The sequence below is a fragment of the Pseudomonas sp. SD17-1 genome (assembly GCF_029201585.1).
Lineage (GTDB): Bacteria > Pseudomonadota > Gammaproteobacteria > Pseudomonadales > Pseudomonadaceae > Aquipseudomonas > Aquipseudomonas palmensis.
Window position 1 is genome coordinate 677,501 of sequence record NZ_CP104044.1, and the last position, 57,671, is coordinate 735,171.

The window sequence follows — 57,671 nt, forward strand, 5'->3', positions numbered from 1 at the left end:
CAACTCGACTGCGTGAAGTCGGAATCGCTAGTAATCGCGAATCAGAATGTCGCGGTGAATACGTTCCCGGGCCTTGTACACACCGCCCGTCACACCATGGGAGTGGGTTGCACCAGAAGTAGCTAGTCTAACCTTCGGGAGGACGGTTACCACGGTGTGATTCATGACTGGGGTGAAGTCGTAACAAGGTAGCCGTAGGGGAACCTGCGGCTGGATCACCTCCTTAATCGACGACATCAGCTGTCTCATAAGCTCCCACACGAATTGCTTGATTCATTGAAGAAGACGATTAGGTTAGCAACCTTCGATTGGGTCTGTAGCTCAGTTGGTTAGAGCGCACCCCTGATAAGGGTGAGGTCGGCAGTTCGAATCTGCCCAGACCCACCAATTTGCTGGGGCCATAGCTCAGCTGGGAGAGCGCCTGCCTTGCACGCAGGAGGTCAGCGGTTCGATCCCGCTTGGCTCCACCACCCCGCTTGCCAGTTTGTCAAAGCTTAGAAATGAATATTCGCCTCGAATATTGATTTCTGAACTTTATCAGAATCGTTCTTTAAAAATTTGGGTATGTGATAGAAAGATAGACTGGACAGCACTTTCACTGGTGTGTGTTCAGGCTAAGGTAAAATTTGTGAGTAATTACAAGTTTTCGGCGAATGTTGTCTTCACAGTATAACCAGATTGCTTGGGGTTATATGGTCAAGTGAAGAAGCGCATACGGTGGATGCCTTGGCAGTCAGAGGCGATGAAAGACGTGGTAGCCTGCGATAAGCTTCGGGGAGTCGGCAAACAGACTTTGATCCGGAGATCTCTGAATGGGGGAACCCACCTGGCATAAGTCAGGTATCTTGTACTGAATACATAGGTGCAAGAGGCGAACCAGGGGAACTGAAACATCTAAGTACCCTGAGGAAAAGAAATCAACCGAGATTCCCTTAGTAGTGGCGAGCGAACGGGGACTAGCCCTTAAGTGGCTTTGAGATTAGCGGAACGCTCTGGAAAGTGCGGCCATAGTGGGTGATAGCCCTGTACGCGAAAATCTCTTAGTCATGAAATCGAGTAGGACGGAGCACGAGAAACTTTGTCTGAATATGGGGGGACCATCCTCCAAGGCTAAATACTACTGACTGACCGATAGTGAACCAGTACCGTGAGGGAAAGGCGAAAAGAACCCCGGAGAGGGGAGTGAAATAGATCCTGAAACCGTATGCGTACAAGCAGTGGGAGCCTACTTTGTTAGGTGACTGCGTACCTTTTGTATAATGGGTCAGCGACTTATATTCAGTGGCGAGCTTAACCGAATAGGGGAGGCGTAGCGAAAGCGAGTCTTAATAGGGCGTTTAGTCGCTGGGTATAGACCCGAAACCGGGCGATCTATCCATGGGCAGGTTGAAGGTTAGGTAACACTGACTGGAGGACCGAACCGACTACCGTTGAAAAGTTAGCGGATGACCTGTGGATCGGAGTGAAAGGCTAATCAAGCTCGGAGATAGCTGGTTCTCCTCGAAAGCTATTTAGGTAGCGCCTCATGTATCACTGTAGGGGGTAGAGCACTGTTTCGGCTAGGGGGTCATCCCGACTTACCAAACCGATGCAAACTCCGAATACCTACAAGTGCCGAGCATGGGAGACACACGGCGGGTGCTAACGTCCGTCGTGAAAAGGGAAACAACCCAGACCGTCAGCTAAGGTCCCAAAGTTATGGTTAAGTGGGAAACGATGTGGGAAGGCTTAGACAGCTAGGAGGTTGGCTTAGAAGCAGCCACCCTTTAAAGAAAGCGTAATAGCTCACTAGTCGAGTCGGCCTGCGCGGAAGATGTAACGGGGCTCAAACCATACACCGAAGCTACGGGTATCACTTAGGTGATGCGGTAGAGGAGCGTTCTGTAAGCCTGTGAAGGTGAGTTGAGAAGCTTGCTGGAGGTATCAGAAGTGCGAATGCTGACATGAGTAACGACAATGGGAGTGAAAAACTCCCACGCCGAAAGACCAAGGTTTCCTGCGCAACGTTAATCGACGCAGGGTTAGTCGGTCCCTAAGGCGAGGCTGAAAAGCGTAGTCGATGGAAAACAGGTTAATATTCCTGTACTTCTGGTTATTGCGATGGAGGGACGGAGAAGGCTAGGCCAGCTTGGCGTTGGTTGTCCAAGTTTAAGGTGGTAGGCTGAGATCTTAGGTAAATCCGGGATCTTAAGGCCGAGAGCTGATGACGAGTTGCCATTAGGCGACGAAGTGGTTGATGCCATGCTTCCAAGAAAAGCTTCTAAGCTTCAGGTAACCAGGAACCGTACCCCAAACCGACACAGGTGGTTGGGTAGAGAATACCAAGGCGCTTGAGAGAACTCGGGTGAAGGAACTAGGCAAAATGGCACCGTAACTTCGGGAGAAGGTGCGCCGGTGAGGGTGAAGGACTTGCTCCGTAAGCTCATGCCGGTCGAAGATACCAGGCCGCTGCGACTGTTTATTAAAAACACAGCACTCTGCAAACACGAAAGTGGACGTATAGGGTGTGACGCCTGCCCGGTGCCGGAAGGTTAATTGATGGGGTTAGCTAACGCGAAGCTCTTGATCGAAGCCCCGGTAAACGGCGGCCGTAACTATAACGGTCCTAAGGTAGCGAAATTCCTTGTCGGGTAAGTTCCGACCTGCACGAATGGCGTAACGATGGCGGCGCTGTCTCCACCCGAGACTCAGTGAAATTGAAATCGCTGTGAAGATGCAGTGTATCCGCGGCTAGACGGAAAGACCCCGTGAACCTTTACTATAGCTTTGCACTGGACTTTGAATTTGCTTGTGTAGGATAGGTGGGAGGCTTTGAAGCGTGGACGCCAGTCTGCGTGGAGCCATCCTTGAAATACCACCCTGGCAACTTTGAGGTTCTAACTCAGGTCCGTTATCCGGATCGAGGACAGTGTATGGTGGGTAGTTTGACTGGGGCGGTCTCCTCCTAAAGAGTAACGGAGGAGTACGAAGGTGCGCTCAGACCGGTCGGAAATCGGTCGTAGAGTATAAAGGCAAAAGCGCGCTTGACTGCGAGACAGACACGTCGAGCAGGTACGAAAGTAGGTCTTAGTGATCCGGTGGTTCTGTATGGAAGGGCCATCGCTCAACGGATAAAAGGTACTCCGGGGATAACAGGCTGATACCGCCCAAGAGTTCATATCGACGGCGGTGTTTGGCACCTCGATGTCGGCTCATCACATCCTGGGGCTGAAGCCGGTCCCAAGGGTATGGCTGTTCGCCATTTAAAGTGGTACGCGAGCTGGGTTTAGAACGTCGTGAGACAGTTCGGTCCCTATCTGCCGTGGACGTTTGAGATTTGAGAGGGGCTGCTCCTAGTACGAGAGGACCGGAGTGGACGAACCTCTGGTGTTCCGGTTGTCACGCCAGTGGCATTGCCGGGTAGCTATGTTCGGAAGAGATAACCGCTGAAAGCATCTAAGCGGGAAACTTGCCTCAAGATGAGATCTCACTGGAGCCTTGAGCTCCCTGAAGGGCCGTCGAAGACTACGACGTTGATAGGTTGGGTGTGTAAGCGCTGTGAGGCGTTGAGCTAACCAATACTAATTGCCCGTGAGGCTTGACCATATAACACCCAAGCAATTTGCGTCGAAAGGCCAGATTGCGGTGTTGTGAAGACACAGTAAGCCGAAGATTTGTAACTCACAAACATCACATACCCGATTCGCTGGAGTGTCTGAACAAGACCTTCTGGCAACAGAATTTCTTGACGACCATAGAGCATTGGAACCACCTGATCCCATCCCGAACTCAGTAGTGAAACGATGCATCGCCGATGGTAGTGTGGGGTTTCCCCATGTGAGAGTAGGTCATCGTCAAGATTAAATTCCGAAACCCCTATCTGCATCTGCAGGTAGGGGTTTTGTCTTTGTGGGCCGAAAAGCTGCAGGCCCTCGGTCTGTACGCAGACCGTGATAAGGTTCCCCCCAAAATCCGCACAGCCCAAGGGATGCCCCATGCCGCATGCAAGCACGCTTCAACCGGGATTCATGGTCGTTCACGGCAACCACCTGGATGAACTGCGTGGCCTGGTGGTGAGCCTGATGCGGCGTTATCCGCTGGCACCCCTGGAAAACGAGATGGTGCTGGTGCAGAGCAACGGTATCGCCCAGTGGCTCAAGCTGGCCCTGGCCGAAGACCCGCAGGACGATGACCAGGGCGGTTGCGGCATCGCGGCCGCCATCGATGTGCAATTGCCTGGTAGCTTCATGTGGCAGCTGTACCGCCGGGTACTTGGCCGCGAAGAGATTCCTGAAACCTCCCCGCTCGACAAGGCGCCCTTGACCTGGCGCCTGATGCGCCTGCTGCCGGAAGTGATCAACCAGCCGCATTTCGAGCCGTTGCAGCGCTTTCTTACCGATGACAGCGACCTGCGCAAGCGCTACCAGCTGGCCGAGCGCCTTGCCGACCTGTTCGACCAATACCAGGTGTACCGTGCCGATTGGCTGAAGGACTGGGCAGCCGGACGTCACGTGCTGAGCAACGCTCGCGGCGACTCCCGTACGCTGGCCCCCGCCAACTGCTGGCAGGCAGAGCTGTGGCGTGCCTTGCTGCTCGATGTGGGAGAGGAAGGCATGGCTCAGAGCCGTGCCGGCGTGCACCAGCGTTTCGTCGAGCGCATCAATGCACTGGAACAAGCCCCCAAGGGCCTGCCATCGCGTGTCATCGTGTTCGGCATTTCTTCGTTGCCGGCCCAGGCCCTTGAAGCGCTGGCAGGCCTGGCACGTTTCAGCCAGGTGCTGCTATGCGTGCACAACCCCTGCCGTCACCACTGGGCCGATATCGTCGCCGACAAGGACCTGCTGCGCCATCAGTACAAGCGCCAGCAGCGCAAGCAAGGCATGCCCAGCCTGATCGACGCCGACACCCTGCACCAGCATGCCCATCCGCTGCTTGCGGCCTGGGGCAAGCAGGGCCGGGACTACATCAACCTGCTCGACAGCTACGATGACCCGGGCAGCTATCGCAATGTGTTCAGTGACGGGCGCATCGACCTGTTCACCGAAAACGGGCAGGCCACTCTGCTCAACCAGTTGCAGGACGACATTCTCGAACTGCGCCCATTGGTCGAGACCCGCGCCTTGTGGCCCGCCGTCGACCCGGCCAAGGACCGCTCGGTGCGTTTTCATGTGGCCCACAGCGCGCAGCGCGAGGTCGAGATCCTGCACGACCAGTTGCTCGCCCGCTTCAGCGCCGATCCCGGTCTGCGCCCGCGCGACGTGATCGTGATGCTGCCGGACATCAACACCTATGCGCCCCACATCCGCGCCGTGTTCGGCCAGCTTGGGCGCAACGACCCGCGCTACATTCCCTTCACCCTGACCGACCAGGGCCAGCGCGGCCGCGACCCGCTGCTGATTGCCCTGGAGCACCTGCTCAAGTTGCCGGACAGCCGCTTCCCGGTGAGCGAGATTCTCGATCTGCTGGATGTTCCCGCCCTGCGTGCCCGCTTCGCGATCAAGGAAAGCGACCTGCCCACGTTGCACCGCTGGATCGAAGGGGCCGGCGTGCGCTGGGGCCTCAATGCACAGCAGCGTGCCGGCCTGGGCCTGCCCGATGACCTCGAGCAGAACAGCTGGCGATTCGGCCTGCGTCGCATGCTGCTGGGCTATGCGGTGGGCACGGGCGACAGCTGCGACGACATCGAACCCTATGATGAAATCGGCGGCCTCGATGCTGCCCTGATCGGCCCGCTGGTGGCCCTGCTCGATGCGCTCGAGGTGGCCCATGCCGAGCTCTCGCAGCCGGCACCGGCGGCGCAATGGGGCACGCGCCTGCATGCCCTGCTGCAGGTGTTCTTCCTGGCCGAAACCGAACACGATGACTACCTGCTGGTGCAACTGCAGGGCCTGTGCGAAACCTGGCTGCAAACCTGCGAGTCGGTCGGGCTCGAGGACGCCTTGCCGTTGACGGTGGTGCGCGAAGCCTGGCTCGCCGGCCTGGACCAGGGGCGCTTGTCCCAGCGCTTTCTGGCCGGCTCGGTGAACTTCTGCACCCTGATGCCCATGCGTGCCATCCCCTTCAAGGTGGTGTGCCTGCTGGGCATGAACGATGGTGACTACCCGCGTGCGCAGCCGCCGCTGGACTTCGACCTGATTGGCAGCGACTACCGCCCCGGCGACCGCTCTCGACGCGAGGACGACCGTTACCTGCTGCTCGAAGCGTTGCTGTCGGCGCGTGAGCAACTGTACGTCAGCTGGGTGGGCCGCAGCATTCGCGACAACAGCGAGCGGCCGGCGTCGGTGCTCATCGGCCAGTTGCGCGATCACCTCGCCGCCGGCTGGCGCAGCCCCAAGGCCAAGGCCGACGACCCAGTGGAGGGCGGTCTGCAACTGTTGCACGCCTTGACGCAGGAACACCCCCTGCAACCGTTCAGCGCCCGCTACTTCCACAAGCACAGCAACCTGTTCAGCTATGCCAGCGAATGGCGCGCCCTGCACCTGCCGCCAACGCAGTTGCCGACCGAGGCCGACCAACTGGAGCCTTTCGTGCCCGAAGAACCCCTGAGCCTGACCTTGCTCCAGGACTTCATGCGCCACCCCGTTCGGCACTTCTTCAGCCAGCGCCTGAAGGTGTTCTTCGAAGCCGCCGAAGCCCCCCTGGCCGACGAAGAGCCCTTCGTGCTCGACGCCCTGCAGCGCTACAGCCTGAGCGAAAGCTTGCTGGGCGCAGCCCTGGCCGACCCCACCAACAGCACCGACGCCCTGCAGGCCCAGGCCCGTCGCCTGCAACGCAGCGGCATGCTGCCGCTGGCCGGCTTCGGAGAATGCCTGCAGGCCGAATTGATCGAGCCATTGCCCGACCTGCTGTTGCGACACGCTCAACTGCTCGGCCAATGGCCAACCCTGATCGACAGTGCGCTGCCGATCAGCTTCGAGTATCGCCAGCTGCGGCTCGAAGGCTGGCTGGGGCGGGTGTACCAGCGTGACGACCAGGCGCTGCTGAGCATCACCACCTTGCCCAACGGCATCAGCAGCGGCAAATCACTCAAGTGGCACCGACTGGTGGCGACCTGGGTCATGCACCTGGCAGCGTGTGCCGTGGGGCACCGGTTGAGCAGCGCAGTGGTCGCCACCGACGTGACCCTGTTGCTCGACCCGCTGGAGCAACCGCGTGCCGCGGAACTGCTTGGCGACCTGCTGGTGGCCCGGCAGGCCGGCATGAATGCGCCGCTGCCGGTGGCGATCAAGACCGCCTTCACCTGGCTCGGCCAGAGTGACCCTGAAAAAGCCCTGACGGCCGCAGCCAAGGCCTACGACGGCGACGGCCAGAACACCCGCGGCGAGCGCAGCGAAAGCACCGCACTGGCCCGGCAGTTCAGTGATTTCGCGGCGCTGACCGCGAGTGAAGAATTCGAGGGCTGGTGCGAGGCACTGTACCGGCCGATGTTCGAAGCCGCCTGGCAACGCCTGGGCAGTGAAGAGGCGCATCCATGACTGCCCACGCACACCAGCCGCCGCTGGCACTGACCTTCCCGCTGCACGGCAGCCAACTGATCGAAGCCAGTGCCGGTACCGGCAAGACCTTCACCATCTCTGCCTTGTACCTGCGCCTGGTGCTCGGCCATGGCGGCGAGCAGGGCTTCGGGCGCGAGCTGCTGCCGCCACAGATCCTGGTGGTGACCTTCACCGATGCGGCCACCAAAGAGCTGCGTGAGCGCATTCGCACCCGCCTGGCCGAAGCGGCGCGGTTCTTCCGTGGCGAACTGCCCGAAGCCGACCCCTTGCTGGTGCAACTGCGCGAGCACTACGCCCCGGACACCTGGCCCGCCTGCGCCAACCGCCTGGACGTTGCCGCGCAGTGGATGGACGAAGCCGCCGTCTCGACCATCCACAGCTGGTGCCAGCGGATGCTGCGCGAGCACGCGTTCGACAGCGGCAGCCTGTTCACCCAGACCCTGGAGACCGACCACAGCGAGCTGCTCGGCCAGGTCATGCGCGACTACTGGCGGCGCTTCTGCTACCCCATGCACGGCGAGGCCCTGGCCTGGGTGCGCAGCCACTGGAGCAGCCCCGAGGCATTGCTGCCCAGGGTGCGCGCGCTGTTCGGCCGCACGCGGAGCGAGGAAGACAGCGCCGACCCACAGGCGCTGATCGAAGCGGTGGTGCAACAACGTGCCGAACGGCTGCGCCAGCTCAAGGCGCCCTGGGCACAGTGGGCCCAGGAACTGCTGCAACTGTGCCATGCCGCACATGCCGCCAAGCAGGTGGACGGGCGCAAGATGCAGCCGCGCTATTTCGAACCCTGGTGCGAGAAGATCGCGGCCTGGGCCCAGGACGAGCAGGCGGTGGAGCTGGATATTGGCACCGGGTTCACCCGCTTCACCCCGCAAGGCATGGCCGAAGCCTGGAAGGGCGAGCCGCCCAGCCACCCGGCGCTGGATGCCATGCCCGGCCTGCGCCTGGAGCTGCAGGCGTTGCCGACCCCGGACGCCCGCCTGCTCGAACACGCCGCCAACTGGGTGTCGAAACGCTTCGAGCAGGAAAAGCGCCGCCGCGCCGAAATGGGCTTCGACGACATGCTGCTGCGTCTCGACTCGGCCTTGGGCGGGACGGCCGGCGAGCGCCTGGCCGGGCTGATCCGCGAACAGTTCCCGGTGGCCCTGATCGATGAATTCCAGGACACCGACCCGGTGCAGTACCGCATCTTCCAGCGTATCTATCGCATCGAGGAGGACGTGCGCGAAACCGGGCTGTTCATGATCGGCGACCCCAAGCAGGCCATCTATGCCTTCCGCGGCGCCGACATCTTCACCTACCTGGGCGCCCGACGCGCCACCCACGGACGGCTGCACAGCCTGGATACCAACTACCGCTCAAGCCAGCCGATGGTCGATGCGGTCAACCATGTATTCATGCGCGCCGAACAGCGCGAGGCCGGTCGCGGGGCGTTCCTGTTCCGCGACGGCGACGACAACCCCGTCCCCTTCGTGGCGGTCAGGGCGCAGGGGCGCAAGGAGCACCTGCAGGTCGACGGGCAGCCCCTGGCAGCGCTCAACCTGTGGCACCTGGCAAGCGACGAGCCGCTGTCCGGCGCGGTCTATCGCCAACAGGTAGCCGCCAGCTGCGCCACCCAGATCGTCAGCCTGCTCAACGGCGGCCAACTGGGCACCAGCGGCTTTGTCCAGCCAGGCCAGGCGTTGCGTGGCTGTTTGCCATCGGACATTGCGATCCTGGTTCGCGACGGTCGCGAGGCCCAGCTGATCCGCGCCGAACTGGCCGCCCGCGACGTACGCAGCGTCTACCTGTCGGACAAGGACTCGGTGTTCGCCGCCCAGGAGGCACACGACCTGCTGGCGTGGCTCAAGGCCTGCGCCGAACCCGACAGCGAGCGCCTGCTCAAGGCGGCGCTGGCCAGCGTCACCCTCGACCTGCCGCTGACCCGGCTGGCCCAGCTCAACCAGGACGAGCGGGTGTGGGAACACTGGGTCATGAAGTTCCGCGACTATCGCCACCTCTGGCGCACCCAGGGCGTGCTGCCGATGCTGCGTCACCTGCTGCACGACTTCGACCTGCCCCAGGTACTGATGCGCCGCAGCGATGGCGAACGGGTGCTGACCAACCTGCTGCACCTGGCCGAGCTGCTGCAGCAGGCGGCCACCGAGCTGGACGGCGAGCAGGCGCTGATCCGCCACCTGAGCGAACACCTGGCCAGCTCCGGCCAGGCCGGTGAAGAACAGATCCTGCGCCTGGAAAGCGACGAGCAACTGGTCAAGGTGGTGACCATCCACAAATCCAAGGGGCTGGAATACCCGCTGGTGTTCCTGCCCTTCATCAGCACCGCCAAGCCGGTGGACGGCAAGCGCCTGCCCCTGGGCTGGCACGACGCCCAGGGCAATGCCCAGCTGACCCTGACCCCTGATGCCGAGCAGATCGCCCTGGCCGATGACGAGCGCCTGGCCGAAGACCTGCGTCTGCTCTACGTGGCCCTGACCCGTGCCCAGCACGCGTGCTGGCTGGGGGTGGCGGACCTCAAGCGCGGCACCGGCAAGGAGTCGCTGCTGCACCGCTGCGCGCTCGGCTACCTGCTGGGCGGCGGCGCTGTACTGCCGGCTTCCACCGCCCTTGAGGGCTGGCTGCAGGCATTGCAGGAAGGTTGCGCGACCATCCACAGCCAGGTATTGCCGATTGCCGACACCCAGCGCTACCAGGCCCCGCGCAACACCGCCGAGCTGCTGCCGGCCCGCCAGCCACGCCGCCGCGCCGCAGAGAACTGGTGGATCGCCTCCTACAGTGCACTGCGCATCGGCGAGGAGCTGCTCACCGCCGACAGCTCCCAGGCCCAGCAACTGCTCGATGACGAACCGGCCGATCCGCAGGCCCTGCGCGAAGTCGTGGCGACGGGCGGCGACATCCACCGCTTCCCGCGTGGCCCCAACCCCGGCACCTTCCTCCACGGGCTGCTCGAATGGGCCGGTCACGAAGGCTTCGGCCAGGTGGTCGCGGCGCCCGAGCAACTGCACAAGACCGTGGCCCAGCGCTGCAACCGGCGCGACTGGACCGGCTGGATCAACACCCTCGGCAACTGGCTCGAACACCTGCTGAACGCACCGCTGCACCTGGCACCGGACAGTGCGCCGGTTGCCCTGGGCCAGTTGAGCCAGTACCAGATCGAGATGGAGTTCTGGTTCGCCAGCCATCAGGTCGACGTGCTGGCCCTCGACCGCCTGGTATGCACCCACACCCATGACGGCGCGGCCCGACCGGCCGCGCAGTCGGCGCTGCTCAATGGCATGTTCAAGGGCTTCATCGACCTGGCATTCGAGCACGACGGGCGCTACTACGTGGCCGACTACAAATCCAACTGGCTGGGCACCGACGACCAGGCCTACAGCGAGCTGGCGATGGAGGGCGCGATCCTCGAGCATCGCTACGACCTGCAGTACGTGCTGTACCTGCTGGCCCTGCACCGTCAGCTGCGTGCCCGCCTGCCCGACTACGACTACGACCGGCATGTGGGCGGCGCGGTGTTCCTGTTCCTGCGTGGGGTGCACGCGGCCAGCCAGGGCTTGTACTTCATCAAGCCGCCGCGCGTACTGATCGAGCGGCTCGATGCCCTGTTCAGCGGCGCAAGCGCACCGCAGCAACCTGATCTGTTTTCCGGAGACAGCGCATGAGCCGCACGTTCGACGACCTGTTGCCCACCCCTCTGGATGCCGGGCATCTGGCGGCCCTGGCGCCGTTGACGGTGGGCGCCGACCTGCTGGCGCTGCTCGATCGATGGGTCGAGCGCGGCTGGCTGCGAGCACTGGACCGCGCCTTCGTGGCTTTCCTCGGCGAACGCGACCCGCAGGCCGACCCGCTGGTGCTGCTGGCCGCCGCACTGGCCAGCCACCAGTTGGGGCACGGGCACGTGTGCCTGGACCTGGCCGAAACCCTGGCCGAGCCTGACTTTGCCCTGTCGTTGCCACCCGAGGGCGATGCCCTGGCCGGCCCCTTGCTGCTGCCTTCGCAACTGCTGGAGCGCCTCGATCTGGCCACCTGGTGCCAGCGCCTGCAAGGCAGCGCGCTGGTTGCCCTGGGCAGCAGTGAAGCGCAGGCCTCGCGCCCGCTGGTGTTGAGTGGGCAGCGCCTGTACCTGCGCCGCTACTGGGCCTATGAACGGCGCATCGACAGTGCCCTGCGCGAACGCCTGGAACAGGCCGAACCCACGCCGGCCGATTTGCGCGCCCGCCTGGATGCGCTGTTCGAAGGCTCGGCGCTGGCCGGTCAGGTCGACTGGCAGAAGCTCGCCTGCGCGCTGGCCACCCGCAGTGCGTTCAGCATCATCACCGGCGGCCCCGGCACCGGCAAGACCACCACCGTGGTGCGCCTGCTGGCCCTGTTGCAGGCCCCGGCCGTGGAGGTCGGGCGCCCGTTGCGTATCCGCCTGGCCGCACCGACCGGCAAGGCAGCGGCGCGTCTTACCGAATCCATCGGCCAGCAGGTGGAGCGGCTGGCCGTCAGTGACGCCGTGCGCAGCAACATCCCCAGCGATGTCTCAACCGTGCACCGCCTGCTGGGCAGCCGCCCGGGCTCGCGACATTTTCGTCACCATGCCGGCAACCCGTTGCCACTGGACGTGCTGGTGGTCGACGAGGCCTCGATGATCGACCTGGAAATGATGGCCAACCTGCTGGCGGCGATGCCGGGGCATGCGCGCCTGATTCTGCTCGGGGACAAGGACCAGCTGGCGTCGGTCGAGGCCGGCGCAGTGCTGGGCGACCTGTGCCGCGATGCCGAGGCCGGGCGCTACAGCGCTGCCACCCGCAGCTGGCTGGAGCAGGTCAGTGGCGAGTCGCTGGCCGGCAGCGGCCTGGTCGAGGGCGATGCCCAGCGCGATCCCTTGCCCCAGCAAGTGGTGATGTTGCGCCATTCGCGCCGCTTTGGTGAGGGCAGCGGTATCGGCCAGCTGGCGCGCCAGGTCAACGGCCAGCAGCCGGAGCAGGCCCGTGCGCTGCTCGAGCAAGGTCTTGCCGACGTGCACAGCCTGCGCCTGAGTGGCGAGCACGACCGCAAGCTCGACACCCTGCTGCTGCAGGGGCTGGGCCGCGGTGGCGACAGCCCGCAGGGCTATCGTGAGTACCTGCACCTGATTCGCCAGACCCGCCCGGCGCCGGATACCGCCGCTGACGATCCACGCTGGGAGGCGTGGGCACTGAAGGTGCTGCGCGCTTTCGAGCGCTTCCAGCTGCTGTGCGCGGTGCGCAAGGGCCCCTGGGGTGTCGAGGGCCTGAACCAGCGGGTCGGCAAGGTGCTGACGGCGGCCGGTCTGATCGATGGCGAACAGCCCTGGTACGAAGGCCGCCCGGTGCTGATGACGCGCAACGACTATGGTCTGGGCCTGATGAACGGCGATATCGGCATTGCCTTGCGCCTGCCGGACGCCCAGGCCTCCACACCGTTACTGCGGGTGGCGTTTCCTCGGAACGATGGCCAGGGCGGCGTCAGATTCGTCCTGCCCAGCCGGTTAAGTGAGGTTGAAACCGTGTACGCCATGACGGTGCACAAGTCCCAGGGCTCGGAGTTCTCCCACACGGTTCTGGTGCTTCCCGACGCCTTGAACCCGGTGTTGACCAAGGAACTGATCTACACCGGCATCACCCGCGCCAAGGACTGCTTCAGCCTGATAGAGCCGCGCCAGGGCATTTTCGAGGAGGCGGTGCGGCGCAAGGTCAAGCGTATTTCCGGGCTGATGCTGGAACAGGTGTAAGGCGCCGGCGCAGGCGACGATTCGGCTGATCCGCCCTTGGAGGCGACCTCGCGGGAAAAGCAGGCGTTATGCTATCTTGCCCCCACGCAAGGCATGGTCTTAAGAGATTTCCTATATGAAGGTCGCCGCCCTTACACCGGGACGTGTAAAACGCTGGAGGCTCATGCTGCTGGCGGCGTTGGTGCTGGTACTTCCGCTGCACGGCATGGCCCAGGGCGCCGCGGCCGCCACACTGGCCGAGCAGCGGGCCAAGGCCGTGACCCAGGTGGTACTGGGTATCCTCAGTTACGCGCGCTGGCCGGTGGAACCCGAACAACTGCGCCTGTGCCTGATCGGCCCTACCGAATATGCCGACGACCTGGTCAAGGGGACCACCCAGGCCACCGGCCGGCCGCTGACCGTACGTCGTCTGCTGGCGGGGGATCCGCGTATCCTCACCCAGTGCGATGCGGTGTACATCGGCAAGCTCAGTGGCGAGGCGCGCAGCCAGCTCATCAGCGCGATCAATGGCAAGCCGGTGCTGAGCATCAGCGAAGCGGATGACCCCTGTACGGTCGGCAGCCTGTTCTGCCTGCGGGTCAAGGACACCCAGGTGGCCTTTGACGTGAACCTCGACTCGGTGGCGCGCAGCGGCGTGCGCATCCATCCCAGCGTGCTGCAATTGTCGCGGCGCCGAGCGCTGCAGCCATGATCGGCTGGCTCAAGACACGCGAACGGACCACGTTGCGCGCGGTGCTCAGCCGCGGGCACCTGGGCGTGGCGTTGCTGGCCATCGGGCTGGCCGGCATCTCGCTGACCGTGCTGGGGGTGCTGGCATTGCGCGTCTATGCCAACCACAACCTTCACCTGATTGCCCGTTCGATCAACTACACCGTCGAGGCCGCGGTGGTGTTCAACGACAGCAGCGCCGCCAACGAAGCCCTGGCGCTGATTGCTGCGGCCGAGGAAGTGGCCAACGTCAAGGTCTTCGACGATGCGGACCAGTTGTTGGCCAGTTGGGAGCGCAGTGAAGGCGGCATGCTCGACCAGCTGGAGCTCAAGATCGCCCGGACCCTGCTCGAAGAGCCGATCCGGCTGCCGGTGGTGCACCAGGGCCAGCAGGTGGGGCGCATCGAGCTGGTTGGCCAGGGCGGCAGCCTGATGCGCTTTCTGCTCAGTGGTCTGGCGGGCATTCTGCTGTGCACGGCGCTCAGCGCGGTGAGTGCGCTGTACCTGTCGCGCCGGCTGTTCGCCGATATCGTGGGGCCCCTGCGCGGGCTGGCCAGCGTGGCCCATGCGGCGCGGCGCGAACGCAGCTTCGACCGGCGCGTGCCCTCCACCCAGATCGCCGAACTCAACGAGCTGGGCAACGACTTCAATGCCCTGCTCGACGAAATGGAAGCCTGGCAAAACCACCTGCAGAGCGAGAACGAGACCCTGGCCCACCAGGCCAGCCACGACAGCCTGACCGGCCTGCCCAACCGGGCGTTCTTCGAGGGCCGCCTGAGCCGCAGCCTGCGCAACGCGATCAAGCATGGCGACGGGCTGGCGCTGCTGTTTCTGGACAGCGACCGCTTCAAGGAAATCAACGACAGCTACGGCCATGCCGCAGGCGACGAGGTGCTGGTCGCCGTGGCCAGCCGGGTGCGTGCGCAGCTGCGCGAGCACGACCTGGTGGCGCGTCTGGGGGGGGACGAATTTGCGGTGCTGCTTACCCCTCTGCATCGCTTCGAGGACGCCCAGCGTATCGCCGACAAGATAGCCGCCAGCATGAGCCTGCCTATCCGCCTGCCGGACGGCCAGTGCGTCGTCACCTCGTTGAGCGTAGGCATCGCAGTGTTTCCCGATGACGGCCGTACCCCGGCCGAGTTGCTCAATGCCGCCGATGCGGCGATGTACCAGGCCAAGCGTCACACCCGTGACGGGCCCCAGTCGGCAGAGGCGGAGTTCTCTGCGTCCAGCGCAAAAACAGGAGCTGAACCGTGATTCACCTGACTCGATACCTTCGCTTGCACCTGGCCTTTCTGGCCCTGGCCCTTTTCGCCCTCGGCGGCTGCCAGACTCCGCCGCCCAAGGGCCTGACCCCCGAGCAGATAGCCGTGCTCAAACAGGAGGGGTTCACCCCCACCGACGAGGGCTGGACCTTCGGCCTGTCCGGCAAGGTGCTGTTCGGCAGCGACCTGGATGCACTCAACACCCAGAGCCGCGAGATCGTCGAGCGTATCGGCAAGGCGCTGCTGTCGGTGCACATCGAACGGGTGCGGGTGGATGGCCATACCGATTCGTCCGGCAAGGCCAGCTACAACGAACAGCTGTCGGCGCGCAGGGCGGCCAGCGTGGCCAGGGTGCTGGTGGGCGTGGGCATGCGCCCCGAGAACGTCGAGACCCGTGGCCTTGGCAGCCGCGAGCCGGTGGCCAGCAACGACACCGCCGCCGGGCGCACCGAAAACCGCCGCGTGGCGATCGTGGTCGCCTCCGACTAGTCGGCAAAACTCATCGTGTGCGACTCGCCCATCAGCAGGGGCGCGTTGCGCTCGGTCACGTCGCGGATGTAGTCCCACAGCAGCGTGATGCGCTTGAGCTTGCGCAAGTCTTCTCGGCAGTACATCCAGAACGACAAGGAGGGAAAGGGTTAACCCAATGATTACGGGGGCTAACCGCTATGAACGTCCTTCCACAAATGCACCCTGTCACAGGTGCTGTCACAACCCACACGCTGCCCTTGAGGCCAAATTGCCGGTTAGCGAGTCCTTACCATTACCGACGCCATGGCATCTACTACCTACGCCTTCGTGTGACTGGCAGTGTGAACAGGTCAGTTTCCGTATCTCTGAAGACCACTGATCGCAGATGGGCGATGCAGACATCTGGTCATCTCACGTCGTCGATCCAGGCATTCCACATGGACCGACCTGATGCCTCATGGTACGACCTACGGGAGCATTTGCTGGCGTTGGTGAGTAGCACCGTTGTGACTGCTGATGACGGCCACCCACTACGCGATTGGGGGGGCTTGTACCGGTACGTTCGGTTTACCCCTTCGCCCGTGTTCGCAACTCATGGTGAGGCGTTGAATGCGGCAACAGAACCGGTGATTGCCCCGATGACCTTCGATGTGCTTTCGCAGCTTTACATGGCTGATCGTGGTGGGGAGCAGAAGCCCACGACCTTGAAGGAGACGACCCTGTGCCACAAAGTCATCTCAGAGCATCTGGACGGGTTGGATTTGAGAAGCCACTCCAGAGCAGACCTTGTGGAATTCCGGGAGCGTTTGTCGAAAGGTCGGATGCCTTCGACTGTGAACAAACTGATTGTGAAGCTTTCGGCGGTATTTGCGTGGGCGGTAGAGAATGGCCACCTGACTAGGACCTATGACAAAAAGCTGAAGCTGACCAAAGGACTGGAATCCACACGTAAAGCCTTCTCGCAGGCTCAAATGACTCGGCTAATGGGATATGCCAACAAGCTGCCTGAGCTATCTTGGAAACGCTGGCTGCTCACCCTAGGGGCAATCACAGGGGCAAGGTTGAACGAGATTTCACAACTAACCACTTCTGACATCCTGACACTTGAATCAGGGATCGTTGCTATCCACATCAACGAGAACGGGGAAGGTAAGTCGATAAAAAACAAGCAAAGCGAGCGAATGGTGCCTTTGATTGATGGTGCATATGGATTCAACCTTGCCACGTTCTTACGTTATGTTGAATCATGTAAGGTCAACAATCCAGGTGTACTTGCACAGATTGGGTATAGAGGTGGTGGTGAATGGGCAAACCAACAAGCAATCCCTGAGGCTCTTGGTAGTGATCACAAGGTTGGTCTGACATATCACTCCATGCGACATTCATTGGCAACCCTCATGCAAGTAAAGGGAGTGCCAGTACTCCATGCTCAAGCACTACTTGGGCACGCGTCAGGTACAATCACCTTTGATACTTATGGTGCTGGGGTTCCTGTGGACGTGATCGAGAAGATGTTGAAAGCTGTGTTTACCCAAGCTGATCTTGAGTAAATGTCGGAAAAAATAGTTGACTAACAGTGCAAAGAACGCATGTAACGTATTGACAAGTTGGAATGTTTCTTGATATAATATGCATATATTTAAAGGTTAAACCTAAGTTCTTTACAGGGTTGCCCAACCTTTCTTTCAATATTCTCTTGCACCGCTCACCGATGTTGCTGAACAACTGTAGTTAATGGCCTTTCCTCTCTGGCATACGGTTGTTTCTGCCATGGTTCTCACCATGGTGGCACACATTTCTCCTTTTCCCTCTCGTTCACTTCATTGTGGCGAGAGGTTTTCTATTGTCTTTCGGAATATTCGTTCGATAGATGCTATTACACTTAATTATATGGAGGTTTCAATTATGGAACACGCTCGACTGTGCCTGAAATGCAGGGCGCCACTAATCAATAAACGGTCTGACGCTGTTACTTGCAGTGGCAAATGCAGGAGTCAGAGGTGGCGGGCATTGAATGAACAATCAGTGTTGATCCCCTTTCGTCTGTCTACTTCTTTACACGTTGGTTTGTTCCTAGCGGCCTATGCAGCTGACCAAGGCATAGACGCCTACTTGACTTCATTGGTGAGCAATCACCTAACCAGCAACATTTAAAGGAACCTACAATGACTAACAAAGAAATTTACCAGCGAATGAAGTACTACAAAAGCCTTCGTTCAGCAGCAGCCAGTACAGGCAATAGAAGTGAGCATCAACGATGCAATGATGTTCTCGGACTTTTGTCTACGCAGATTACAGCAGGAGCAAGGTATGAACGTTGATTAATTAATCAAAGGAGTTCTGCGTGCAAACGCTAATCGTGAAAAAAGGCAGTCCAAGCAACACACAAACACTGTGAGCAAGCCAGCCAGCGTTGAGCCAATGTCAAGTGAGCATGCATCAGTGTTGGCTGTCGCGCCCACGTTTGATCTGGAGCTATACCGTACTGAAATAATTAGCAAAGCTATTGCACACACCATGAACAATCAACAAGAAGGAAATGAGTAAATGAAAGAAGAAAAAATCGTTATCAAAGGAACACCCCCTGCATGGGATCAAGCTGAGTATGAGCGTCGGGTGGAGGAGTGGGTTAGGGTTTATCGAGGTACTGAGAAGTCAATGGAACTTGTGAGCGGGAGTCTCGGTCATGAATTTCTACAAGCGGTGATCGACAAAGCAAAACAAGGTTACACAATCACTCACACCAAACGTCTAAACCACGGAGAGCTTTACCACTCTACTTTCATGGTGAAACCTCAGTCAATTCAAGAAGAGGATATTGCCAATATTAAGGTAGAGCAAAAGCAAAAATACGTTGCTCACCTAGAAGCTGAACATGCACGATATCAAGACTTGCTCAGACAGCAATTGATTCAAACGAGGCAAGAGAAGGAAGCTAAGGCCGCCGAACTAGTAGAGGCAAAGAAGCTAGCCGAGATCGAAAAAAAGGTTCTGGCTTGCTACAAACCATTGGTCATCCCTAAATGACGATCAACGAGAGCTAGGGTCAATAACAATGGACAAAACAGGAAGCTTCCTACTGGTTAACGCTTGTAGGAAGCTTGTTTGTTTCTCAAGAACATACGTTTTACCCCGATAACATTGGAGAAGATGGTGATGGTGTTAACCACACATGATGTTCGCACTGAAAACTTTGTTATTCCTCAACGGATAAGACGTTTAATCTCAGTTCTTTACGGATTGTTATGGATGATGGCTCTGTAACGCTCGCTGATGGGGCTAAGAGAGCTTTTCTTTGATTTGACACCCTAGGGTAGCGGGGAAAGGTTAGTGTCGCTAAATGGGCTTAGCTTTGCATCAAAGGAAAGAACCTGAATCTAATTGATAATTGCTTGCATCCATGGGTTTGGTTCTGTATAATGCGCACCCTCATTCCGGCACACTATTCTCCACGCGACCGCTTTCATTAAACGAACTGCGCATCGTAGGGGTTTTTGCCGTGCCTGCGGTTTGAGCAATTACACCCACACCAAACGGCACCACCGAGAGGAATGCCTATGAACTGAAACAGACAATAGAGGAACTACAATGGAGATTCAAAATACCGCTGCTTCAAAATCCTTTGACAGCGAGCGCGCTGCAAACGATGAAGCTCGCACCGAGAAAGTCTTGGCATTGCACTTGAAAGGTATGTCACGTCGGAAAATTTCTGCTGCCACAGGTGAAACTGAACATTTCATCCGCAAGGTAGTTGAAGGGGTTCCTGTAACTGACAAGCTACCGACAACGGCGTTCGACAAGTCAGTAAAGCGAGCCTACGAACTTTCCACCCGAGAACAAGGGGTGAAAGATTACGAACTCCGTGGTGTTTTGCATTCTGAATATGGTTGTACGTGGAACTCTTCTGAAGGGCGCTACGAAAGCCGGTTTGACAAAGACAACATCAAGCGAGTCAAAGGGAAGGTTCGGGATCAGGCGGTCACCAATTGCCAAAATGCCAAGTTCATTCCCGACTGGATTGATTATTCAGCTCCAACTGCAAGCCGCGTAGCTCTTGAGCAAGCTGCGAACGTGCTTTCTTCCCGCCTTGATGAACTGATGAATGAATTCATGTTTGAGTTTAGCGACAATGACAGCAGCGAAGCTGTGAGCAAGCAACGATTCGCAGCTCGGCGTCATATCCTCAAGCTTATGAGCGGGCTTGGTCAAGAACCTATCCCCGCACTGCTCGAACGAACAAAAAATGTCACTGATACTCTTGATAGTAGCTTTGACAGCCCAGCTTTGCAGCAAGCCGTTCGGCGGAAGTCGGTCGATAAATTCATTCCTGAACCCAACACACGTGACTACTTCCTTGACTTCGTTCAGGAACAAGGGTGGTTGAGAGTGGCGGCATGATCGCCCATTCACCCAGTCGCGCCCCCCATACCTTAGAGTGGGCGAGAAGGTGTGAGCGAAGCGGATTCGGTTTCTTGTCCGTTGAACGGACGGTAGGTTTTCTTCAGGGTGGCCACCCTGTGTAGATGTGTGACGGGTCATAAAACGAGAGATGGGTAAGAAACCCATCAGAACCTAAAAGCATGAATACTCTGTGTGTACACACAGGATGATTGAAGTTTCTGTGCAATAGCACAGAAGAAGATCAAGAGCAGGACAGGCTTCGCTGATCTGTCTTCCTAGAGCATTCGCCTGTCGGCTCACTGCGGACACTAGGTCTATAGTGGCAGCCATGCGACCGTTTACGGTCAATGAATCACCTCTACCGCACAGGGTGATGACTGCCACCTTCCTTGCGCATGCAAGATATCTACTATTCTTCAGTAAGACGATGGACGTATGTCCAACATCGGTTGGAAGGCAATCCGGAACGTTTGGTTTTCACCAATCTGCAACCACGTCGCAACTTCCCTTTTGAATTGGGTATTCTGTGAACATGGCCCCGCTCCTTGTGGGTCTGCTCCTACACCGATAAGTCGTCTACCCGGCTTTATGTGGAAGCTTGCCTTTTCGTTATTGTCCAGTCGTGCAACGAGTTGCCCGTCAACGAATATCCCGAAAAAACAGTGACCGGCTTGGGCAGCGCTTTCACGCACAACAGTGACAGTCGCGTCCTTCCCATGTTCTTCGGTTTGAAGTGCCAGCAATCGGTTGCCCGGTGCAGGTAAAGCTTCACCAACCGTTGGCGGGGCTGCACAGCCGCTCAGCGTTGCAATAATGACAGCGGTAATCAATGGTCGCATGAATCCTTTCCTTTTGAGCATAAATATACAAATACTATTTGATTGTCACACATAGGAAGTCGTAAAAATCGATTAAATTTGTTTCTCCTTCATACACTTTGCGCGCTGACTTTCTGCGAAGTCATGAGCGACAAGACCAGCACGCTCAGGACTTGAAAGTTCTACCATGAAAGCTTCGTCGATCAACCTGTACTGATTCATACGACTATTAATATCTGCCATATGATTGTCTACCATCTCTTTCAACTTATATTTTGGCGTGGAGAGTTGGCGAAGCTCCATCGTACTATATGCTTGGTAGCGCATTGCGTCACACAGTGCTGCCACCGCTTCAGTTTCAGATTGAGAACCGCTATTTTGAGTGGCATACACCGTGGCATTGGTTATACAGAGAATAGCCAGTAAGAGCGCGTTTTTTGCTTTCATAGAAACTCCTTTTTAAAGAGACCTCTGGCCGTGAGGTGCCCATTGGTGGCTGTCGCATCTGGTCATAGAAACGGAGAAAGTAAGATTATCCCTTTTTCAGATATCCGAAAAGGGGATATAACTTGGCGAGCTACCCCTTGTAGCCATTCGACCATGCCCAAAACGATCTATCGACCGGAGCACCAAGCCCTATTGAACCTCCTGAAGAGGTACCGGGCAGAAGCTGGATTGACACAGGTGCAGTGCTCAAAGGCGCTGAACCGCCCTCAATCGTTCATGAGCGATGTGGAGAACGGGACACGGCGTCTGGACATCGTGCAGCTTCGTGACCTATGTGTGGTGCTTGGAATCAGTCTGATGGAACTGGTACAGGAGCTAGAGATAGCAATAAAAGCAGACTCTTGAATGAGTCAACACGCCAAAGTGCAGGCTCAACGTCGATCAAGTGTCGCTACGCTTGGATGGGAATACCATAGGAACTCCGAACTGAAAGCAGAATGTACTACCTGACTATCGTCTCGGCACCACCATTCAGCTCGAAAGGTGCGATACCTACTTTCAATCCTGGGAATCTGTGGTAAGCAGTTTTAACTGTTAGTTTTGAACGATCCTGGGATAGGGGCAATAATTGGAATTTCGGCCTCCACTGGAGACAATTCGGCAAGCGAAGCCGCCCAAATGCTTAATTTTTCCATACAAGAATGAGCATAACTTAGCGAGTCTAGGGCTGTAACCGCTTCGGCTTTTTCGATTATGTTATGAAAGCGCGCGCGTCGGAGTGAAGGGTCGTCAAAGTGCTTGCCTGAAGTACGGTCAGCTTTTAATTTTCCTGGTTCAGAAGGCAACGGTAACTTTACGAAAGGCAATGACTCCGCGTTAGGTAGTTTGACGATTCCTGTAATGGCATAGAGCGTTGCTCCCGCTGTTGCTAATGGAGCTGCATGAATTATTAAATTCCGGTAACTACCAAGGGTGTCCAGCCAGTTTCCCGGAGAGGACACTTCTTGAATTTCTACCCCATGTGGGTCAGTTGGAGGATTTTTTCTCCAGTGGCTACATAGAGCGCCAATGCTTGTAATGTTTGCTGAACCTGTAGGCTTAACATACCAGTAAAATTCGATGAGATAATCTCGGAGAGTGCAAGCATCAATCAGAAAAGTTTGGGCTGCTAGGTAGCAGAGCTCTGTATAGCCGTCAAGGAACCGTTGACCATCCTTGAAGTCTGCCGACTGCAATTTGGAGTTCAACTGATCCATATACGCTTCTGATAGCTGTCGGACTCGCCACTCACAGCTCCTGAACTGATGAGAGATACGTGTGGCTATGTCATAAAGTTGGCTATCATTTTTTTTAAAAGCACCATTTGCAATAAAGGACCAATCTCTACCTTGATCCCATGTGAGCCAGCCGGAGCCTAAAGACGGTTTGACGCGCCATTCAGGCCGTGCGTGTGCGTGTGGTCCGGTGAAGAAATCGCATCCTACGACCTCTAATCCGAGGTTTCTAATGTCTGAAAATAGAGAGGTGTAGTTGTTAATTTCAATGGCTTTCTTTTCGCCAGTCATGTCGCCTGGATAGAGAAAGTTACACGACTTGTCATAACTTAGAACCCTGATACCACCACTGATATGAACTTCGCGTGCCGCTAGCCACTCCATGAGACTCTCCTTAATGATTTCGGTTTGTGTCGCCACAGCAACCAGCATCACACGATATACCAAAGTAACATATCAATGCTGCTACATCCGGATACGGTTTTCTACCAATCTCAATTGTGATCGGAGGTGGTGTCAACATTCCAATTCCATGATGACGATGATCGCACCTGTCCTGCGTGTTCATGTTGGTGGGGAGTCACCGCTTGGTGCTTCTACCGATTTGGGTATACATCAGGGAGCACACCCACATGCCACCTACGGATAGCTTTTTTGTACCTTTATAAGTCAATTGACAACCCTAACAAGTACGATAATAATCAGTACACCTATAACGGTACAGGAATCAAAGCGTCATGTTCATTCGTGCCTATCTTCGCGCCTCGACAGATTCCCAGGACGCCAGCCGAGCAAAAGGCGCGTTGGTAGAGTTTGCCTCAAACCATGGTCACAAGATCGCTGCCTTCTACACAGAGAATGAGTCAGGTAGCAAACTGGATCGACCAGAGTTGTTCCGCCTGCTAGAAGACAGCCACAAAGGCGACGTGCTGTTGATTGAAGGTGTGGATCGTTTGTCACGCTTATCACAAAGTGACTGGGAAAAGCTGAAGAAGCGCATTGCAAACAAGAACGTGACTGTCGTATCCCTCGACCTCTCCACCAGTCACGCGGTGCTGAAGCCAGAGAAGAACATGGATGATTTCACTAAGGGGATGATTGCCGCTGTGAATGGCATGCTGCTTGATATGTTGGCTGTAGTCGCACGCAAGGACTATGAAGACCGCCGCCGTCGCCAAGCGCAGGGTATTGAGAAGGGGAAGGCCAACGGTGTCTACAAGGGCCGTCAGGTGGATCAGGAGCTTCATGCTCGCATTAAGGCTTGTCTTGCATCCGGCAACAGTCTTCGTAAAACAGCGACCATCGTTGGCTGTGCTCTGAGCACCGTGCAACGAGCGATGAAGAGTTAACCCGCCCCGAGGTTTCTACCCCAATTTGAAGCGCTAGGTCTGACCCTATGGAGTAGTGGCGGGTAGATAGAGATCGTTGATTCTAGGCCGCTGTAGCCCTAGGCTCTGTCTGAAATTCGGAGAAACTGAACTCCCGCGCCGCGAGCGCTGAGATTTTGTAAGGTTTTCAGCCATCTATGGAAAGGACTCCTGTGATGGCTAAGCGCTACGAGCTTTCGGATGAAGCATGGGATGTGGTCGCGGATCTCTTCACCCCGACCCACACCAGAGGCAGACCACGATCAAGTGATCGTCTGATGCTAGATGGCGTGCTGTGGTTGTTGCGCTCAGGTGCTGCTTGGCGGGACATGCCCGAGTGTTTTGGACCCTGGCGGACGGTTTATCACCGCTTTCGCGTTTGGCGAAACCGAGGAACATTCGATCAGATGCTCAAGCGATTACATCTCAAACTCAATGATCAAAGGCTCATTGACCTGCAGACCTGGATGATCGATTCAACCGCTGTCCGTGCAACCCGCGCCTCGTCAGGTGCAGGTAAAAAAGGGGGCCGGATGAACCCGCTGATCACGCTCTAGGCCGCAGCCGCGGTGGCCTCACCACCAAGATTCATATGCTCTGCGACGCCAACGGCGTGCCCCTGCGCTTTCTCCTTTCTGGCGGTCAAGTCAGCGATATCAGTTATGCACAGCCATTGCTGGATGACGTCTGTATCCAGTCGAGCAAACGCGGCCGACCTCGCAAGCGCTGCCGTTGGCTTTTGGCTGACAAGGGCTACGACGCTGATGCACTGCGGCGTTTTTGTGACCGATACCGCATGCAACCGGTTATTCCTTTGCGTTCGATGAAGCGTAAACCCAAGCCTGGATTGCCCCGCCTGTTTGATCGTCCCAAGTACCGCCAGCGTAACGTGATCGAGCGCATGTTCGGCTGGCTGAAAGAGAACCGACGAGTCGTGACACGCTTCGACAAGCTCGCAAAAAGTTATGGCGCGATGGTCTCGCTGGCTTGTGTCATGCGGTGTATACGACACCTTTTTTCAGACAGAACCTAGGATAGAGCCATATAAATCTCCGCCTGAAGGTGGTCTGCGGGATTTTGGAGAATTGGCGACACCCCAGCCTTCTAGCCAGCCTACAGGCTAGGCGGTGCCACTATCCCGCTGGGGATTTCCCCAATTTTAGTAATGTACACAAATGAAAAAGCAGCCCCACAAATCTGTGGGGCTGCTTAAGGTTAAGAGTGCGTCAGCACCGCTAACCCTGTCTCCACTCTGTAGGCCCCTGCTCTCCAGGCATCACCAGTGCTTCATAATGAGTGATCCCAGCTGCTCTTGCCGCAGAAGCTACGGTTTCTTTCGTGTACCGAATAGCCGACTCGATTGTATTTCCCGGTAGAAACCAAGCAGTCCACAAAGTGGTGAGCTTGTGCTTGGTATAGTTCCGCCCCTTTAGAAAGTCATAAAATCTAGCTCTTGCAGCTGGAGTTACGTTTCCATTCAAATCGACTGTAAGTGTTACATGGATGGTCATGACCATTCACCTCGCGCTTTGTTCGACTGGGAAACCAGGGAAGCTGCAAGCGCCTTTGTATCGGCGCTATACTTATTGCTCTGGAGTACCTGACCGGCTTTGGCTTCCATTGCCGCGCTCGTCTCCTTCCCAGTGCTCGACTGAGCTAGGGCTGAAGCTGCAAGGCTCTTTGCGGTAGCTGAAGCCTTCGGGGTGCGAAGGGTTTCAGATGCCAATTTGGCCATTTTTGCTGAGGACTGCTTGGGATTTTTTGGCATAACAGTGTTACCTATTTGGAGTTGACTTGGTCAGCTCCAAGGGATTGCCGCCCAGCAGCCAGCGGTTGACGTAATTGTCAATCTTTGGCCCAATGCAAATCCCCTTGGGGCTAACGGTTAACTACTGTTGGTTTCAGACGGTGCGGGTGGTTGCGCTTCGGTCTCCTACAACTTAGAACGCAATCACTCGCAGATTTTCTTCCACCAAGCCTCGTCCGAGGCCAGTAGCAGCTCAGAACCCAACCTACCTGTGGATAACCAACATGTAGTGTTTTGCTGTGCTTGAGATACAAGATAATGCGGTCATTGGGGCATTGCAAGGTCGTGCCCTGTGGATAACTTGTGCGTAGTTTGTGAGTGATCTTGGTCAACGCCTCGTAGGCCGCGTCTTAGCGTCAAGTGACCGTCTGTCACCCTTTTTTTCACCGGACAACTTTATCCTGCGGAGAATTTTCGGGCGCGCACCCATATTCAAATGCAACGGCTCTCTGGGCCAACATCCCTGTAGCTCAATGCCTTTTGGCGGGGACTGGTAGATGCCGGGCGCCGACGTGATATCCGGCGTCCGTCTTTTGGCAAAACCACCTGAGCGCACTAAGTCGACAGACCTGGCTCCACTAGCTCTCTCAAAACGGGAAAGGTCTGATGTAGGGGAGAGCCGATGACTATGTGTGCATATTCCTGCGTGTTCTGCCTTTGAAAACATAGGCCTGTCTATTGGTGTCACAACCCCTGTCACAAGTCGTTGCGATGGCCCCCTCGATGTCGGTAGCATGGGGCACCCTTACTCCCTGTAGATTCTCAGTCGGCAAAACTCATCGTGTGCGACTCGCCCATCAGCAGGGGCGCGTTGCGCTCGGTCACGTCGCGGATGTAGTCCCACAGCAGCGTGATGCGCTTGAGCTTGCGCAAGTCTTCCCGGCAGTACATCCAGAACTGCCGGGTAATCTCCACTTCCCCCGGCAGCACCGGCACCAGCCGCGGGTCCTGTGCGGCCAGAAAACACGGCAGGATGGCCAGCCCGCGACCCTGCTGGGCCGCCACGTACTGGGCGATCACGCTGGTGCTGCGCAGGTGTGCGGTGGCGGTGGGCAGCAGGTTGGCCAGGTACAGCAGCTCGGAGCTGAATGCCAGGTCGTCCACGTAGCTGATGAACGGGTGCCGGGCCAGGTCGCTGCTGCGCAGGATCGGCTCGTGGTTGTCCAGGTAGTCGCGGGTGGCGTACAGGCGCAGGCGGTAGTCGCACAGCTTGCAGCACACATAGGGTCCGTGTTCCGGGCGCTCCAGCGCGATCACGATGTCGGCCTCGCGTTTGGACAGGCTGATGAAGTGCGGCAGCGGCAGGATATCCACCGAGATCGCCGGGTAGGCATCGACAAAGTGGCTCAACTGCGGGGTGATGAAGAAGCTGCCAAAGCCTTCGGTGCAGCCCATGCGCACATGCCCCGACAGCGCCACGCCCGAGCCGGACACCTGCTCGCAGGCCATGTGCAGGGTGCTCTCGATGGCCTCGGCATAGCTGAGCAGGCGCTGCCCCTCGGCGGTGAGCACGAAGCCGCTGGTGCGCGACTTTTCGAACAGCAACGTGCCCAGCGCCACCTCCAGCGAACTGATGCGCCGCGACACCGTGGTGTAGTCCACGCCCAGGCGCTTGGCCGCGCTGCTGGCCTTGCGCGTGCGCGCCACTTCGAGGAAGAACTTGAGGTCGTCCCAGTTCAGCGACCCCAGGGATGTGATGTTTTTTTGCATGTTGGTCCGGCTTTTATGTGCGTTCTTATTAGAAGTTTGCACATCTATACTCCAATTCAGCCCAGGACCCAAGCACCGTCGCGGCTGCCGCGTCGGCGTTTCTCTCCCTAACAATAAATCCAGGAGAACCCCTCATGAACGCATCCCTCACGCCCGGCCAGACCAAGGTCGACAGCGTCAAGCTGCTGATCGACGGCCAGTGGGTCGAGTCGAAAACCACCGAATGGCGCGACGTGGTCAACCCGGCCACCCAGCAGGTGCTGGCCCGCGTACCCTTTGCCACCGCCGAAGAAGTCGATGCCGCCATCGCTGCCGGCCAGCGTGCGTTCAAGACCTGGCGCGACACCCCGATCGGCGCGCGCATGCGCATCATGCTCAAGCTGCAGGCGCTGATCCGCGAACACTCCAAGCGCATCGCCGTGACCCTGAGCGCCGAGCAGGGCAAGACCATCGCCGACGCCGAAGGCGACATCTTCCGCGGCCTTGAAGTGGTCGAGCATGCGTGCTCCATCGGCACCCTGCAGATGGGCGAGTTCGCCGAGAACGTGGCCGGCGGCGTCGATACCTACACCCTGCGCCAGCCCATCGGCGTGTGCGCCGGCATCACCCCGTTCAACTTCCCGGCAATGATTCCGCTGTGGATGTTCCCGATGGCCATCGTGTGCGGCAACACCTTCGTGCTCAAGCCGTCCGAGCAGGACCCGCTGTCGACCATGATGCTGGTGGAGCTGGCGCTGGAAGCCGGTGTGCCGGCCGGCGTGCTCAACGTGGTGCACGGCGGCAAGCAGGTGGTGGATGCGCTGTGCACCCATACCGACATCAAGGCGATCTCGTTCGTCGGCTCCACCGAGGTCGGCACCCACGTGTACAACCTGGCCGGCCAGCACGGCAAGCGCGTGCAGTCGATGATGGGCGCCAAGAACCACGCTGTGGTGCTGCCCGACGCCAACCGCACGCAAACCCTCAATGCCCTGGTAGGTGCCGGTTTCGGCGCTGCCGGCCAACGCTGCATGGCCACCTCGGTGGCGGTGCTGGTGGGCAAGGCCCGCGAATGGCTGCCGGAGCTCAAGGCCCTGGCCGCCAAGCTCAAGGTCAACGCCGGCAGCGAGCCTGGCACCGATGTGGGCCCGCTGATCTCCAAGCGCGCCAAGGAGCGTGTGCTGGGCCTGATCGAAAGCGGCATCAAGGAAGGCGCCACCCTCGAACTCGATGGCCGCGACGTGCAGGTGCCCGGCTACGAGCAGGGCAACTTCGTCGGCCCCACGCTGTTCTCCGGCGTGACCACCGACATGCAGATCTACACCCAGGAAATCTTCGGCCCGGTGCTTGTGGTGCTGGAGGTCGACACCCTCGACGAGGCCATCGCGCTGGTCAACCGCAACCCGTTCGGCAACGGCACCGGCCTGTTCACCCAGAGCGGCGCCGCGGCGCGCAAGTTCCAGAGCGAGATCGACGTGGGCCAGGTGGGCATCAACATTCCGATCCCGGTGCCGGTACCGTTCTTCAGTTTCACCGGTTCGCGCGGCTCCAAGCTGGGTGACCTGGGCCCCTACGGCAAGCAAGTGGTGCAGTTCTACACCCAGACCAAGACCGTCACCGCGCGCTGGTTCGACGACGACAGCGTCAACGATGGCGTGAACACCACCATCAGCCTGCGTTAAGGAGTCGACCATGCGTATTGCATTCATCGGGCTGGGCAACATGGGCGCGCCGATGGCGCGCAACCTGATCAAGGCCGGCCATCAGCTCAGTCTGTTCGACCTGAACAAGGAGGTACTGGCAGAACTGGCCGAACTCGGCGGGCAGATCAGTGCCTCGCCCAAGGACGCGGCCAGCGCCAGCGAGCTGGTCATCACCATGCTGCCGGCCGCTGCCCATGTGCGCAGCGTGTACCTCAACGAAGACGGCGTGCTGGCCGGCGTGCGCGCCGGTACCCCGGTAGTGGACTGCAGCACCATCGACCCGCAGACCGTGCGTGCGGTGCATGCAGCGGCGGCCAGGCAGGGTGTGGACCTGGCCGATGCACCGGTGTCGGGCGGCACCGGCGGCGCGGCGGCGGGTACCCTGACCTTCATGGTCGGCGCCAGTGAGGCGCTGTTCGCCACCCTGCAGCCGGTGCTGGCGCAGATGGGGCGCAACATCGTGCACTGCGGCGAGGTGGGTACCGGGCAGATCGCCAAGATCTGCAACAACCTGCTGCTGGGCATCTCGATGATCGGCGTGTCCGAGGCCATGGCCCTGGGCAATGCCCTGGGCATCGACACCAAGGTGCTGGCCGGCATCATCAACAGCTCCACCGGGCGTTGCTGGAGTTCGGACACCTACAACCCGTGGCCGGGCATCGTCGAGACGGCGCCGGCATCACGCGGGTACACCGGTGGCTTTGGTGCGGAGCTGATGCTCAAGGACCTGGGGCTGGCCACCGAGGCGGCGCGTCAGGCGCACCAGCCGGTGATTCTGGGCGCGGTGGCGCAGCAGCTGTACCAGGCGATGAGCCTGCGCGGGGAGGGTGGCAAGGACTTCTCGGCGATCATCGAGGGCTACCGCAAGCCCGAGTAGAAAGCATCGCGGGTCAAGCCCGCTCCCACAGGGACTGTGCTGTACCTGTGGGAGCGGGCTTGACCCGCGATCGAGTGCGCAGCACTCGCCTGGCCCTCAAGCCCACCAGTACCGTACAAAGTGAAAGAACACCGGCGCCGCGAAACATACCGAATCCATGCGGTCCAGCATGCCGCCGTGCCCCTCGATCATGTGCCCCCAGTCCTTCACCCCGCGGTCACGCTTGATCGCCGACATCACCAGCCCGCCAAAGAAGCCCATGACGTTCACGGTCAGCGCCATCAGCGCCGCCTGCCAGAAGGTGAACGGGGTGATCCAGAACAGCGTCGCGCCGATCAGCGTGGCCAGTGCCACACCGCCCAGCAACCCCTCCAGCGTCTTGGACGGCGACAGCCGCGGCGCCACCTTGCGCTTGCCGAACAGCTTGCCGCACACGTACTGCAGTACATCGGAAATCTGCACCACCAGAATCAGCCAGGCGATCAACAGCAGGTTGCGCCCCTCGAACCCGGGGATATCCAGCGTCATCAGGGCCGGTACCGACGACAGGCAGTACACCGCGATCATCAGCCCCCACTGCACCTTCGAGGCCCGCTCCAGAAAGCGCGTGGTATCGCCGCCGAAACTGGCCAGGATCGGCAGCAGCAAGAACAGGTACACCGGGATGAAGATACTGAACAACCCGTACCAGTCCATCGCGATCAGCAGGTACTGCACCGGCAGCGCCACATAGAACGCCGCCACCAGTGCCGGGTAGTCGCCACGCCGGGTGGGCGTGAGGGTGAGGAACTCGCGCAGCGCATAGAACGACACGCAATAGAACAGCAGGATGACCCCCAGCTTGCCGAACACGAAGGCCAGGCCGATCACCAGCACCATCACCCACCAGGCATTGATGCGCGCATTGAGGTTGTCGATGACCGCGTGCGGGGCCGGGCCCGCGCGCCATTTGAGCAGGCGCCCGATCAGGCTGGCGAGCAGCAGCAGGCCACCGATACCGGCAAACAGCAGAAGTGTGTTGTGGTCCATCTCAGGATTCCTTGGGGGCCAGGGCCAGCAGGGCAAGGCGTGCCCGTTCCAGAAACGCGTGCTTGCTGTCATCGGGCAAGCGTTGCAGCGGCTCGCCGAAGCTCAGCGTGCACAGCAGCGGCAGGGGCAGGGCACGGCCCTTGGGCATCACCCGGTTGAGGTTGGCGATCCACACCGGGATCACCTCCACCTCGGGGTGGGCACTGGCCAGATGGAACAGCCCGCTCTTGAACGCCAGCAAGGGCTCGTCGCCCAGGTTGCGCGTGCCTTCGGGAAAGAAGATCAGCGAGTCGCCCTGCTCCAGCGCCGCATGGATCGGCTGCAAGGGGTCGCTCTGGGCCTCGCTGTGCTGGCGGTCGATCAGTACGCCGTTGAACACCCGGTTGATCAGAAATTGGCGAATGCCCGGTTTTTGCCAGTAATCGGCCCCGGCCACCGGGCGGGTGTGCCGGCGCAGTTCCTGGGGCAGCGAGGCCCAGATCAGCACGAAGTCCCCGTGGCTGCTGTGGTTGGCGTAGTACAGGCGTTGCACCGGCTGCGGTGTACAGCCCAGCCACAGGGCGCGGGCGCCCGTGATCAGGCGGGCCACCGAAGTAATGGCGAAGGCGGTGAGGGCGGCAAGCATGACGAGGTCCTTATCCGACGAGAGAAAGCCAGGGCAGGCACAGGATGCCGGCAATCGCCAGCAGTACCTGCACGCCAAGGCACAGCAGTTGCTGGCGCATCAGGCGCAGTGCGGCCCGGCTGCGCGCCTGCCAGTCGCGGTCGTCGACCGGGGCGGGCTTGAGGCCCAGGTCGAACAGCGCCTGGTCCAGCACGCGGGTAGTTGGCGACAAGGTTGCGGCCTGGGTGGCCAGGTGCGCGAACAGCTCGGCGTCCAGCGCAACCCGCATGCCCCAGTATTTTTGCAGCAGGCCGGCTGCCAGCAGCAGCACGCACAACAGGGCGCCAATCACAGGGGCCGGCGCGCCGGCAAGTGGCGCCAGGCCATAGGCCAGCGCCAGCAGGCTGATGCCGTCCGACAGGCGTTCCACCTGGCGCCCGCGCCGCAACAGGCTGGCCACCAGCGCCAGGTGGGTCTGGCTACTCACAGGCCGCCCCCCGCCGGCAGGCTGTCGATCACCTGGCGGTGCGCCGGGTGCAGCACGACCCCTGGGCGGGCCTGAGCGATCAGTTGCTGGGCCTGCTGCGCGTTCTGGCAGCGCCCGCCGAGTACCAGCCAGGCGGCCACGGCGCAGGCACTGCGCGAGTAACCCAGGGCGCAGCACACCAGTAGCGGGCCCTGCTGGCGCAGTCGCTCGATGGCCTGGGCCGCCTCGCGGCAACGTTCGGCACTGGGCACCACCAGGTCCAGGCAGGGCAGGCTGCAATAGGCCTGGCCCGGCGTGTGTGCCGCCGGCAGTTCTGCACACAGGTCGACCACCGCGGCAAACGATGCCGCCTGACCTCGTGCAGGCACCCGCCCCAGGTACACCCCCTCGCACACCTCGTCGGCCTGTGGATGGCGGCGCGTCCACCAACGCGAATTGAGCCAGGCGCCGATCAGGTACGGCGCCAGCAGCCAGCGCGCGGCATACGACAACTGGCCGCTCGGGCCTTTCTGAAAGCCCTCGGCGCCCAACACGGCATAGTTGAGCGCCACCATCAGCAGTGCGAGGGCGGGCCACAACAGCAACAGGGCGATACCGCCGGCATACAGCGCCAGCCCACCCAGCACGGCGCTGCCCAGCGCGTAGTACGCGGCCAGGCGCCAGCGCCGGCGGTCACGGGTCGGCTGCAGGCTGCCCAGTACCGGCCGGCCCTCCACGGGCCACAGCCATACACACAGCGCGCCTGCCACTGCGCCACTGGGCACGTCGATGAAGTGGTGCTGCCAGGTGGTCAGCACCGACAAACCGATCAACCCCATCCAGCCATGCAGCAGCCAGCGCACCAGCTGCCCACGGGTGTGCCGGGCGAACATCGCCCAGATGATCACCAGCAGCGCGATGTGCAGCGAAGGGGCCTGGTTGAACGGCTTGTCGAAGCCCATCAGCACATCGAACAGCCAGCCGAACACGCCCTGCAGTTCAGGGCGCTCGAAGGTGAAGCGCAGCGGCCACAGCAGAAAGCCGGCGATGCAGATCAACTGTGCGCTCAGCAGGCGCAAGGCATGCCGGTCCATCTCCAGGCGGCTGAGCGGCAGCAGGAAGGACAACCCGTACAGCAGGTCGATGGACCAGTACGGCAGGATGGTCCACGGCCACAGCGGGATGCTGCTTTCCCAGGCGAACACCAGGCTGCCGACGTCGCTGCGCCCGGCGGTGAAGGTGTTGCTCAGGCCATAGCTCAAGAAGAACAGCGGCCCGAGCAACAGCAGCCAGAGCACGCCGCGCCGGATCAGGCCCGGCTCGCGCACTGTGCTCATTCAGCAACTCGCTGGGCCAGGCTGACGCTGAAGATGCCCCACTCGTCGATGCGCTGGCACACCTTGCGAAAGCCTGCCGCTTCCACCAGCTGGTCCATCTCCACCTGGCTGCGCCGACGCATCACCCAGGCCTGACCGGCGCGGTGGCTGGTCAGGGCGCGGGCGATCATCTCCAGCTGCGGGTGCCACGGCTGGCCGGTGTATACCAGGTAGCCGCCCGGCGCCACGGCCTGGGCCAGGCCGCCCAGCGAGTCGCCGACCATCTGGTTGCTGGCGAACAGTTCATACAGCCCCGATACCACCGCCAGGCTCGGACGCGGTTCAAGGGTGGCCAGGCTCTGCGCATCGAAGGCATCGCCCTGCACGAAGCGGGCGATGTCGGCCAGGCCTTTGTGTTCGATCAGCGCCGTGCCTTCGCGCACGTTGAGCTCGCTGTAGTCGCGCAGCAGGATCGAATCCGGGCGCTGCTCCAGGCCCTGCAGGGCTTCGAGAATGTAGCGGCCATGGCCGGCGGCGATGTCGACGATATGCACCGGTGCGCCTTGTTCGCGCAGGCGCTCGATGGCCAGGCGCAACAGCTCTTCCACATGCAGCTTGCGCTGGCGGATGCCCTTCCAGCCGATGGCGTCGAGGTAGTTGCGGTCGATCATGCGGCCCAGCTTGCCCTTGCCGGTGGCCTGGTTGCGGTAGACGTAGTCCAGCGTGCTGCCCGAATCGAAACCGGTGTCGAAGCCCAGCTTGACCCCGCTCGACAGGCCCTTGCCCAGGCGCAGGCCGGCGCGGGTTGCGCGCCAGTACAGGTCGGCCGGCGAGTTGCGTGGCAGCGGCGCAGCCAGGCTTTCGGCCTCGGCGCAGCTGGCGCCGAGCTGGTCGGCATCGAGCAGCGACGGGCGCTGGTGCGCCACACTGAAGCAGTGCTCCACGAAGCGCCGGATACGCGCCAGCGCATGCCCGCGATCACGCTCGCCGAGGGTGTCGTGGAAGAAGCCGGGCAGCACGTGCTTTTCCTTGTGTACGCTGCCCAGGCGCTCGAAGAACTGCTCCTGCGGCTGGCGCTTGACCACGAAGTCGGCGCCGGAAATCAACAATTGGGTCGGCACCTGGATCGCCTGGGCATCGGCCACCACGCGATCGGCAGCTTCGTACAGCCCCAGCAGCATGTTCACCGAAATCGGCCGGCTGATCAGCGGGTCGTTTTCATACGAGGCGATGCGCTCGGGGTCGTGGCTGAGCAGGCGCGGCTTGACGTAGCTGTTGACGAAGAAGTTGCCGCGCCAGGCGCGCATCAGCTTGAGCCCCGGGCGGGCGAACGGCACGTACAGCTTGACCTTGAAGGCCGGCGAGGCGAGCACCAGGCAGCGCACCTTCGGCGCATAGTCATGCGCCCAGGTTGCGATCAGCACGGCGCCGACACTTTGCGCCAGCACCGCCATGTCCTGTTCGTCGATGGCATGCTCGCGGGCGATGTGCTCGATGAAGGTCTGCACATCGCGCACGCTGCACGCGAAGCTCGGGCTGTCGCCACGGGCCCCGGGCGACTCGCCATGGCCACGGGCGTCCCAGGCGAAGAAGTCATGGCCGGGCAGGTCGAGTTCATCCACCAGGTGGGCCATGCGCCCGCCGTGTTCGTGGCCACGGTGGAACAGCACCACGGCGCGGCGCGGCTGGCCGGGCTGGCGGTTGGCCGGCCAGTGGCGGTAATGCAGCTCTACGCCGTCATGGGTGGTGAAATGCAGGGATTGCGCGGTGCGCATGGCAAATATCCTTATCTGGCTCGGAGGGCTTCAGCGGGGTTGCGCCAGGCCTCGGCTCACCCGGTTGTAGAGGGTATGAAGCGACAGCAGCAGCACCACCAGCAACACGCCGTTGAGCCACGCTGCGCTCAGCAGGCCGGTGGCCACGCCGGCACCGAGCACACCGAACACGAAGGCACGGTCGCTCTTGCCCATCGGGCCGTCATAACGGCGTTCGGCGCCTACCAGGGGGCCCATCACCCCGGCGTATTCGCTCACCAGCGCGGCCAGCACCACGATCACCACCAGCGCCGGCGACACGCCCGGCAGCAGGGCGAAGGGCAGGTACAGTGCGCTGTCGGCGACCACGTCGCACAGCTCGTTGAGGTAGGCACCCAGGCGTGACTGCTGGCCGAATTCCCGGGCGAGCATGCCGTCGATGGCGTTGAGCGCCATGCGCAGCAGCATCCAGGCCGGCACCAGGGCGAACAGCCAGGTGATGTGCGGTGCGGCGGCCAGCAACAGGCCGAGCGCAACGCTGACCGCCGCGGCGGCGACCGTCACCTGGTTGGCAGTTATGCCGCGCTCGTACAGACGCTTGACCATAGGGCGCAGCAGCGCCTGGAAGCGCGGTTTCAACTGGTAGATCGACGGCACGGAAAACTCCCTTTACGGCTCGTAGGCACGGCATTGTCTTGTTACATAGCGGTGCGCGAAGGCGATTGTGGGTGGATTGTCCCTGCCGGGGCAATAGCGCCTGCCGACAAGCTTTGCAGAAGTGTGCGCGTGTGCCCGGGAAGCGCCGAAAAATTGCGGCTGCACAGGCGCAGCTGGCGTTGTGCCCAGGGTTCGTCCAGCGCCAGGCTGTGCAGCGCCAGCACCCCTTGCCAGCGTTGCACGGCAGCCTGCGGCACGATGCCCAGGCCTGCGCCATGGGCCACCATGCGGATCACCCCGTCGAAGCCTTCGGCACGTACCCGCACCTGCAGCCGGCGCCCCAGGTGCAGGGCCTGTTCCTCCAGGTACAGGGCCAGCGCGCTGTCTGCCTGCAGGCCGACATGGCCATGTTCAAGGGTGTCGGCAAAGCGCAGGTGCGGGTGGCTGGCCAGCGGGTGATCCGGCGCCATGATCAGCACCAGCGGGTCGTCGCGAAACGCCACGCTCTGCAGGTGCTCGCTGGCCACGGCATTGGAGATGATGCCCAGGTCGGCCTCGCCCTGGGTGATCGCCTGCACGATACGCAGGCTGGGCAATTCGACCACGTCCACGTCGATGGCCGGGTGGCGGGCCAGAAACGTCGCCAGCAGCTCGGGCAGGTACTCGGTCAGCGCCGCGGTGTTGCACAGCAGCCGCACCTGGCCCTGCAACCCCTGGGCATACTGGCCCAGGTCGAATTGCAGCCGCTGCACCTGCTGGCCGATCTGGCGCGCATGGTTGACCAGGGCCTGGCCGGCGGCCGTGGGGTGCACGCCGCGCCGGTTGCGCTGCAGCAGCGGTACGCCCAGCGAGCTTTCCATGGCGCGAATGCGCGCGCTGGCCGCCGGCAGCGACAGGTGGCTGCGCTGGGCGCCGGCAGTGATGTTGCCGCACTCCACGGTGTGCAGAAACAGTCGTAGGTCAATCAGATCGAAATGCATGAGCCTCTGCCTGGGCAATAGTCTGGCTCAGTATATGGCAACTGTTCAGGGACGTGCGGGCAGGGCAGCATGGGCCCATGACGACTTTATTCGGCTTCTATCAGGCTATCGGCCCGGCGCTATCGCTGCTGGTTGTGCTTACCTTCGTGCTGGCAGGCACGGTCAAAGGCGTGATCGGCCTGGGCCTGCCCACCGTGGCCATGGGGTTGCTGGGGCTGGCTATGTCACCGGCGCAGGCTGCCGCGCTGCTGATCGTGCCGTCGACGGTCACCAACCTTTGGCAGCTGGCGGCGGGTGGCCACTTGCGTGCATTGCTGCGCAGGCTCTGGCCGATGCAACTGATGATCTTCATCGGTACCTTGCTGGGCAGTATCTGGCTGGGCATCGACAGTGGCGCGTGGGCGGCGCACGCATTGGGCGTGGCGTTGCTGGTGTATGCACTGTACGGCCTGTGCCACCCAGGCCTGCACCTGGCCCCCCGCCACGAGCGCTGGCTGGGCCCGCTGTGCGGGTTGGTGACGGGCATCATCACCGCCGCCACCGGGGTGTTCGTGATACCGGCCGTACCGTACCTGCAGGCCCTGGGCCTGCACCGTGAACAGATGGTGCAGGCGCTGGGCCTGTCGTTCACCGTCTCGACCCTGGCGCTGGCCGTGGGCCTTGCCGGGCAGGGCGCACTGGGCGGCGAGGCGCTGGGGGCCTCGCTGGTGGTGCTGATACCGGCATTGCTGGGCATGTGGCTGGGCCAGTGCCTGCGTCAGCGCATCAGTGCCGTGCTGTTCAAACGCTGCTTTTTCATCGGCCTGGCGCTGCTGGGCGCCCATCTGGCGCTCAACGGCTAGCCGAGGACGGGCTGAGCATCTCGATCAGCTGGATGTCGAAGTCGCGCTCAAGGTACTCCATGCGCCGCTCGGCAAACTGCTGCATGTGCGGCAGCGCCGAATGCACATCCAATGCGGCCTTGCTGGCCCAGATTTCGTAGAACACGAACAGGCTCGGGTCCTGCCGGTCGCGCAGCATGTGGTACTCGATGCAGCCGGGCTCGGCACGGCTGGGTTCTACATAGCTGCGAAACAGCGCCTCGAACTCCTCGGCCTTTTCGGGGCGGGTCTTGGCTTTGAGGATGAAACCGTAGGGTTCGCTCATGGGGAGGCTCCAGTAAAAAGTGAGCCAATCTTATTTCAACAATAAGCGCTGAATTCGTGCTTTTTGGTCAAAAGCGTTTTGCCCGCGCGAGGGTATTTCCGCTGCGCTGAACTGATTAATCTGCCGCCATCACATTCACCGGGCCGCCCCTTCTGTTGGCCGCCCCGAACACACATGAGGCAGATGATGAAGAAGATCCTGTTGCTCAACGGCGGCAAGCAGTTCGCCCACTCCGATGGCCGCCTGAACGAGACCCTGCACGAGGCCGCGCTGGCGTTTCTCGACCGCGCCGGTTTCGACGTCAGGAGCACCTACATCGATGGCGGCTACGACGTTGCCGAAGAAGTGCAGAAGTACCTCTGGGCCGACGTGGTCATCTACCAGATGCCCGGTTGGTGGATGGGCGCGCCGTGGACCGTCAAGCAGTACCTGGACGAAGTGTTCACCGCCGGCCACGGCAGCCTCTACGCCAGCGACGGGCGCACCCGCTCCGATGCGTCGAGCAAGTACGGCAGCGGCGGCCTGATCCAGGGCAAGCAGTACATGCTGTCGCTGACCTGGAACGCACCGCAGGAAGCGTTCGACGATCCGGCGCAGTTTTTCGAAGGCAAGGGCGTGGACGCGGTGTACTTCCCGTTCCACAAGGCCAACCAGTTCCTGGGCATGAGCGGTCTGCCGACCTACCTGGCCACCGACGTGATGAAGAACCCCAACGTCGAGGCTGCCGTGGCCGGCTACGAGCAGCACCTGGCCCGGGTTTTCCACACTGGCGCCTGATGAAGGGTTGCGCGGGCAACGCCAAGCGGCTATCTATCACGGCTGAATGCCACACCAGGGAACAGCCGTGAAAGCCAGGTCCGATGAATTGCAGATGTTCGTCTCGGTCATCGAGTGCGGCTCTATTTCCGCCGCCGCCGAACAGGGCGGGCAGACCCCGTCGGCCATCAGCCGCAGCCTGTCGCGGCTGGAGGCCAAGCTGGGCACCACGCTGATCAACCGCACCACGCGGCGCATGGACCTCACCGAAGAGGGGCGGTTTTTCTTCGAGCGTGCCAAGGCCATCCTGCAACAGATGGACGAACTCGAAGAGCGCCTGAGCCTGCACCGCCAGACCCCGTCCGGGCGCTTGCGCATCAATGCGGCGGCGCCGTTCATGCTGCATGCCATCGTGCCCTGGGTGGGGGAGTTCCGCCAGCTGTACCCGGATATCCAGCTGGAGCTCAACACCGACGACCTGATCATCGACCTGCTCGAACAGAGCACCGATATCGCCATCCGCATCGGCGAGCTGGCCGACTCCAGCCTGCACGCCCGCTCGCTGGGGTGCAGCCCGCTGCATGTGCTGGCCAGCCCCGCGTACCTTGCGCGGCGCGGTACGCCACGGCATGTGGAGGAACTGGCCGGGCATTCGCTGCTGGGCTTCACCCAGACCGAAACCCTCAATCACTGGCCGCTGCGCCACACCGAAGGCGACCGCCTGGCGATCCGCCCCGACCTGTGCGCCTCCAGCGGCGAAACCCTGCGCCACCTGGCGCTGGCCGGCGAAGGCATCGCCTGCCTGTCGCACTTCATGACCCACGAAGACCTCCAGGCCGGCCGCCTGCAACTGGTGCTGGCCGAGGCCAACAGCGGCTATCGCCAGCCGATCAACGCGGTGTACTACCGCAACTCGCAACTGGCGCTGCGTATCCAGTGCTTTCTGGATTTCATCCAGCACAAGCTGTCGATCTACGCCTGCTGAAAACCGCAGGCGGCATTTGAAAAATCCCTGGGCATGCGCCTTAATGGTTGTTCGATAAAAACAACACCAAGGAAACCTGCATGCGCACTCTGATGTTTCGAACGCTGACCTTGAGCGCTGCGATCGTCGCCAGCTCATCAGCCTATGCCGTGACGCTGGACGGCGGCGCGGTGGCCGCGCCCGATCAATATGGTGCACAGGTCGCCGCCGACATCCTCAAGAAGGGCGGCAACGCAGTGGACGCCGCGGTGGCCACTGCCTTCACCCTGGCCGTTACCTACCCTGAGGCCGGCAACATCGGCGGCGGCGGTTTCATGACCCTGTACATGGATGGCAAACCCTACTTCCTCGACTACCGTGAAGTGGCGCCCAAGGCGGCCAGCCGCAACATGTACCTGGACGACAAAGGCGAGATCATCGAGAACCTCAGCCTGGTGGGCGCCCGCGCCGCCGGGGTGCCGGGCACGGTGATGGGCCTGTGGGAGGCGCACCAGAAGTTCGGCAAGCTGCCCTGGGCCGAGCTGCTGACCCCGGCGGTGGGCTACGCGAAGAACGGCTTCAAGATCGCCGCCAAGCAGTACCAGTACCGCGAAGATGCCCAGGGGCTGTTCAAGGACAGCACCAACTTCAACGACTATTTCGGCAGCATGAAGGTGGGCGAGACCTTCAGGCAGCCCGAGCTGGCGCAGACCCTGGAGCGCATTGCCGACAAGGGTGTGAGCGAGTTCTACCAGGGCAAGACCGCCGACCTGCTGGTGGCGCAGATGCAGGCCGACAAGGGCCTGGTCAGCAAGGAAGACCTCAAGGACTACAAGGCCGTGTGGCGTGAGCCGATGGGCATCGAATGGCGTGGCAACGTGGTCTACACCGCGCCGCTGCCCAGCTCGGGCGGCATCGCGCTGGCGCAGTTGCTGGGCATCAAGGAAAACCGCGCAGCCGACTTCAAGGGTGTCGAGCTGAACTCGGCGCGCTATATCCACCTGCTTTCGGAAATCGAGAAGCGTGTGTTCGCCGACCGTGCCGACTACCTGGGCGACCCGGCGTTCTCCAAGGTGCCGGTGGCGCAGCTGATTGCCAAGGACTACCTGGCCAAGCGCGCGCAAGAGGTCAACCCGACCGCCATCTCCGACACCGCCAAGGTGCGCCCGGGGCTGGAGCCGCACCAGACCACGCACTTCTCCATCGTCGACAAGCAGGGCAACGCGGTCAGCAACACCTACACCCTGAACTGGGACTACGGCAGCGGCGTGGTGGTGAAGGGCGCGGGCTTCCTGCTCAATGACGAGATGGACGACTTCAGTGCCAAGCCGGGTGTGGCGAACGCCTTCGGTGTGGTCGGTGGCGATGCCAATGCCATCGAGCCGGGCAAGCGCATGCTGTCGTCGATGGCCCCGAGCCTGGTGACCCGCGATGGCAAGGTCACGCTGGTGCTGGGTACGCCGGGTGGCTCGCGGATCTTCACCTCGATCTTCCAGGTGCTCAACAACCTGTACGACTACAACCTGCCGCTGGAGAAGGCGGTGGCGGCGCAGCGTGTGCATCACCAGTTGCTGCCCAAGGACACTATCTACTACGACGCCTATGCGCCGCTCGATGGCAAGGTGGCCGAGGAACTGAAGAAGATGGGCTACACCCTGGAGGACCAGGGCTGGGAGATGGGCGATATCCAGGCGATCCGGGTGACGGGTTCGGCGCTGGAAACCGCGTCTGACCCGCGTGGACGCGGGGTGGGGCAGGTCGTCAAGTAAGGGCTGACAGCATCGCGGGCCAAGTCCGCTCCCACAAGGTTTCGCTGAACCTGGTGGGAGCGGGCTTGACCCGCGATGGCTACGCCGTCCGATGCGGTCAGACGCGGAAGTGGCTGACCAGCATCTGCAACTGATTGCCCAGGCGCGCCAGCTCGACGCTGGATGCCGCCGTCTCCTGGCTCGCCGCCGCCGTCTGCTCCGACACATCACGCACGTTCAGGATGCTGCGGCTGATCTCTTCGGCCACCGCGCTCTGCTGCTCGGCCGCCGCGGCGATCTGCTGGTTCATCGACTGGATGTTCGACACCACGCGGGTGATGTTCTCCAGCGAGGCACCCGCCTTGCGCGTCAGCTCCACGCTGCTGTCGGTCAGGCTGCGGCTGCCATGCATCACGTTGGCCACCTGCTGGGTGCCGCTTTGCAGGCCCGCCACCAGCACCTCGATTTCCTCGGTGGACTTCTGGGTGCGCTGCGCCAGGCCGCGCACTTCATCGGCCACCACGGCAAAACCACGCCCGGCTTCACCCGCCCGTGCCGCTTCGATCGCGGCGTTGAGCGCCAGCAGGTTGGTCTGTTCGGCCACCGACTTGATCACGTCCATCACGCTGCCGATCTTCTGGCTTTCCTGCTGCAACTGGCCCATGGCCTCGGTGGAGCGGTTGACCTCGACCGCCAGGCGCTCGATCTGCGCGATGGCCTGGGCCACCACCTGGTCACCGGCGCGGGCCTGGCCGTCGGCGTCGGTGGCGGCCTCGGACGCCTGCTCGGCATTGCGCGCCACTTCCTGCACGGTGGCCGCCATTTCGTGCATGGCGGTGGCCACCTGGTCGGTCTCGACCTTCTGGCTGTTGACCCCGGCGTTGGTCTGCTCGGTGACCGCCGACAGCTCTTCGGCCGCACTGGCGATCTGGGTCACGCCGTCACGGATGCCGCCGATCAGGTCGCGCAGGGTTTCGCCCATGCGCTGGATGCCTTGTTGCAGCACGCCCAGTTCGTCACGGCGGGTGACGCGCAGGGTGTGGGTTAGGTCGCCGGTGGCGATCTTCTCCACCACTTCCAGGGTTTCGCGCAGCGGGCGGGTGATCTGGCGGGTGATGATGATCGCCGCCAGCACGCCGAACAGCAGCGCCGCCAGGGTGCTTGCCAGTTGCCAGGTACGCGCCTGGGCACTTTCGAGGTCGCGACGTTGCAGCTGGATGGCGTACAGCTCATCGCTCAGGCGCACGATATCGTAGCCCTGGGTGGTCATTTCCTTGCGCGCCTCGCCGATCGCCGTGTTGGCGGCCTTGAAGCTGCGCACCGCTTCGGCGTAGTGCAGGGTGGCGGCCTCGAGCGGTCGGGCACGAGCATCGGTGGCGGCCAGCTGGCGGGTTTCGGCCAGGGTGGCGTCGAGCTGGCGGGCGGCGACCTGTTCGGTTTCCGGGGTGAGGTCGGCGATGTAGCCGCGCACCTCGAAGCGGGCCAGCAGCAGGTGCTGGCGTACGGTGGTCAGGCGCTTGAGATGTTCCAGGCGCTCGCTGTCACTCTGGCCAGAGGACAGGCTGTCGGCCAGCAGGGTTTCCATCAGGGCACCGGCCTCATTGGCGGTAACGCCCATGCTACGGCGCGCTTCGCCACCCTGCTTGTAGGCGCTGCGCATCTTGGCCAGGGACACCTCGTAGGCGGCGACCACCTGCGCCTGTTCGCGCAGCAGCTTGACGTTCTCCGGGCTCTTGAAGGTGTTCAGCAGGTTCTGCTGGCGGGCCTTGAAGGTATCCAGCTTGGCCTGGACATTCTGCGCGAGCTTGTCGTCACCGTCGGCAATCATGTACTGCAGGCGGGCGATGCGCAGTTCGGTGAGCTCGTTGTTGAGCTGGGTGATGTCGCTCATCCAGTTGCTGCGGTCGATCAGACCGCCCAGGCTGGTCCAGCCGGTCAGGGCCAACAGGCCGGTCAGCAGCAGCACCAGGCCGAAGCCCAGGGCGAGTTTCAGGTTGACGCTGATATTGGCAAACCAGCTGTTCATGCGATCCCTCCAGGATTCTGTGCGCTCTTTGATCTAAATCGCTGGAGGTTGTTTTTCTTGGAGGCCAGCTGACGTGAGCTGCCTTTATCGGCGGGATGTTGCAGAGCTGAAACGCTTTTTCTCCAATTCCGACGAAAACCATCAACAAAATGTTTAGGGTGTTTGCGCCAGGCCGCAAACACCCCATTACAGGCGTCAGAGTCTGCTGGCGCCAAAGGTGTCGCACTGGTTGAGGTCGCCCTTGGCGAAGCCGGTCTTGAACCAGCGCACGCGCTGCGCGGAAGTGCCGTGGGTGAACGAGTCGGGCACCACGCGGCCTTTGCTCTGCTGCTGCAGGCGGTCATCGCCGATCGCGTTGGCGGCGTTCAGGGCCTCTTCGATATCGCCCGGCTCCAGCCAGTTATGGCGTTGCTGTGCCTGGTAGGCCCACACGCCTGCCAGGCAGTCGGCCTGCAGTTCCTGACGTACCAGCAGGCCGTTGTCGCCTTGCAGGCGCTGGCCGCTGCGACGGGCCTGGTCGATCCTGGCTGACACCCCCAGCAGGGTCTGCACATGGTGGCCGACCTCGTGGGCGATCACGTAGGCCTGGGCAAAGTCGCCCGCTGCCGCGAAGCGGGTTTCCATCTCCTTGAAGAAGCTCATGTCCAGGTACACCTGCTGGTCGGCCGGGCAATAGAACGGGCCGGTCGCCGACGAGGCAAAGCCACAGGCGGAGTTGACCTGACCGCTGAACAGCTTGAGGGTCGGGTCCTTGTACTGGCGCCCGGCCTGGGCAAACAGGGCGCGCCAGGTGTCCTCGGTGTCGCCCAGGATGCTGGCGACGAACTCGGCCTGTTCGTCGCCGGCCGGTGGTGCCTTGCGCTCGCCGGTGCTTGCCGGCGCGCTCTGTTCGCTCATCTGCCCGCTCAGCTGGCCAAGGATCTGCATCGGGTCCTGCCCGGTCAGCAGGCCGATCCCCACGATCAGTACCACCGCCGTCAGGCTCAGGCCCTTGCCGCCCAGGCGCATGCCACCACCACCGCCGCCTTCACCGCGAGCGTCGACCACGTTGTCGCTGCGCCTGCCTTTTCGCCAGAGCATGAGCGTTCTCCCAAGCTTGAAATATGAAGATAAAGATTAGTCCACCCGGCCCGGCGGCGTTAGCGCTTTGGACATAACCATACGGTTATGGGTTCAAGGATTCTTTTCAATGTTCGCCGGTGCATGCCTCGGCCACACTGCCCATCACTCCTGCCCGTACAGGCCTCCAAAAATCCAATAAGAGGAGAACGGCATGTCTGCACAAGACACCAGTCGTTTCGTTATCCGTGATCGGAACTGGCATCCGAAAGCCCTTACCCCCGACTACAAGACCTCCGTCGCGCGCTCGCCTCGCCAGGCGCTGGTGAGCATTCCACAGTCCGTCAGCGAAAGCACTGGGCCGGATTTCTCCCACCTGAAATTTGCCGAGCACGACAATGACCTGCTGCTGAACTTCAACCACGGCGGCCTGCCCATCGGCGAGCGCATCATCGTGGCCGGGCGCGTGTGCGACCAGTATGGCAAGCCGATCCCGCACACCCTGGTCGAAATGTGGCAGGCCAATGCCGGCGGCCGCTATCGCCACAAGAACGATCGCTATCTGGCGCCGCTGGACCCCAACTTCGGGGGTGTGGGGCGCGCGCTGACCGACAGCGAGGGCTACTACAGTTTCCGTACCATCAAGCCGGGCCCGTACCCGTGGCGCAACGGCCCCAACGACTGGCGCCCGGCGCATATCCACGTGTCGATCAGCGGCCCGTCGATTGCCACGCGTCTGATCACCCAGCTGTACTTCGAAGGCGACCCTCTGATCCCGATGTGCCCGATCGTCAAGTCGATCGCCAACCCGGACGCGGTACAGAGCCTGATCGCCCGGCTCGACATGGCCAATGCCAACCCCATGGACTGCCTGGCCTACCGCTTCGACATCGTTCTGCGCGGCCAGCGCAAGACCCACTTCGAAAACCGCTGAGGAGCCCCGCCATGCCTATCGAACTGCTGCCGGAAACCCCATCGCAGACCGCCGGCCCCTACGTGCACATCGGCCTGGCCCTGGAAGCGGCCGGCAACCCGACCCGTGACCAGGAAATCTGGAACCGCATGGCGCGCAGCGATGCGCCCGGCGAGCACATCCTGCTGATCGGTCACGTCTACGACGGCAACGGCCACCTGGTGCGCGACTCGTTCCTGGAGTTCTGGCAGGCCGACGCGGCCGGGCAGTACCACAGCGAATTCAACCTGGAACAACCGTTCAACAGCTTCGGACGCACCGCCACCACCTTCGATGCCGGTGAATGGACGCTGCATACGGTCAAGCCCGGTGTGGTCGCCAATGCCGCCGGCGTGCCGATGGCACCGCATATCAATGTCAGCCTGTTCGCCCGCGGCATCAACATCCATCTGCACACGCGGCTGTACTTCGACGACGAGGGCCAGGCCAATGCCAAGTGCCCGGTGCTCAATCTGATCGAACAGCCACAACGCCGCGAGACCTTGGTCGCGCGGCGCTGCGAAGTGGATGGCAAGCTGGCCTACCGTTTCGATATCCGCATCCAGGGTGAAGGCGAAACGGTGTTCTTCGATTTCTGAGGCCGCCTAGCGGGGCACCGGGTTCAGGTCGAAGTGGTTGCGCTGGTACTGGAACAGCAGGCAAGGCTCCTTCTTGGCGGTCATCTTGCAACCGCTCTCATGTTCCAGCCCGGCCGGCAACTGGTAGTACGAACCGGCCGGGTACTCGGTCTCGACCAGCTTGCCGTTCTTGTCCTTGATGCGGGCGTAGAACACGCCGCTCATCACCACGGTCGGCAACGTCTCGGTGTGGGTGTGGTAGCCATTGTCCACACCGGGACGGAAACTGACGAAGGCCTCGTAGGCACCATTGCCCAGGATGTCGCCCTGCACGTTAGCGTAGGTGACGTTGTTGTTGGTGCCCGGTACCACTTTCCAGGTCAGCGCATTTTTCGGCAGGGAGATGAGTGGGGCGGTGCAGTAGCAGACCGCAGCCACGGCGGTAGTGGCGCAAGCTGCCAACAGCAAGCCGGCGGCGGTAACTCGAAGTGCTTTCATGGTTGAAACCCTCTGATGAACAATCGAAAGAAGGTTAATCAAACAACGAACGCACAAATACGGCAGAAGCAGCCCAGAACCTGTGTGCTTCTTGCACAGATCACATCTTGATTTCCCATCGTGGTTCAGCGTAGTACGCCCGCGCATACTCGACCAATGCCCGAACCTTGGGCGCCAGATAGCGGCTTTGGGGGAACATCGCGTACACGTGCCGGGAGGGCTGCTGCCATTCGGGCAGCACCTGTACCAGGCGCCCGTCGAGCAGGGCGTCATGCACGATGAAGCGGTCGAAGCTGGCGATACCCAGGCCGGCAATGGCCGCCGCACGCAACGCCATCGGCGAGTTGGCGCTCAGCCGGCTGGGCATTGCCACGTCCAGGCGCTGCCCGTCGGGCCCCTGCAGGCTCAGCCGTTGCGGCTGGGCCAGGCGGTTGTAGCCGAGCAACGCATGCTCGCCCAGGGTGTGCGGTTCGATGGGGGCCGGCCAGCGCTGCAGGTACGCGGGGGCGGCTACCAGCACGACTTCGCTGACGGCCAGTTGCCGGGCCACCAGGTTGGAGTCGGGCAGGTGGGTGGTCACCCGCAGGCACACATCGACCCCTTCTTCGAGCATGTCCACAAAGCGGTCGGTGCAGATGAGCTCCACCTGCAACTGGTCGAAGCGCTCGACGAAGTCCGGTAGCCAGCGCCCCAGCTCCAGTTCACCGAATGCCGTGGCCACGCTCAGGCGCAGGGTGCCTGTGGGTTGCTGCTGGTGTTCGGAAATCTCCAGGCTCATGGCTTCGAGCTGCTCCAGCACCTGCACGCAATGGCGGTAGCACAGTGCGCCGGCTTCGGTGACGTGCAGGCGCCGCGTGGTGCGGCTGAGCAACTGGGTGCCGAGGTGGCGCTCCAGGTTCTTGACCTGGCGCGACAGCACGGTGTGCGATTGCCCGGTCAGGGCCGCAGCGGCGCTGAAACCACCACTCTCTACCACGCGGCGAAACGCCTGCATCGCGCTGATCTGGTCCATGGTCGGCTGGCTTTCATGAAGGAGTCGGGTCGCCAGTCTAGCAGCAGCCGGCGCGCCTACTCGTAGGCACTGACCCCGGCAATGTGCCGCCCGGCGATGTAGCCGAAGGTGGTCGCCGGCCCCAGATTGATCCCGCCCGCCGGGTAATGCCCGCCCATGATGCTGAGCATGTCGCTGCCGGCGGCATACAGGCCGGCAATCGGCTGCTGCTGTGCATCCAGTACCTGGGCGTGGGCATTGGTCCTGAGCCCGGCAAAGGTGCCGAAGCAGCCCGGCTCCACCTTCACCGCATAGAACGGCCCCTGCTCGATGGGCGCCACGCACGGGTTGGGCCGGTGTAGCGCATCGCCCTGCTTGCGGTTGTAGGGCGTGCTGCCACGGCCGAACTGCGGGTCTTCGCCGTGGCGCGCATGGCGGTTGTAGTCGCTGAGCGTGGTACTCAGGCCCTGGGGGTCGATGCCGCAGGCGATGGCCAGCGCCTCGATGCTGTCGCCGCACTTGAGGTAGCCGCTGCGAATGAAGGGCGCCACCGGCAGTGGGAAGGGCCGGGAGATGCCCAGGCCGTAGCGGCGCTGGAAGGCGTGGCTGCAGATCAGCCACGAGGCCACCTGCTCGCCGGGCGCGCTGGCGACCATTGCGCTCACGTAGTCGTAATAGCCGTTGGCTTCGTTGACGAAGCGCTTGCCGTTGGCCAGCACACCGATGATGCCGGGCTTGGCACGTTCGATGATGTGCGGGAAATGGCCGAAGGTGCCGTCCTTGTACGGCACTTTCGACACCGGGGCCCAGGCCACCGGGCTTGCCAGGTCGTCGACCACGTGTGCGCCCACGCTCTCGCCCAGGCGCAGGCCATCGCCGCTGGCGCCCAGCGGCGGCAAGGCCAGGTGCTCATGCCCGGTGGGGGTACGCGGGAACAGCGCCTTGCGCCGCTCGATATCGTTGGGGAAGCCGCCGGCTGCCAGCACCACGGCCTTGCGCGCATGAATGCTCACGTCGCCGTTGGCCGTCTGCACCACCGCCCCCGTCACCCGGCCAGCGTTGTGCAGCAGGCGCTGCGCCGGGGCCGATGCCCACAGCAGCACGCCGAGGTCTTCGGCCGACTTGGCCAGGCGCGCGATCAGGGCCACGCCGTTGACCAGCTGCATCGCCCGGCCGTAGCGTGCGAGGTCGAGCAGATGGCGTGCCAGGCGCTTGCCCACATGCAGCAGCGAGCGCCACGAACTGGTCAGGGTGAGAAAGGCGGTAAGGTCCTTGCCGGCCATGATCGGCATGCCCATGAATGAGGTTTCGCGCATCGTGCGGCGCAGCTGCCTGAGCAGCTTGCCGACCTTGCGCCCGTCATACGGGGCGGCGATCACCGAGCGCCCGCCCGTGCCGGCCCCGGGCGTGTCGCCGTGGATATCGGCAATGCCGTTGCCGTCGGCGAACTGCAGGGCGGTATGGCGTTCGAAGAACGACACCATGTGGGGCGCCGCCTCCAGGAACGCATCGATCATCGCCGGTTCGAAGCGTTCGCCCAGTTCGTGTTGCAGGTAGGTGCGCGGTAGCGAACGGTCCTCGACGATGCCGGCGCGCTGTGCCAGCGGGTTGCACGGTACCCACATCCAGCCGCCGGACCAGGCCGTGGCGCCGCCGAACACCGGGTCCTTTTCGACCACGATGACCTTCTGCCCGTGAAAGGCGGCGGTCACCGCGGCGCTCAGGCCGGCAGCGCCGGAGCCGATGACCAGGACATCGCAGTCCACCGGGCGGGAGGTAGGGGTGTGGGCAGTCATGCTGGGTCCTCGCAGTGCGCGCAATTATTATTTTGGAACTAAGTTCCATATTCTATGATTGCACGTCGGCTGCCAAGGCCGTCGCCTGCAAAGTTGGGCGAAGATCGAACAGTGGTTTGCGCTTTGCCCGGCGCTCTTTAGAATCGGCGAAATTTTCAGGGACCGTGACCATGGCCGGCAGTCAGATCGAACGTGCTTTCAGCCTTCTCGAAAGCCTCACCAGCGAGCCGCGCGGGCTGCCGATGCAGACCCTGGCCGAGCAGCTGGACATCCCCAAGAGCGCGACCCATCGCATGCTCGCCGAGCTCATGCGCCTGGGCTACGTGCGCCAGAACCCGGAAAACAGCCGGTACCTGCTGAGCACCAAGCTGGTGGGCATGGGTTTTCGCTACCTGGCCCAGAGCGGTGCCGACATCGTCCAGCCGATTCTCGACCAGTTGGCCGCGCAGACCGGCGAGCTGGTGCGACTGGGGATCATCGACGGCGAGCGCCAGGTGTGGATCGCCAAGGCCCAGGGCGCCCGCTCCGGCCTGCGCTACGACCCGGACATGGGGCGTGAGGCGCCGCTGTTCTACAGCGCGTCGGGGCATGCCTGGCTGGCCAGCCTGAGCGATGCCCAGGCGTTGCTGCTGGTGGAGCGCCAGGGCGTGGGCCGGCGCGAGGACTTCGGGCCGAACGCGCCAGCTTCCAATGCCCAGCTGCTGGAACGCCTGCGCATGGCGCGGGAACTGGGCTATGCGTGGGTGGTGGAGAGTTCGGCGCTGGGTACGTCGGCGTTGGCGGCGGTGGTGCGACACCCGCAGGATGGGCATGTGGTCGGGGTGTTGAGCGTGGCCGGGCCGACCGCGCGCCTGAACGAGGCGCGCCTGCACGAGCTGGCGCCGGCGTTGCTGGCGGCGGCGGCCGAGCTGTCGGCGGCCAGCCCGGCGTCGGAGCTGTTTGTCTAGACGCTTCGCTGGCAAGCCAGCGAAGCGGCCCTCAGGTAAACCAAGGCAGTTTTGTGGAGCGCAAAGCTGTTTTTTTTGTACTTGCATTGAAATTGGAACTAAGTTCTAAATAATGCAAATACAACAACGCACCCGAGACTCCTCCATGAACCCACGTGTCATGTCCCTGGCCGCCCTCACTGTCCTTGAGCTGTCCCCACCCCGGATGGTCGAAGTCGCCGCCCGGGCCGGCTACAGCCATGTCGGCCTGCGCCTCGAGCCGGCCACCCCCGAAGAACACCACTTCCCGCTGGCAAGCGACGCCGGCCTGCGCCGGCAGACAGCCGAGCGCCTGCGCGACACCGGCATCCGGGTGCTCGATGTGGAGATTCTGCGGCTCAAGCCCGACACCCTGGTCGCCAACTTCGAGGCCCTGCTCGCGGTGGGCGCCGACTTCGGTGCCAGTGAGCTGCTGGTTGCCGGCAACGACCCGGATGAACAGCGCCTGACCGACAACTTCGCGGCGCTGTGCGACCTGGCCGCGCCGTATGGCCTGCACCCGCACCTGGAGTTCATGCCGTGGACCGATGCCAAGGACCTGACCCAGGCCACCCGCATCGTCGAAAACGCCGGGCGCGCCAACGGCTGCGTGCTGGTCGATGCCTTCCACTTCGATCGCTCGGCGTCGCGCCTGGAAGACCTGCGCCGCCTGCCGGTCTCGCGCATCCGCTACGCGCAACTGTGCGACGTGGCGGGCCCGCGCCCCGACGACATGGCCGAGATCCTGCGTCAGGCGCGTAACGAGCGACGTTTTCCAGGGGATGGGGAGTGCGACCTGAACGGGTTGCTGCACAGCTTGCCGGCCGACCTGCCGCTGAGCCTGGAGATCCCCACGCGCCAGTTGCTGGAGCAGGGGGTGAGTGCGCTGCAGCGCGCGCAGTGGGCGCTGGAGAAGGCCCGCAAGGTAATGAACGCCGGCTCCCTGTAGGAGCCAGCGTTGCTGGCGAAGGGCTGCATTGCAGCCCGGGCTTACGCCTCGACTGTCGGGATCCTGCGCGGTGCCATGAAATACATCCACAGCAGCGCGATGAAATACATCGCCGGAATCATGGTGAACAGCACGGTGTAGTTGTTGTTGGTGCTGGTCAGCACATGCCCCACGATCTGGGTCATGAACATCCCCCCGGTGGCCGCGCACATGCCGCCAAAGCCGAACACGGTGCTCATCATGTGCTTGGGCGTGTAGTCCATCACCAGGCTCCAGATGTTGGCGGTCCAGGCCTGGTGCGCGGCAATCGCCAGGGAGATGGCCAGTACCGCCACCCACAGGCTGCTGGCGCCTGCGGCGAAGATCACCCCGACGATGGTGGTGGCGAACAGCAGCATCGACAGCAGCCGCGCCTTCACCGGCGCCATGCCGCGGCCGATCATGAACGAGGACAGGATCCCGCCACCCACGCTGCCGAAGTCGGCACTGAGGTAGATCACGATCAGCGGGATGCCCATCTGCGTGACGCTGATGCCCAGGTTGTACTGCTGGTTCAGAAACGGCGGCAGCCAGTACAGGTAGAACCAGAACACCGGCGCGGTGATCGAGTAGGCCAGGGCAAAGGCCCAGGTGCCACGCATGCGCAGGATACGGGTGAACGGCACGGCCGCCTGTTCAGGCTCGACCTCGCTCTGGATGTACGCCAGTTCCGCCTTGCTCACGCTCGGGTGGTTTTCCGGGTTGAAGTACTTCAGGCCCCAGAACGTGGCCCACACCAGGCCCAGCGCGCCCATGGCCATGAACGCCGCCTGCCAGCCCCACACAGTGAGGATCAGCGGCAGCAGCATCGGGGTGAACATGGCGCCGACGTTGGTGCCGGCGTTGAAGATGCCGGTGGCCACCGCCCGCTCGCCCGCCGGGAACCACAGCCGGGTGGTCTTCACGCAGGCCGGGTAGTTGGCCGCTTCGGTCAGGCCGAGGATGAAGCGACAGACCATGAAGCCCACCGCCGAGGTGGCCAGGCCGTGGGCGCCAGTGGCCAGGCTCCACAGCAGCACCGCGCAGAAGAACACGCGCTTGACGCCGATGCGGTCGATCAGCCGGCCCTGCAGCACGAAGCCGATGGCGTAGCCCACCTGGAACCAGAAGTTGATGTTGGCGTAGTCCATCGCCGTCCAGCTCATTTCCTTGGCCAGGATCGGCTGCATCACGCCCAGTGCGGCGCGGTCGATGTAGTTCAGGGTGGTGGCGAAGAATACCAGCGCCAGCATCACCCAGCGGGTCTTGCCGACGCCCATGGCGCCACGGATCTTGTCGCCGATACCGGCGTGCGGGGTACTGGCCGATGGCTGGGCCAGGGGAGTGCTTTGGCTGTGGATCATGTGGTGATTACCCGTATTTTTATGTTTATGGGTCAAGCCAGGATGACACGCGGTACACCAGTCGACTACGGCAGGTTCGTCGGTGCTTTTGGCAAGATGCTCATCTGCCTGGTGGTAAGAAATGGTGCGCATTGGTCAAAAAAGGGTCAATTGATCTGGGCGGGTACTGGGCGATAATCGCACACAAAACTAACCAGTTCGTACCTTTTGATTGAGCTAGGATAAACCCCAGCCAATAATTCGTGCAGCTGGGCACTGCCTGCCCGTTGGAGCCTGAAGATGCAGCGTTCGATTGCCACCGTGTCCCTGAGCGGCACCTTGCCGGAAAAACTCGAAGCCATTGCCGCCGCCGGATTCGACGGCGTGGAGATCTTCGAAAACGACCTTCTCTACTACGACGGCAGCCCCCGCGAGATTCGCCAGCGCTGCACCGACCTGGGGCTGGACATCACCCTTTTCCAGCCGTTTCGCGATTTCGAGGGCTGCCCGCGCGGGCGCCTGGCGCGCAACCTGGAGCGCGCCGAGCGCAAGTTCGAACTGATGCAGGAACTGGGCACCGACCTGGTGCTGGTGTGCAGCAACGTGTCGGCCGACGCGCTGGGCGGCCAGCAACTGCTGGTCGACGACCTGAGCCTGCTGGCCGAGCGGGCCGCCGCCCACGGTGTGCGCATCGGCTACGAGGCGCTGGCCTGGGGGCGGCACGTGAACACCTGGCAGCAGGTGTGGGACATCGTGCGCCAGGCCGATCACGCCAACCTGGGCATGATCCTCGACAGCTTCCACACCCTGTCGCTCAAGGGCGACCCCAGCGCCATCGCGCAGGTGCCGGGGGACAAGATCTTCTTCGTGCAGATGGCCGATGCGCCGATCCTGGCCATGGATGTGCTGGAGTGGAGCCGGCATTTTCGCTGCTTCCCGGGGCAGGGCGAGTTCGACCTGCCGGGGTTTCTGGCGCCGATTCTGCAGGCCGGCTATCGCGGGCCGCTGTCGCTGGAGATCTTCAACGACGGTTTTCGTGCCGCGCCGCCACGGGCCAATGCCGCCGACGGCCTGCGTTCGCTGCTGTACCTGGAGGAAAAGACCCGTCAGTTGCTCGAACGCACCGCACCGCTGGCCGACCCTGAGCTGCTGTTCGCGCCGCCGCCGGCCAGCAGCTGCGATGGCATCGAGTTTCTCGAGTTTGCGGTCGACGACGCCTCGGGCGCCAAGCTGGGCAACTGGCTCGAAGGCCTGGGCTTTGCCCGTGCCGGCAAGCATCGTTCGAAGAATGTGAGCCTGCTGCGCCAGGGCGAGATCAACCTGATCCTCAACGCCGAGCCCTATTCGTTCGCGCACAACTTCTTCGAAAGCCACGGCCCGTCGCTGTGCGCCACGGCGATCCGGGTCAGGCACAGCGCCCAGGCGCTGGCCCGGGCGGTGGCCTATCACGGCCAGCCCTATCGTGGCCTGGTGGGGCCCAACGAACGTGAGCTGGCAGCGGTACGCGCCCCCGACGGCAGCCTGATCTACCTGGTGGACCAGGGCGCGGACGGACGCACCATCTACGACACCGACTTCAGCCTCAGCGAGCAACCGGCCCATGGCCTGGGCCTGACCCGCATCGACCACATGGCACTGGCCCTGCCGGCCGACAGCCTGGACAGCTGGGTGCTGTTCTACAAAAGCCTGCTCGACTTCAGCGCCGATGACGAGGTGGTGCTTCCCGATCCCTATGGCCTGGTCAAGAGCCGCGCCCTGCGCAGCCAGTGCAGTTCGATCCGGCTGCCGTTGAACATCTCCGAAAACCGCAACACTGCGATTGCCCACGCGCTGTCCAACTACCGCGGCTCGGGCGTGCATCACATCGCCTTCGACTGCCAGGACATCTTCGCCGCCGTCAAGCGCGCCAAGGAAGCCGGCGTGGCGCTGCTCGATATCCCGCTGAACTACTACGACGACCTGGCGGCCCGGTTCGACTTCGACGATCAGTTCCTGAGCGAGCTGGCCTACTACAACGTGCTGTACGACCGTGATGCCCAGGGCGGCGAGCTGTTCCACGTATACACCGAGCCGTTCGAGGAGCGCTTCTTCTTCGAGGTGCTGCAGCGGCGCAATGGCTACAGCGGTTACGGCGCGGCCAACGTCGCGGTGCGCCTGGCAGCGATGGCCAAGGCGCGCAGCGGCGGGCTGCGGCATGCCAAGCTGTAACGTGTCAGCGCCCGTCAGGCTTTCTTCTGGCGCACCCCGGGGCCATAATCGCGCGGTTAACCGACTGGTCAAGAGCCCCGTATGACGACAACTCCAGCACCCTTGGCGGCACCTGCCGAGGCGCCGCGCAAGAGCCGCAAGAACAATCCTGAGAAAACCCGCGAGAACATTCTGCAGGCGGCCATCAGCGAGTTCGTGCAGCAAGGCCTGGCCGGTGCCCGGGTCGATGCGATCGCCGAGCGCACCCAGACCTCCAAGCGCATGATCTACTACTACTTCAACAGCAAGGAGCAGCTGTATGTGGAGGTGCTGGAGAAGCTTTACGGCGATATCCGCAGCACCGAAAGCAACCTGCACCTGGCTGAACTGGAGCCGCGCCAGGGCATTCGCCGGCTGATCGAATTCACCTTCGATCACCATGATCGCAACGTCGACTTCGTGCGTATCGTGTGCAACGAAAACATGCACCACGGCGAGTACGTCAAGCAGTCGGCCGCGATCCGCTCGATGAACAAGACGGTGCTCACCGCGCTGGACGAGATACTCCAGCGCGGGGCTGCCGAGGGGGTGTTCCGCCAGGGCCTGACGGCGCTGGACGTACACCTGCTGATCAGCTCGTTCTGCTTCTATCGCGTGTCCAACCGGCACACCTTTGGCGAGATCTTCCAGGTGGATTTCGAGGACAAGGCGCTCAAGGACAAGCACCGCGAGATGATCTGCGAGTCGGTGCTGCGCTACCTGCAGGCGTGATGCCGGGGAGCCTCCAGTCGCCGGCAGGGCCGGCACCTGCGGGTTGACCACCCTGTACAGGTGCCGGCTAAGCGTTCAATCCCCCAGGCTGTTGAAGTGCCCGATCATGCGCTGTGCATCCGGCACCACGCCGCTGAACAGCTCGAAGGCCTTCACCGCCTGAAACACCGCCATGTTGGCCCCGTTGAGCGTGCGGCATCCCAGTGCCCGCGCCTCGCGCAGCAATTGGGTCTCCAGCGGGAAGTACACGATCTCGGCCACCCACATTTCGGCGCGCAGCAGCGCCCTGGGCACCGGCATGCCCGGCAGCTTGGCCATGCCCATGGGGGTGGTGTTGACCAGCCCGCAGGCCTGGCCCATGGCCGCTTGCAGGTCATGCCCGCAGCGTGCCGGGCTGCCCTCGAAATGCTGGTTGAGGTTGTCTGCCAGTGCCTGGGCCCGGGCGGGCTCCACATCGAAGAGCGTCAGCTGGGCCACCCCTTCGCTGAGCAGCGCATGGGCCACCGCGGCACCCGCACCGCCTGCCCCCATCTGCACCACATGACGACGTGAAACATCACCCAGGCCACGCCTGAAGCCCTCGGCAAACCCCAGGCAGTCGGTGTTGTGGCCGATGCGTCGACCGTCCTTGAGCACCACGGTGTTCACCGCGCCGATACCGCGCGCCTCGGGCGACAGCTCGTCGAGCAGGGGCACGATCGCCTGCTTGCACGGGAAGGTGATGTTGAGCCCGGTAAAGCCCATGTACTCGGCCGCGGTCAGCAGTTCTTCGAGGGCGCTGCTGTCCAGCTTCAGCTGGTCCAGGTCGATCAGCCGGTACAGGTAGTTGATGCCCTGGGCGGCGCCTTCGTGCTCGTGCAGGGCCGGGGTACGCGAGGCCTGGATGCCGGCGCCGATCAGGCCGGCGAGAATGCCGGAAGGGGAGGCCAAACTCATCGGTAAAACTCCATTGTTGTTCTTGGCAGGGGGAGGGAGCGTCACGACTAAAATGTACTGACTGGTTAATAGGGTCAATCGGGGCGGGCCGTGCATTGATCGTTTCTGTTCGCTGATCGAACAAGCTGTGCTAAACCTGTTGTTTTGCACGGCACCACGGAGGGCGACATGGCGGCGCAGTTCGAAGAGATGCGGGACGTTCACGACACCTGGCCGGGCCTGGCCAGCCTGACCCAGTCGGTTTTCGCCGGGTTGGGCGCCAGGGGCTTCAGGAATCCGTTTCGGCTCGAGCGCTCTACAGCCACCTGCCTGCTGTTGATCGACGGCTTGGGCTGGAACCTGCTCAAGGCGCACGCCGAGCATGCACCGTTCCTGGCCGCGCTGATGCAGCCCGACAGCCACTTCAAGGTCGGCTTCCCGGCCACCACTGCCGCCAGCCTGGCCACGGTGACCTCCGGCATGGGCAGCGGTGCGCATGGCATCGTGGGCTGCGATTTCGCCCTGGATGCACATTCGGTGTTCTCGCCGCTGTCATGGACCACTGCGGCCGCGCAGACGGGCAGCGTGCCGACCGCGGCGCCTGTCGCGGCCTCCTTCATCGTGCCGCAGACCGCCTGGGAAGACGCGGCCGCCCAGGGCGTACAGATCAGCACGGTCATGCTCGGGCGCTTTGCCGACTCGGACTTCACCCGTGCCATCTACAAGGCCGGCGGCATCCTTGCCGCGCCGGCCTACGATGCCTATCCCGAGCTGGTGCGTAGCGCACTGGAGGTGGAGGCGCCAGCCTTCTGCTTTGCCTATTTCGGTGACCTGGACTTTGCCGGGCACCTGTATGGGCCGGGCTCGCCCGACTGGTGCAGGCAACTGGAGATTGCCGATCAGCTGGCCCGCGACATTGCCGGGCGCCTGCCGCGCTCGGCGCGCATGCTCGTGATTGCCGACCACGGCATGCTCGACCTGGACCGCGCCCAGGTGCATGACTTCGATACCGACAGTGCCTTGCAGGACGGGGTGCGGGCGATGGCCGGGGACATCCGGGCGCGCTACCTGTACACCCACGAGCATCAGCAGGACCGCGTGCACGAGCGCTGGCAGAACCGCCTGGGGGATGAATACCGGGTGTTGAGCAAGGCGCAGGCGATTGGC

At 62.0% G+C, this 57,671-nt stretch carries 45 protein-coding genes, 2 tRNA genes, 3 rRNA genes and 1 pseudogene (2 of these 51 running past the window's edge); 30 read left to right on the forward strand and 21 right to left on the reverse strand.

All coding sequences use genetic code 11. The features are described from left to right. The 11 genes from N0B28_RS03075 to N0B28_RS03125 form a co-directional block, all read left to right on the forward strand. Positions 1–226, forward strand: a 16S ribosomal RNA gene (locus tag N0B28_RS03075) (it extends 1,311 nt beyond the left edge of the window). Positions 227–310: 84 nt separating this feature from the next. Continuing rightward, positions 311–387, forward strand: a tRNA-Ile gene (locus tag N0B28_RS03080). 7 nt (positions 388–394) lie between these two features. After that, positions 395–470, forward strand: a tRNA-Ala gene (locus N0B28_RS03085). Between the two features lie 224 nt (positions 471–694). Next, positions 695–3,585: ribosomal RNA gene (locus tag N0B28_RS03090) — 23S ribosomal RNA — on the forward strand. Positions 3,586–3,723: 138 nt separating this feature from the next. Next, positions 3,724–3,839 (forward strand): 5S ribosomal RNA (gene rrf, locus N0B28_RS03095). Together the 16S, 23S and 5S rRNA genes with 2 tRNA genes alongside form the textbook arrangement of a ribosomal RNA operon. A gap of 135 nt (positions 3,840–3,974) precedes the next feature. Beyond that, positions 3,975–7,454, forward strand: coding sequence for an exodeoxyribonuclease V subunit gamma (gene recC / locus N0B28_RS03100; RefSeq protein ID WP_275730287.1), 3,480 nt, complete (start codon positions 3,975–3,977; stop codon positions 7,452–7,454). Beyond that, complete coding sequence (recB, locus tag N0B28_RS03105) at positions 7,451–11,134, forward strand: exodeoxyribonuclease V subunit beta (RefSeq protein WP_116052686.1); 3,684 nt, start codon at positions 7,451–7,453, stop codon at positions 11,132–11,134. Before recC ends, recB begins: the two co-directional genes overlap by 4 nt. Beyond that, the gene (gene recD, locus N0B28_RS03110; RefSeq protein ID WP_058540754.1) at positions 11,131–13,209 is read left to right on the forward strand and encodes an exodeoxyribonuclease V subunit alpha; all 2,079 of its coding nucleotides are present in this window, start codon (positions 11,131–11,133) and stop codon (positions 13,207–13,209) included. The genes recB and recD overlap by 4 nt, the downstream gene beginning before the upstream one ends. 115 nt (positions 13,210–13,324) lie before the next feature. After that, positions 13,325–13,900 (forward strand): YfiR family protein, encoded by a 576-nt coding sequence (locus N0B28_RS03115; RefSeq protein ID WP_043860717.1) that lies wholly within the window; start codon positions 13,325–13,327, stop codon positions 13,898–13,900. After that, positions 13,897–15,174: a diguanylate cyclase gene (locus N0B28_RS03120; RefSeq protein WP_043860716.1), complete on the forward strand. Its 1,278-nt coding sequence runs from the start codon at positions 13,897–13,899 to the stop codon at positions 15,172–15,174. Before N0B28_RS03115 ends, N0B28_RS03120 begins: the two co-directional genes overlap by 4 nt. Then, positions 15,171–15,671 (forward strand): OmpA family protein, encoded by a 501-nt coding sequence (locus N0B28_RS03125; RefSeq protein WP_082405805.1) that lies wholly within the window; start codon positions 15,171–15,173, stop codon positions 15,669–15,671. The genes N0B28_RS03120 and N0B28_RS03125 overlap by 4 nt, the downstream gene beginning before the upstream one ends. On the opposite strand, the pseudogene N0B28_RS03130 reads toward N0B28_RS03125, so the two are convergent. After that, positions 15,668–15,802 (reverse strand): annotated as a pseudogene (locus tag N0B28_RS03130) (LysR family transcriptional regulator); the annotation flags it as partial. The gene N0B28_RS03125 and the pseudogene N0B28_RS03130 overlap by 4 nt on opposite strands. Before the next feature lie 288 nt (positions 15,803–16,090). Between N0B28_RS03130 and N0B28_RS03135 the strand changes: the two are divergent. The 3 genes from N0B28_RS03135 to N0B28_RS03145 all read left to right on the forward strand — a co-directional run bounded on the left by N0B28_RS03135 (position 16,091) and on the right by N0B28_RS03145 (position 20,051). Then, the gene (locus tag N0B28_RS03135) at positions 16,091–17,203 is read left to right on the forward strand and encodes a tyrosine-type recombinase/integrase (protein ID WP_275730294.1); all 1,113 of its coding nucleotides are present in this window, start codon (positions 16,091–16,093) and stop codon (positions 17,201–17,203) included. Positions 17,204–18,200: 997 nt separating this feature from the next. Then, positions 18,201–18,680, forward strand: a complete 480-nt coding sequence (locus N0B28_RS03140; protein WP_275730296.1) for a hypothetical protein — start codon at positions 18,201–18,203, stop codon at positions 18,678–18,680. A 561-nt stretch (positions 18,681–19,241) separates the two neighbouring features. After that, positions 19,242–20,051, forward strand: a complete 810-nt coding sequence (locus N0B28_RS03145) for a hypothetical protein (RefSeq protein WP_275730298.1) — start codon at positions 19,242–19,244, stop codon at positions 20,049–20,051. Positions 20,052–20,470: 419 nt separating this feature from the next. On the opposite strand, the gene N0B28_RS03150 is transcribed toward N0B28_RS03145, so the two are convergent. Together N0B28_RS03150 and N0B28_RS03155 are read right to left on the reverse strand one after the other, a co-directional pair. Further along, positions 20,471–20,893 carry a hypothetical protein gene (locus N0B28_RS03150; RefSeq protein ID WP_133215165.1) on the reverse strand — a complete coding sequence of 141 codons (423 nt, stop codon included), beginning with the start codon at positions 20,891–20,893 and terminating at the stop codon, positions 20,471–20,473. A gap of 72 nt (positions 20,894–20,965) precedes the next feature. Then, positions 20,966–21,319, reverse strand: coding sequence for a hypothetical protein (locus tag N0B28_RS03155; protein WP_275730302.1), 354 nt, complete (start codon positions 21,317–21,319; stop codon positions 20,966–20,968). Positions 21,320–21,472: 153 nt separating this feature from the next. On the opposite strand from N0B28_RS03155, the gene N0B28_RS03160 reads away from it, so the two are divergent. Continuing rightward, positions 21,473–21,724 (forward strand): helix-turn-helix transcriptional regulator, encoded by a 252-nt coding sequence (locus N0B28_RS03160; protein WP_275730304.1) that lies wholly within the window; start codon positions 21,473–21,475, stop codon positions 21,722–21,724. A 182-nt stretch (positions 21,725–21,906) separates the two neighbouring features. Here the strand turns inward: N0B28_RS03160 and N0B28_RS03165 are convergent, their stop codons facing one another. Then, a complete protein-coding gene (locus tag N0B28_RS03165; protein WP_275730305.1) occupies positions 21,907–22,977 on the reverse strand; it encodes a hypothetical protein in 1,071 nt (356 codons plus the stop codon). Positions 22,978–23,330: 353 nt separating this feature from the next. Here N0B28_RS03165 and N0B28_RS03170 point away from each other — a divergent pair, with 353 nt between their 5' ends. Both N0B28_RS03170 and N0B28_RS03175 read left to right on the forward strand, forming a co-directional pair. Then, positions 23,331–23,942 (forward strand): recombinase family protein, encoded by a 612-nt coding sequence (locus N0B28_RS03170; RefSeq protein ID WP_275730308.1) that lies wholly within the window; start codon positions 23,331–23,333, stop codon positions 23,940–23,942. 194 nt (positions 23,943–24,136) lie between these two features. Beyond that, positions 24,137–24,993, forward strand: a protein-coding gene (locus N0B28_RS03175) for an IS5 family transposase (protein WP_275730310.1) whose coding sequence is annotated in 2 segments (ribosomal slippage) — positions 24,137–24,485 and positions 24,485–24,993 — 858 coding nt in all. Because the reading frame shifts where the segments join, the coding sequence is not laid out codon by codon here. Between the two features lie 474 nt (positions 24,994–25,467). Here the strand turns inward: N0B28_RS03175 and N0B28_RS03180 are convergent. After that, on the reverse strand, positions 25,468–25,728 hold the full coding sequence (locus N0B28_RS03180) for a hypothetical protein (RefSeq protein WP_275730312.1): 261 nt from the start codon (positions 25,726–25,728) through the stop codon (positions 25,468–25,470). An 801-nt stretch (positions 25,729–26,529) separates the two neighbouring features. After that, a complete protein-coding gene (locus N0B28_RS03185) occupies positions 26,530–27,477 on the reverse strand; it encodes a LysR family transcriptional regulator (RefSeq protein WP_043860715.1) in 948 nt (315 codons plus the stop codon). Between the two features lie 134 nt (positions 27,478–27,611). On the opposite strand from N0B28_RS03185, the gene N0B28_RS03190 reads away from it, so the two are divergent. Then, complete coding sequence (locus N0B28_RS03190; protein ID WP_043860714.1) at positions 27,612–29,138, forward strand: CoA-acylating methylmalonate-semialdehyde dehydrogenase; 1,527 nt, start codon at positions 27,612–27,614, stop codon at positions 29,136–29,138. A 10-nt stretch (positions 29,139–29,148) separates the two neighbouring features. Next, entirely contained in the window at positions 29,149–30,036 is an 888-nt protein-coding gene (gene mmsB / locus N0B28_RS03195) for a 3-hydroxyisobutyrate dehydrogenase (protein ID WP_043860713.1), read from the forward strand. 96 nt (positions 30,037–30,132) lie between these two features. On the opposite strand, the gene N0B28_RS03200 is transcribed toward mmsB, so the two are convergent. The 7 genes from N0B28_RS03200 to N0B28_RS03230 are packed head-to-tail and all read right to left on the reverse strand — an operon-like array spanning position 30,133 to position 36,842. After that, positions 30,133–31,065, reverse strand: coding sequence for a phosphatidate cytidylyltransferase (locus tag N0B28_RS03200; RefSeq protein WP_043860712.1), 933 nt, complete (start codon positions 31,063–31,065; stop codon positions 30,133–30,135). Between the two features lies 1 nt (position 31,066). Further along, positions 31,067–31,690, reverse strand: a complete 624-nt coding sequence (locus N0B28_RS03205) for a lysophospholipid acyltransferase family protein (protein WP_104572309.1) — start codon at positions 31,688–31,690, stop codon at positions 31,067–31,069. 10 nt (positions 31,691–31,700) lie between these two features. After that, positions 31,701–32,156, reverse strand: coding sequence for a hypothetical protein (locus N0B28_RS03210; protein ID WP_043860710.1), 456 nt, complete (start codon positions 32,154–32,156; stop codon positions 31,701–31,703). Continuing rightward, positions 32,153–33,472, reverse strand: coding sequence for a phosphatase PAP2/dual specificity phosphatase family protein (locus N0B28_RS03215; RefSeq protein ID WP_043860709.1), 1,320 nt, complete (start codon positions 33,470–33,472; stop codon positions 32,153–32,155). Before N0B28_RS03215 ends, N0B28_RS03210 begins: the two co-directional genes overlap by 4 nt. Next, a complete protein-coding gene (locus N0B28_RS03220; RefSeq protein ID WP_275730319.1) occupies positions 33,469–35,226 on the reverse strand; it encodes a bifunctional alpha/beta hydrolase/class I SAM-dependent methyltransferase in 1,758 nt (585 codons plus the stop codon). The genes N0B28_RS03215 and N0B28_RS03220 overlap by 4 nt, the downstream gene beginning before the upstream one ends. Positions 35,227–35,256: 30 nt before the next feature. Further along, entirely contained in the window at positions 35,257–35,862 is a 606-nt protein-coding gene (locus N0B28_RS03225) for a CDP-alcohol phosphatidyltransferase family protein (protein WP_054916548.1), read from the reverse strand. A gap of 41 nt (positions 35,863–35,903) precedes the next feature. Next, a complete protein-coding gene (locus N0B28_RS03230) occupies positions 35,904–36,842 on the reverse strand; it encodes a LysR family transcriptional regulator (protein WP_088513835.1) in 939 nt (312 codons plus the stop codon). 77 nt (positions 36,843–36,919) lie between these two features. Here N0B28_RS03230 and N0B28_RS03235 point away from each other — a divergent pair, with 77 nt between their 5' ends. Next, a complete protein-coding gene (locus N0B28_RS03235) occupies positions 36,920–37,684 on the forward strand; it encodes a sulfite exporter TauE/SafE family protein (protein WP_104572308.1) in 765 nt (254 codons plus the stop codon). Here the strand turns inward: N0B28_RS03235 and N0B28_RS03240 are convergent. After that, positions 37,674–37,988, reverse strand: a complete 315-nt coding sequence (locus N0B28_RS03240) for a putative quinol monooxygenase (RefSeq protein ID WP_043860704.1) — start codon at positions 37,986–37,988, stop codon at positions 37,674–37,676. The genes N0B28_RS03235 and N0B28_RS03240 overlap by 11 nt on opposite strands. Positions 37,989–38,174: 186 nt before the next feature. Between N0B28_RS03240 and N0B28_RS03245 the strand changes: the two genes are divergently transcribed. The 3 genes from N0B28_RS03245 (at position 38,175) to ggt (ending at position 41,477) form a co-directional block, all read left to right on the forward strand. Beyond that, a complete protein-coding gene (locus N0B28_RS03245; protein WP_054916551.1) occupies positions 38,175–38,765 on the forward strand; it encodes an NAD(P)H-dependent oxidoreductase in 591 nt (196 codons plus the stop codon). Positions 38,766–38,832: 67 nt separating this feature from the next. Next, a complete protein-coding gene (locus N0B28_RS03250) occupies positions 38,833–39,729 on the forward strand; it encodes a LysR family transcriptional regulator (RefSeq protein ID WP_054916552.1) in 897 nt (298 codons plus the stop codon). An 80-nt stretch (positions 39,730–39,809) separates the two neighbouring features. After that, entirely contained in the window at positions 39,810–41,477 is a 1,668-nt protein-coding gene (gene ggt / locus N0B28_RS03255; protein ID WP_043860701.1) for a gamma-glutamyltransferase, read from the forward strand. Positions 41,478–41,574: 97 nt separating this feature from the next. On the opposite strand, the gene N0B28_RS03260 is transcribed toward ggt, so the two are convergent. Together N0B28_RS03260 and N0B28_RS03265 are read right to left on the reverse strand one after the other, a co-directional pair. Further along, entirely contained in the window at positions 41,575–43,482 is a 1,908-nt protein-coding gene (locus N0B28_RS03260; protein WP_043860700.1) for a methyl-accepting chemotaxis protein, read from the reverse strand. Positions 43,483–43,677: 195 nt separating this feature from the next. After that, positions 43,678–44,562, reverse strand: coding sequence for a neutral zinc metallopeptidase (locus N0B28_RS03265; protein ID WP_043860699.1), 885 nt, complete (start codon positions 44,560–44,562; stop codon positions 43,678–43,680). A gap of 193 nt (positions 44,563–44,755) precedes the next feature. Here N0B28_RS03265 and pcaH point away from each other — a divergent pair, with 193 nt between their 5' ends. Beyond that, positions 44,756–45,475 carry a protocatechuate 3,4-dioxygenase subunit beta gene (pcaH, locus tag N0B28_RS03270; protein WP_043860698.1) on the forward strand — a complete coding sequence of 240 codons (720 nt, stop codon included), beginning with the start codon at positions 44,756–44,758 and terminating at the stop codon, positions 45,473–45,475. An 11-nt stretch (positions 45,476–45,486) separates the two neighbouring features. Next, positions 45,487–46,092 carry a protocatechuate 3,4-dioxygenase subunit alpha gene (gene pcaG / locus N0B28_RS03275; RefSeq protein ID WP_078481790.1) on the forward strand — a complete coding sequence of 202 codons (606 nt, stop codon included), beginning with the start codon at positions 45,487–45,489 and terminating at the stop codon, positions 46,090–46,092. Positions 46,093–46,098: 6 nt separating this feature from the next. Here pcaG and N0B28_RS03280 read toward each other — a convergent pair whose 3' ends face one another. From N0B28_RS03280 to N0B28_RS03290, 3 genes are all read right to left on the reverse strand, one after another. Next, positions 46,099–46,569, reverse strand: coding sequence for a hypothetical protein (locus N0B28_RS03280; RefSeq protein ID WP_078481789.1), 471 nt, complete (start codon positions 46,567–46,569; stop codon positions 46,099–46,101). Between the two features lie 100 nt (positions 46,570–46,669). Further along, on the reverse strand, positions 46,670–47,581 hold the full coding sequence (locus tag N0B28_RS03285) for a LysR family transcriptional regulator (RefSeq protein ID WP_078481788.1): 912 nt from the start codon (positions 47,579–47,581) through the stop codon (positions 46,670–46,672). Between the two features lie 56 nt (positions 47,582–47,637). After that, positions 47,638–49,356, reverse strand: coding sequence for an FAD-dependent oxidoreductase (locus N0B28_RS03290; protein WP_078481787.1), 1,719 nt, complete (start codon positions 49,354–49,356; stop codon positions 47,638–47,640). A gap of 170 nt (positions 49,357–49,526) precedes the next feature. Here N0B28_RS03290 and N0B28_RS03295 point away from each other — a divergent pair, with 170 nt between their 5' ends. Then, positions 49,527–50,303 (forward strand): IclR family transcriptional regulator, encoded by a 777-nt coding sequence (locus tag N0B28_RS03295; protein WP_043860693.1) that lies wholly within the window; start codon positions 49,527–49,529, stop codon positions 50,301–50,303. Between the two features lie 145 nt (positions 50,304–50,448). Beyond that, positions 50,449–51,270 carry a sugar phosphate isomerase/epimerase gene (locus N0B28_RS03300; protein WP_078481786.1) on the forward strand — a complete coding sequence of 274 codons (822 nt, stop codon included), beginning with the start codon at positions 50,449–50,451 and terminating at the stop codon, positions 51,268–51,270. Between the two features lie 41 nt (positions 51,271–51,311). Here the strand turns inward: N0B28_RS03300 and N0B28_RS03305 are convergent, their stop codons facing one another. After that, positions 51,312–52,652 (reverse strand): MFS transporter, encoded by a 1,341-nt coding sequence (locus N0B28_RS03305; RefSeq protein ID WP_043860691.1) that lies wholly within the window; start codon positions 52,650–52,652, stop codon positions 51,312–51,314. Positions 52,653–52,931: 279 nt separating this feature from the next. Between N0B28_RS03305 and quiC the strand changes: the two genes are divergently transcribed. Then, the gene (quiC, locus tag N0B28_RS03310; protein WP_054916558.1) at positions 52,932–54,839 is read left to right on the forward strand and encodes a 3-dehydroshikimate dehydratase QuiC; all 1,908 of its coding nucleotides are present in this window, start codon (positions 52,932–52,934) and stop codon (positions 54,837–54,839) included. An 81-nt stretch (positions 54,840–54,920) separates the two neighbouring features. Continuing rightward, positions 54,921–55,589: a TetR/AcrR family transcriptional regulator gene (locus tag N0B28_RS03315; RefSeq protein ID WP_043860689.1), complete on the forward strand. Its 669-nt coding sequence runs from the start codon at positions 54,921–54,923 to the stop codon at positions 55,587–55,589. A gap of 75 nt (positions 55,590–55,664) precedes the next feature. Here the strand turns inward: N0B28_RS03315 and N0B28_RS03320 are convergent, their stop codons facing one another. Then, positions 55,665–56,519 carry a shikimate dehydrogenase gene (locus tag N0B28_RS03320; protein ID WP_167400245.1) on the reverse strand — a complete coding sequence of 285 codons (855 nt, stop codon included), beginning with the start codon at positions 56,517–56,519 and terminating at the stop codon, positions 55,665–55,667. A gap of 174 nt (positions 56,520–56,693) precedes the next feature. Between N0B28_RS03320 and N0B28_RS03325 the strand changes: the two genes are divergently transcribed. Beyond that, positions 56,694–57,671, forward strand: partial view of an alkaline phosphatase family protein gene (locus N0B28_RS03325; RefSeq protein ID WP_104572305.1) — the 5' portion only. 189 nt of this gene lie beyond the right edge of the window; the window shows 978 of its 1,167 coding nt (coding positions 1–978); the start codon lies at positions 56,694–56,696; its stop codon lies beyond the right edge, outside the window.

What these genes read in the sequence shown, in the direction of transcription:
- N0B28_RS03290 (WP_078481787.1), bottom strand. Translation starts at nt 49,356, where the DNA reads ATGACTGCCCACACCCCTACCTCCCGCCCGGTGGACTGCGATGTCCTG.
- N0B28_RS03205 (WP_104572309.1), bottom strand. Translation starts at nt 31,690, where the DNA reads ATGCTTGCCGCCCTCACCGCCTTCGCCATTACTTCGGTGGCCCGCCTG.
- mmsB (WP_043860713.1), top strand. Translation starts at nt 29,149, where the DNA reads ATGCGTATTGCATTCATCGGGCTGGGCAACATGGGCGCGCCGATGGCG.
- N0B28_RS03305 (WP_043860691.1), bottom strand. Translation starts at nt 52,652, where the DNA reads ATGATCCACAGCCAAAGCACTCCCCTGGCCCAGCCATCGGCCAGTACC.
- N0B28_RS03190 (WP_043860714.1), top strand. Translation starts at nt 27,612, where the DNA reads ATGAACGCATCCCTCACGCCCGGCCAGACCAAGGTCGACAGCGTCAAG.
- pcaH (WP_043860698.1), top strand. Translation starts at nt 44,756, where the DNA reads ATGTCTGCACAAGACACCAGTCGTTTCGTTATCCGTGATCGGAACTGG.
- N0B28_RS03220 (WP_275730319.1), bottom strand. Translation starts at nt 35,226, where the DNA reads ATGCGCACCGCGCAATCCCTGCATTTCACCACCCATGACGGCGTAGAG.
- N0B28_RS03260 (WP_043860700.1), bottom strand. Translation starts at nt 43,482, where the DNA reads ATGAACAGCTGGTTTGCCAATATCAGCGTCAACCTGAAACTCGCCCTG.
- N0B28_RS03280 (WP_078481789.1), bottom strand. Translation starts at nt 46,569, where the DNA reads ATGAAAGCACTTCGAGTTACCGCCGCCGGCTTGCTGTTGGCAGCTTGC.
- N0B28_RS03245 (WP_054916551.1), top strand. Translation starts at nt 38,175, where the DNA reads ATGAAGAAGATCCTGTTGCTCAACGGCGGCAAGCAGTTCGCCCACTCC.
- N0B28_RS03145 (WP_275730298.1), top strand. Translation starts at nt 19,242, where the DNA reads ATGGAGATTCAAAATACCGCTGCTTCAAAATCCTTTGACAGCGAGCGC.
- N0B28_RS03150 (WP_133215165.1), bottom strand. Translation starts at nt 20,893, where the DNA reads ATGCGACCATTGATTACCGCTGTCATTATTGCAACGCTGAGCGGCTGT.
- N0B28_RS03285 (WP_078481788.1), bottom strand. Translation starts at nt 47,581, where the DNA reads ATGGACCAGATCAGCGCGATGCAGGCGTTTCGCCGCGTGGTAGAGAGT.
- N0B28_RS03165 (WP_275730305.1), bottom strand. Translation starts at nt 22,977, where the DNA reads ATGGAGTGGCTAGCGGCACGCGAAGTTCATATCAGTGGTGGTATCAGG.
- recC (WP_275730287.1), top strand. Translation starts at nt 3,975, where the DNA reads ATGCCGCATGCAAGCACGCTTCAACCGGGATTCATGGTCGTTCACGGC.
- N0B28_RS03315 (WP_043860689.1), top strand. Translation starts at nt 54,921, where the DNA reads ATGACGACAACTCCAGCACCCTTGGCGGCACCTGCCGAGGCGCCGCGC.
- N0B28_RS03135 (WP_275730294.1), top strand. Translation starts at nt 16,091, where the DNA reads ATGGACCGACCTGATGCCTCATGGTACGACCTACGGGAGCATTTGCTG.
- N0B28_RS03215 (WP_043860709.1), bottom strand. Translation starts at nt 33,472, where the DNA reads ATGAGCACAGTGCGCGAGCCGGGCCTGATCCGGCGCGGCGTGCTCTGG.
- N0B28_RS03200 (WP_043860712.1), bottom strand. Translation starts at nt 31,065, where the DNA reads ATGGACCACAACACACTTCTGCTGTTTGCCGGTATCGGTGGCCTGCTG.
- N0B28_RS03160 (WP_275730304.1), top strand. Translation starts at nt 21,473, where the DNA reads ATGCCCAAAACGATCTATCGACCGGAGCACCAAGCCCTATTGAACCTC.
- N0B28_RS03300 (WP_078481786.1), top strand. Translation starts at nt 50,449, where the DNA reads ATGAACCCACGTGTCATGTCCCTGGCCGCCCTCACTGTCCTTGAGCTG.
- N0B28_RS03230 (WP_088513835.1), bottom strand. Translation starts at nt 36,842, where the DNA reads ATGCATTTCGATCTGATTGACCTACGACTGTTTCTGCACACCGTGGAG.
- N0B28_RS03180 (WP_275730312.1), bottom strand. Translation starts at nt 25,728, where the DNA reads ATGCCAAAAAATCCCAAGCAGTCCTCAGCAAAAATGGCCAAATTGGCA.
- recD (WP_058540754.1), top strand. Translation starts at nt 11,131, where the DNA reads ATGAGCCGCACGTTCGACGACCTGTTGCCCACCCCTCTGGATGCCGGG.
- N0B28_RS03155 (WP_275730302.1), bottom strand. Translation starts at nt 21,319, where the DNA reads ATGAAAGCAAAAAACGCGCTCTTACTGGCTATTCTCTGTATAACCAAT.
- N0B28_RS03120 (WP_043860716.1), top strand. Translation starts at nt 13,897, where the DNA reads ATGATCGGCTGGCTCAAGACACGCGAACGGACCACGTTGCGCGCGGTG.
- pcaG (WP_078481790.1), top strand. Translation starts at nt 45,487, where the DNA reads ATGCCTATCGAACTGCTGCCGGAAACCCCATCGCAGACCGCCGGCCCC.
- N0B28_RS03140 (WP_275730296.1), top strand. Translation starts at nt 18,201, where the DNA reads ATGAAAGAAGAAAAAATCGTTATCAAAGGAACACCCCCTGCATGGGAT.
- ggt (WP_043860701.1), top strand. Translation starts at nt 39,810, where the DNA reads ATGCGCACTCTGATGTTTCGAACGCTGACCTTGAGCGCTGCGATCGTC.
- N0B28_RS03240 (WP_043860704.1), bottom strand. Translation starts at nt 37,988, where the DNA reads ATGAGCGAACCCTACGGTTTCATCCTCAAAGCCAAGACCCGCCCCGAA.
- N0B28_RS03235 (WP_104572308.1), top strand. Translation starts at nt 36,920, where the DNA reads ATGACGACTTTATTCGGCTTCTATCAGGCTATCGGCCCGGCGCTATCG.
- recB (WP_116052686.1), top strand. Translation starts at nt 7,451, where the DNA reads ATGACTGCCCACGCACACCAGCCGCCGCTGGCACTGACCTTCCCGCTG.
- quiC (WP_054916558.1), top strand. Translation starts at nt 52,932, where the DNA reads ATGCAGCGTTCGATTGCCACCGTGTCCCTGAGCGGCACCTTGCCGGAA.
- N0B28_RS03170 (WP_275730308.1), top strand. Translation starts at nt 23,331, where the DNA reads ATGTTCATTCGTGCCTATCTTCGCGCCTCGACAGATTCCCAGGACGCC.
- N0B28_RS03185 (WP_043860715.1), bottom strand. Translation starts at nt 27,477, where the DNA reads ATGCAAAAAAACATCACATCCCTGGGGTCGCTGAACTGGGACGACCTC.
- N0B28_RS03115 (WP_043860717.1), top strand. Translation starts at nt 13,325, where the DNA reads ATGAAGGTCGCCGCCCTTACACCGGGACGTGTAAAACGCTGGAGGCTC.
- N0B28_RS03295 (WP_043860693.1), top strand. Translation starts at nt 49,527, where the DNA reads ATGGCCGGCAGTCAGATCGAACGTGCTTTCAGCCTTCTCGAAAGCCTC.
- N0B28_RS03265 (WP_043860699.1), bottom strand. Translation starts at nt 44,562, where the DNA reads ATGCTCTGGCGAAAAGGCAGGCGCAGCGACAACGTGGTCGACGCTCGC.